Source organism: Streptomyces sp. NPDC002104 (assembly GCF_053593795.1).
The window spans coordinates 1-55,659 of the sequence record NZ_JBSFDF010000043.1 but is presented as its reverse complement, the minus strand read 5'-3'; the positions used below and the strand labels follow the sequence as shown (position 1 = coordinate 55,659).

The 55,659-nt window shown below is 70.3% G+C and carries 53 protein-coding genes, 4 tRNA genes and 1 pseudogene (1 of these 58 only partly in view); 22 read left to right on the top strand and 36 right to left on the bottom strand.

What is annotated here, in order from left to right; translation table 11 throughout:
- The 4 genes from rplK to ACWCP2_RS28910 all read right to left on the bottom strand — a co-directional run.
- A protein-coding gene (rplK, locus tag ACWCP2_RS28925; RefSeq protein ID WP_053682632.1) for a 50S ribosomal protein L11 crosses the window boundary here: on the bottom strand, positions 1-268 show its 5' portion. The gene continues 167 nt to the left of window position 1, outside the view; only the first 268 of its 435 coding nucleotides appear in the window; its start codon is at positions 266-268; the stop codon falls past the left edge of the window.
- Between the two features lie 171 nt (positions 269-439).
- Complete coding sequence (nusG, locus tag ACWCP2_RS28920) at positions 440-1,405, bottom strand: transcription termination/antitermination protein NusG (RefSeq protein WP_450911506.1); 966 nt, start codon at positions 1,403-1,405, stop codon at positions 440-442.
- 84 nt (positions 1,406-1,489) lie between these two features.
- Positions 1,490-1,771: a preprotein translocase subunit SecE gene (secE, locus tag ACWCP2_RS28915; RefSeq protein WP_030298162.1), complete on the bottom strand. Its 282-nt coding sequence runs from the start codon at positions 1,769-1,771 to the stop codon at positions 1,490-1,492.
- Between the two features lie 107 nt (positions 1,772-1,878).
- Positions 1,879-1,951: transfer RNA gene (locus ACWCP2_RS28910), tRNA-Trp, on the bottom strand.
- A 191-nt stretch (positions 1,952-2,142) separates the two neighbouring features.
- On the opposite strand from ACWCP2_RS28910, the gene ACWCP2_RS28905 reads away from it, so the two are divergent.
- Together ACWCP2_RS28905 and ACWCP2_RS28900 are read left to right on the top strand one after the other, a co-directional pair.
- Positions 2,143-3,369 carry a pyridoxal phosphate-dependent aminotransferase gene (locus ACWCP2_RS28905; protein ID WP_266955932.1) on the top strand — a complete coding sequence of 409 codons (1,227 nt, stop codon included), beginning with the start codon at positions 2,143-2,145 and terminating at the stop codon, positions 3,367-3,369.
- A 250-nt stretch (positions 3,370-3,619) separates the two neighbouring features.
- Complete coding sequence (locus ACWCP2_RS28900; RefSeq protein WP_450911505.1) at positions 3,620-4,639, top strand: adenosine deaminase; 1,020 nt, start codon at positions 3,620-3,622, stop codon at positions 4,637-4,639.
- Positions 4,640-4,662: 23 nt separating this feature from the next.
- On the opposite strand, the gene ACWCP2_RS28895 is transcribed toward ACWCP2_RS28900, so the two are convergent.
- From ACWCP2_RS28895 to ACWCP2_RS28850, 10 genes are all read right to left on the bottom strand, one after another.
- Positions 4,663-5,079 (bottom strand): hypothetical protein, encoded by a 417-nt coding sequence (locus tag ACWCP2_RS28895; protein WP_266880597.1) that lies wholly within the window; start codon positions 5,077-5,079, stop codon positions 4,663-4,665.
- Positions 5,080-5,096: 17 nt separating this feature from the next.
- Positions 5,097-6,152 (bottom strand): UDP-N-acetylmuramate dehydrogenase, encoded by a 1,056-nt coding sequence (locus ACWCP2_RS28890; protein ID WP_450911504.1) that lies wholly within the window; start codon positions 6,150-6,152, stop codon positions 5,097-5,099.
- Positions 6,153-6,231: 79 nt separating this feature from the next.
- Positions 6,232-6,690 carry a DUF3291 domain-containing protein gene (locus tag ACWCP2_RS28885; RefSeq protein WP_450911503.1) on the bottom strand — a complete coding sequence of 153 codons (459 nt, stop codon included), beginning with the start codon at positions 6,688-6,690 and terminating at the stop codon, positions 6,232-6,234.
- A 109-nt stretch (positions 6,691-6,799) separates the two neighbouring features.
- Positions 6,800-8,338: an MFS transporter gene (locus ACWCP2_RS28880; RefSeq protein WP_450911502.1), complete on the bottom strand. Its 1,539-nt coding sequence runs from the start codon at positions 8,336-8,338 to the stop codon at positions 6,800-6,802.
- Between the two features lie 196 nt (positions 8,339-8,534).
- A complete protein-coding gene (locus ACWCP2_RS28875) occupies positions 8,535-9,098 on the bottom strand; it encodes a TetR/AcrR family transcriptional regulator (RefSeq protein WP_450911501.1) in 564 nt (187 codons plus the stop codon).
- A 169-nt stretch (positions 9,099-9,267) separates the two neighbouring features.
- Positions 9,268-9,696 (bottom strand): MaoC family dehydratase, encoded by a 429-nt coding sequence (locus ACWCP2_RS28870; RefSeq protein WP_450911500.1) that lies wholly within the window; start codon positions 9,694-9,696, stop codon positions 9,268-9,270.
- A gap of 1 nt (position 9,697) precedes the next feature.
- On the bottom strand, positions 9,698-10,192 hold the full coding sequence (locus ACWCP2_RS28865; protein ID WP_450911499.1) for an FAS1-like dehydratase domain-containing protein: 495 nt from the start codon (positions 10,190-10,192) through the stop codon (positions 9,698-9,700).
- Between the two features lie 115 nt (positions 10,193-10,307).
- Positions 10,308-10,472 carry a 50S ribosomal protein L33 gene (gene rpmG / locus ACWCP2_RS28860; protein ID WP_003956487.1) on the bottom strand — a complete coding sequence of 55 codons (165 nt, stop codon included), beginning with the start codon at positions 10,470-10,472 and terminating at the stop codon, positions 10,308-10,310.
- An 88-nt stretch (positions 10,473-10,560) separates the two neighbouring features.
- Positions 10,561-10,633 (bottom strand) — tRNA-Met (locus tag ACWCP2_RS28855).
- 48 nt (positions 10,634-10,681) lie between these two features.
- A tRNA-Thr gene (locus ACWCP2_RS28850) sits at positions 10,682-10,754 on the bottom strand.
- A gap of 737 nt (positions 10,755-11,491) precedes the next feature.
- On the opposite strand from ACWCP2_RS28850, the gene ACWCP2_RS28845 reads away from it, so the two are divergent.
- Both ACWCP2_RS28845 and ACWCP2_RS28840 read left to right on the top strand, forming a co-directional pair.
- Positions 11,492-12,826, top strand: coding sequence for an amidohydrolase family protein (locus ACWCP2_RS28845; protein ID WP_450911498.1), 1,335 nt, complete (start codon positions 11,492-11,494; stop codon positions 12,824-12,826).
- A gap of 54 nt (positions 12,827-12,880) precedes the next feature.
- Positions 12,881-13,537 carry an SDR family oxidoreductase gene (locus ACWCP2_RS28840; protein ID WP_450911497.1) on the top strand — a complete coding sequence of 219 codons (657 nt, stop codon included), beginning with the start codon at positions 12,881-12,883 and terminating at the stop codon, positions 13,535-13,537.
- A 108-nt stretch (positions 13,538-13,645) separates the two neighbouring features.
- On the opposite strand, the gene ACWCP2_RS28835 is transcribed toward ACWCP2_RS28840, so the two are convergent.
- The 3 genes from ACWCP2_RS28835 to ACWCP2_RS28825 form a co-directional block, all read right to left on the bottom strand.
- Positions 13,646-14,041 carry a DUF3574 domain-containing protein gene (locus ACWCP2_RS28835; RefSeq protein WP_450911496.1) on the bottom strand — a complete coding sequence of 132 codons (396 nt, stop codon included), beginning with the start codon at positions 14,039-14,041 and terminating at the stop codon, positions 13,646-13,648.
- A gap of 95 nt (positions 14,042-14,136) precedes the next feature.
- Positions 14,137-14,466, bottom strand: coding sequence for a hypothetical protein (locus ACWCP2_RS28830; RefSeq protein ID WP_450911495.1), 330 nt, complete (start codon positions 14,464-14,466; stop codon positions 14,137-14,139).
- A gap of 688 nt (positions 14,467-15,154) precedes the next feature.
- Positions 15,155-15,886 carry a hypothetical protein gene (locus ACWCP2_RS28825; RefSeq protein ID WP_450911494.1) on the bottom strand — a complete coding sequence of 244 codons (732 nt, stop codon included), beginning with the start codon at positions 15,884-15,886 and terminating at the stop codon, positions 15,155-15,157.
- 316 nt (positions 15,887-16,202) lie between these two features.
- Here ACWCP2_RS28825 and ACWCP2_RS28820 point away from each other — a divergent pair, with 316 nt between their 5' ends.
- Together ACWCP2_RS28820 and ACWCP2_RS28815 are read left to right on the top strand one after the other, a co-directional pair.
- On the top strand, positions 16,203-16,640 hold the full coding sequence (locus ACWCP2_RS28820) for a GntR family transcriptional regulator (RefSeq protein ID WP_450911493.1): 438 nt from the start codon (positions 16,203-16,205) through the stop codon (positions 16,638-16,640).
- Positions 16,641-16,665: 25 nt separating this feature from the next.
- Positions 16,666-17,229: an HD domain-containing protein gene (locus ACWCP2_RS28815; protein WP_450911492.1), complete on the top strand. Its 564-nt coding sequence runs from the start codon at positions 16,666-16,668 to the stop codon at positions 17,227-17,229.
- Here the strand turns inward: ACWCP2_RS28815 and ACWCP2_RS28810 are convergent.
- Together ACWCP2_RS28810 and ACWCP2_RS28805 are read right to left on the bottom strand one after the other, a co-directional pair.
- Complete coding sequence (locus ACWCP2_RS28810) at positions 17,222-17,695, bottom strand: NUDIX domain-containing protein (protein WP_450911491.1); 474 nt, start codon at positions 17,693-17,695, stop codon at positions 17,222-17,224. The two genes, ACWCP2_RS28815 and ACWCP2_RS28810, sit on opposite strands and share 8 nt — an antisense overlap.
- A gap of 2 nt (positions 17,696-17,697) precedes the next feature.
- A complete protein-coding gene (locus tag ACWCP2_RS28805) occupies positions 17,698-18,390 on the bottom strand; it encodes an XRE family transcriptional regulator (RefSeq protein WP_450911490.1) in 693 nt (230 codons plus the stop codon).
- Positions 18,391-19,430: 1,040 nt separating this feature from the next.
- On the opposite strand from ACWCP2_RS28805, the gene ACWCP2_RS28800 reads away from it, so the two are divergent.
- The 12 genes and pseudogenes from ACWCP2_RS28800 to ACWCP2_RS28745 all read left to right on the top strand — a co-directional run bounded on the left by ACWCP2_RS28800 (position 19,431) and on the right by ACWCP2_RS28745 (position 31,193).
- Positions 19,431-19,700, top strand: coding sequence for a DUF6284 family protein (locus ACWCP2_RS28800; protein WP_450911489.1), 270 nt, complete (start codon positions 19,431-19,433; stop codon positions 19,698-19,700).
- On the top strand, positions 19,697-20,023 hold the full coding sequence (locus ACWCP2_RS28795; RefSeq protein WP_450911488.1) for a DUF6303 family protein: 327 nt from the start codon (positions 19,697-19,699) through the stop codon (positions 20,021-20,023). Before ACWCP2_RS28800 ends, ACWCP2_RS28795 begins: the two co-directional genes overlap by 4 nt.
- Positions 20,020-21,062 (top strand): annotated as a pseudogene (locus tag ACWCP2_RS28790) (DUF2637 domain-containing protein). Before ACWCP2_RS28795 ends, ACWCP2_RS28790 begins: the two are co-directional and overlap by 4 nt.
- Positions 21,059-21,424, top strand: coding sequence for an RRQRL motif-containing zinc-binding protein (locus ACWCP2_RS28785; RefSeq protein ID WP_450911487.1), 366 nt, complete (start codon positions 21,059-21,061; stop codon positions 21,422-21,424). Before ACWCP2_RS28790 ends, ACWCP2_RS28785 begins: the two are co-directional and overlap by 4 nt.
- Positions 21,425-21,503: 79 nt before the next feature.
- Entirely contained in the window at positions 21,504-23,117 is a 1,614-nt protein-coding gene (locus ACWCP2_RS28780; RefSeq protein WP_450911486.1) for a hypothetical protein, read from the top strand.
- Positions 23,117-25,219, top strand: coding sequence for a hypothetical protein (locus ACWCP2_RS28775; RefSeq protein ID WP_450911485.1), 2,103 nt, complete (start codon positions 23,117-23,119; stop codon positions 25,217-25,219). The genes ACWCP2_RS28780 and ACWCP2_RS28775 overlap by 1 nt, the downstream gene beginning before the upstream one ends.
- Before the next feature lie 216 nt (positions 25,220-25,435).
- Complete coding sequence (locus ACWCP2_RS28770; RefSeq protein WP_450911484.1) at positions 25,436-25,921, top strand: hypothetical protein; 486 nt, start codon at positions 25,436-25,438, stop codon at positions 25,919-25,921.
- Positions 25,922-26,329: 408 nt separating this feature from the next.
- Positions 26,330-27,016, top strand: a complete 687-nt coding sequence (locus tag ACWCP2_RS28765) for an SAM-dependent methyltransferase (protein ID WP_450911483.1) — start codon at positions 26,330-26,332, stop codon at positions 27,014-27,016.
- Positions 27,013-27,897 (top strand): bifunctional DNA primase/polymerase, encoded by an 885-nt coding sequence (locus tag ACWCP2_RS28760; protein ID WP_450911482.1) that lies wholly within the window; start codon positions 27,013-27,015, stop codon positions 27,895-27,897. Before ACWCP2_RS28765 ends, ACWCP2_RS28760 begins: the two co-directional genes overlap by 4 nt.
- A complete protein-coding gene (locus ACWCP2_RS28755; RefSeq protein ID WP_450911481.1) occupies positions 27,894-28,205 on the top strand; it encodes a hypothetical protein in 312 nt (103 codons plus the stop codon). The genes ACWCP2_RS28760 and ACWCP2_RS28755 overlap by 4 nt, the downstream gene beginning before the upstream one ends.
- Positions 28,205-29,452 carry a DUF3631 domain-containing protein gene (locus ACWCP2_RS28750; protein WP_450911480.1) on the top strand — a complete coding sequence of 416 codons (1,248 nt, stop codon included), beginning with the start codon at positions 28,205-28,207 and terminating at the stop codon, positions 29,450-29,452. Before ACWCP2_RS28755 ends, ACWCP2_RS28750 begins: the two co-directional genes overlap by 1 nt.
- Positions 29,453-29,831: 379 nt before the next feature.
- Positions 29,832-31,193, top strand: coding sequence for a tyrosine-type recombinase/integrase (locus ACWCP2_RS28745; protein WP_450911479.1), 1,362 nt, complete (start codon positions 29,832-29,834; stop codon positions 31,191-31,193).
- Positions 31,194-31,390: 197 nt separating this feature from the next.
- Here the strand turns inward: ACWCP2_RS28745 and ACWCP2_RS28740 are convergent, their stop codons facing one another.
- From ACWCP2_RS28740 to ACWCP2_RS28730, 3 genes are all read right to left on the bottom strand, one after another.
- The gene (locus ACWCP2_RS28740) at positions 31,391-34,369 is read right to left on the bottom strand and encodes a Z1 domain-containing protein (RefSeq protein ID WP_450911478.1); all 2,979 of its coding nucleotides are present in this window, start codon (positions 34,367-34,369) and stop codon (positions 31,391-31,393) included.
- 32 nt (positions 34,370-34,401) lie between these two features.
- Positions 34,402-35,946, bottom strand: a complete 1,545-nt coding sequence (locus ACWCP2_RS28735) for an ATP-binding protein (RefSeq protein ID WP_450911477.1) — start codon at positions 35,944-35,946, stop codon at positions 34,402-34,404.
- A 458-nt stretch (positions 35,947-36,404) separates the two neighbouring features.
- Positions 36,405-36,486, bottom strand: a tRNA-Tyr gene (locus tag ACWCP2_RS28730).
- Between the two features lie 198 nt (positions 36,487-36,684).
- On the opposite strand from ACWCP2_RS28730, the gene ACWCP2_RS28725 reads away from it, so the two are divergent.
- The 3 genes from ACWCP2_RS28725 to ACWCP2_RS28715 all read left to right on the top strand — a co-directional run bounded on the left by ACWCP2_RS28725 (position 36,685) and on the right by ACWCP2_RS28715 (position 40,123).
- Positions 36,685-37,173 (top strand): YajQ family cyclic di-GMP-binding protein, encoded by a 489-nt coding sequence (locus ACWCP2_RS28725; protein WP_243333311.1) that lies wholly within the window; start codon positions 36,685-36,687, stop codon positions 37,171-37,173.
- Between the two features lie 244 nt (positions 37,174-37,417).
- On the top strand, positions 37,418-38,845 hold the full coding sequence (locus tag ACWCP2_RS28720) for a SulP family inorganic anion transporter (protein ID WP_450911476.1): 1,428 nt from the start codon (positions 37,418-37,420) through the stop codon (positions 38,843-38,845).
- A gap of 54 nt (positions 38,846-38,899) precedes the next feature.
- On the top strand, positions 38,900-40,123 hold the full coding sequence (locus ACWCP2_RS28715; protein WP_450911511.1) for an APC family permease: 1,224 nt from the start codon (positions 38,900-38,902) through the stop codon (positions 40,121-40,123).
- On the opposite strand, the gene ACWCP2_RS28710 is transcribed toward ACWCP2_RS28715, so the two are convergent.
- The 14 genes from ACWCP2_RS28710 to ACWCP2_RS28645 form a co-directional block, all read right to left on the bottom strand.
- On the bottom strand, positions 40,107-40,652 hold the full coding sequence (locus tag ACWCP2_RS28710; RefSeq protein WP_450911475.1) for an SMI1/KNR4 family protein: 546 nt from the start codon (positions 40,650-40,652) through the stop codon (positions 40,107-40,109). The two genes, ACWCP2_RS28715 and ACWCP2_RS28710, sit on opposite strands and share 17 nt — an antisense overlap.
- 70 nt (positions 40,653-40,722) lie before the next feature.
- Positions 40,723-41,739: a glycosyltransferase family 2 protein gene (locus ACWCP2_RS28705; protein WP_450911474.1), complete on the bottom strand. Its 1,017-nt coding sequence runs from the start codon at positions 41,737-41,739 to the stop codon at positions 40,723-40,725.
- Positions 41,740-41,841: 102 nt separating this feature from the next.
- A complete protein-coding gene (locus tag ACWCP2_RS28700) occupies positions 41,842-42,234 on the bottom strand; it encodes a YccF domain-containing protein (RefSeq protein ID WP_450911473.1) in 393 nt (130 codons plus the stop codon).
- Positions 42,231-43,094: a zinc metalloprotease HtpX gene (htpX, locus tag ACWCP2_RS28695; protein ID WP_383948125.1), complete on the bottom strand. Its 864-nt coding sequence runs from the start codon at positions 43,092-43,094 to the stop codon at positions 42,231-42,233. Before htpX ends, ACWCP2_RS28700 begins: the two co-directional genes overlap by 4 nt.
- Before the next feature lie 266 nt (positions 43,095-43,360).
- Positions 43,361-45,031, bottom strand: coding sequence for an NADH-quinone oxidoreductase subunit N (locus tag ACWCP2_RS28690; RefSeq protein ID WP_450911472.1), 1,671 nt, complete (start codon positions 45,029-45,031; stop codon positions 43,361-43,363).
- The gene (locus ACWCP2_RS28685; protein WP_450911510.1) at positions 45,028-46,596 is read right to left on the bottom strand and encodes a complex I subunit 4 family protein; all 1,569 of its coding nucleotides are present in this window, start codon (positions 46,594-46,596) and stop codon (positions 45,028-45,030) included. The genes ACWCP2_RS28690 and ACWCP2_RS28685 overlap by 4 nt, the downstream gene beginning before the upstream one ends.
- 38 nt (positions 46,597-46,634) lie before the next feature.
- Positions 46,635-48,704, bottom strand: a complete 2,070-nt coding sequence (locus tag ACWCP2_RS28680) for an NADH-quinone oxidoreductase subunit 5 family protein (protein ID WP_450911471.1) — start codon at positions 48,702-48,704, stop codon at positions 46,635-46,637.
- Positions 48,701-49,081, bottom strand: a complete 381-nt coding sequence (gene nuoK / locus ACWCP2_RS28675; RefSeq protein ID WP_450911470.1) for an NADH-quinone oxidoreductase subunit NuoK — start codon at positions 49,079-49,081, stop codon at positions 48,701-48,703. Before nuoK ends, ACWCP2_RS28680 begins: the two co-directional genes overlap by 4 nt.
- Entirely contained in the window at positions 49,081-49,650 is a 570-nt protein-coding gene (locus ACWCP2_RS28670) for an NADH-quinone oxidoreductase subunit J family protein (RefSeq protein ID WP_250740898.1), read from the bottom strand. The genes nuoK and ACWCP2_RS28670 overlap by 1 nt, the downstream gene beginning before the upstream one ends.
- Positions 49,647-50,267: a NuoI/complex I 23 kDa subunit family protein gene (locus tag ACWCP2_RS28665; RefSeq protein WP_450911469.1), complete on the bottom strand. Its 621-nt coding sequence runs from the start codon at positions 50,265-50,267 to the stop codon at positions 49,647-49,649. The genes ACWCP2_RS28670 and ACWCP2_RS28665 overlap by 4 nt, the downstream gene beginning before the upstream one ends.
- Complete coding sequence (locus ACWCP2_RS28660; protein WP_450911468.1) at positions 50,267-51,235, bottom strand: complex I subunit 1/NuoH family protein; 969 nt, start codon at positions 51,233-51,235, stop codon at positions 50,267-50,269. The genes ACWCP2_RS28665 and ACWCP2_RS28660 overlap by 1 nt, the downstream gene beginning before the upstream one ends.
- The gene (locus tag ACWCP2_RS28655) at positions 51,232-52,827 is read right to left on the bottom strand and encodes an NADH-quinone oxidoreductase subunit C (protein ID WP_450911467.1); all 1,596 of its coding nucleotides are present in this window, start codon (positions 52,825-52,827) and stop codon (positions 51,232-51,234) included. Before ACWCP2_RS28655 ends, ACWCP2_RS28660 begins: the two co-directional genes overlap by 4 nt.
- Positions 52,824-53,441, bottom strand: a complete 618-nt coding sequence (locus tag ACWCP2_RS28650; RefSeq protein ID WP_450911466.1) for an NADH-quinone oxidoreductase subunit B — start codon at positions 53,439-53,441, stop codon at positions 52,824-52,826. The genes ACWCP2_RS28655 and ACWCP2_RS28650 overlap by 4 nt, the downstream gene beginning before the upstream one ends.
- Entirely contained in the window at positions 53,432-53,839 is a 408-nt protein-coding gene (locus tag ACWCP2_RS28645) for an NADH-quinone oxidoreductase subunit A (protein ID WP_250740903.1), read from the bottom strand. Before ACWCP2_RS28645 ends, ACWCP2_RS28650 begins: the two co-directional genes overlap by 10 nt.
- 156 nt (positions 53,840-53,995) lie before the next feature.
- Between ACWCP2_RS28645 and ACWCP2_RS28640 the strand changes: the two genes are divergently transcribed.
- Positions 53,996-55,189 carry a sensor histidine kinase gene (locus tag ACWCP2_RS28640; RefSeq protein ID WP_450911465.1) on the top strand — a complete coding sequence of 398 codons (1,194 nt, stop codon included), beginning with the start codon at positions 53,996-53,998 and terminating at the stop codon, positions 55,187-55,189.
- The last annotated feature ends 470 nt before the right edge of the window (positions 55,190-55,659 follow it).

Genomic DNA, 55,659 nt, shown 5'->3' with positions numbered 1-55,659 from the left:
TCTCCACGCCGGCGCTCTTCAGGATGAGGCGCGCGGCCGGCGGCGTCTTGGTGATGAAGGTGAAGGAGCGGTCGTCGTAGACCGTGATCTCCACCGGCACGACCATGCCACGCTGCGACTCGGTCGCGGCGTTGTAGGCCTTGCAGAACTCCATGATGTTGACGCCGTGCTGACCGAGCGCGGGGCCGACCGGCGGAGCCGGGTTGGCCGCACCGGCCTTGATCTGGAGCTTGATAAGCCCCGTGATCTTCTTCTTCTTGGGAGGCATTGCTCTCTCCGGGTCCTAGTGAGAGTTTTCGCCGCCAATCCGGTCATCCGGATGGAGGCATACCGCACCACGATAACGGGTATCGGTGCGAGGCTGAAAACCGAGCAGGTCAGACCGCCCGCAAGGGGGCAATCTGACCTGTCCGGAAGCTCGTGCCAGAAGGGCTGTGGATCAGTTCTTCTGGATCTGGTCGAAGCTGAGCTCGACCGGGGTCTCGCGGCCGAAGATCTCGACGAGACCCTTGACCTTCTTCGAGTCCGGGTTGATCTCGTTGATGGTCGCCTGCAGCGTCGCGAACGGGCCGTCGGTGACGGTGACCGAGTCGCCGACCTCGAAGTCGAGGACCTCGATGGCGCGCTTGACGGCGGGAGCCGGCAGACCGGCCTCTTCCGCTGCCAGCTTGGCGGCCTTCTCCTGCAGCTCCGGGGCGAGCATCTTGACGATCTCGTCCAGGGTCAGCGGGTACGGGTCGTACGCGTTGCCCACGAAGCCGGTGACACCCGGGGTGTTGCGGACGACGCCCCAGGACTCGTTCGTCAGATCCATGCGGACGAGAACGTAACCGGGCAGCTTGTTCTGCCGGACGTTCTTGCGCTCGCCGTTCTTGATCTGGACGATCTCTTCCTCGGGCACCTCGGCCTGGTAGATGAAGTCCTCGACGTTGAGCGAGACGGCGCGCTGCTCCAGGTTGGCCTTCACGCGCTTCTCGTAGCCGGCGTACGTGTGGATGACGTACCACTCGCCGGGCAGGAGGCGCAGCTCTTCGCGCAGGGCCTGGATGGGGTCGACGGGCTCGGCGGGCTCGGCGTCGGCGGCCTCGACGGCCTCCGCGTCGTCCTCGTCGTCGGAGGCGTCTTCGTCAGCGGCGTCTTCGTCGGAGACCTCGGCGGAGGCCTCTTCGTCGTCGTCCTCGTCGTCGGACTCGTCGTCGGCCTCTTCGGCCTCCGCGTCGTCCTCGGCCTCGGCGTCGACCTCACCCTCGACGTGCAGCGCGGCCTCTTCGGCGGCGACACCCGCCTCGGCGTCGGCGAGCTCGGCCTCGTCGGGGTCCACAGCGTCTGCAGCCTCGACGATGTCGAGCGCGTCCTCGACGGACTCGACGGAGTCGGGGCTCGCGTTCAGGTTCGGGTCAGACACGGTGGCTGCTTCTTCCTGGATACAAAAGGTGGTCGAACATGCGAAAACGGGCGGCACCCATCAAGGCGCCGCCCTCCGCGGGGATCAGCCGAAGACGAACTTGATGGCTTCCTGGAACCCATAGTCAATCACGGTCACCAGACCGATCATGATGACGACGAAGACAATCACCACAGTGGTGTACGTCGTCAGCTGGTTGCGAGTGGGCCAAACAACCTTGCGGAGTTCCGCGACGATCTGGCGGTAGAACAGCGCGAGCCGACCCAGAGGGCCCTTCTTGCCGCGCTTGCCGCCCTTGCGGGCCTTCTTCTCGCGAGTGTCATCCTCGGCGTCAGGCATGTCGATGGAGCCCAGGGCGTCCGTCACGTCTCTCACCTGAATCCGGGTCGTGGCCGTAGCCGCGCCCGGTTGCGCCGCACGGCACTGCATCTAAGTACGTACCTGCGCACACACGTCCGAGAAGGAGTGTGGAGCAGGGCCGGAGGGACTCGAACCCCCAACCGCTGGTTTTGGAGACCAGTGCTCTACCAATTGAGCTACGACCCTTTGCGTGTCCCAACCTACCGCATCCAGACGAGTGCACGGTGTGCTCACGCTCTGCAGCGTTCGGCGAGGGCCAACGACGGTTGAGTGTACGTGGTCCGGGCCCTGACGTCGAACAGCACCGTCCGGAGAGCTTCCGTCCGGTAACTGAAACGGAGTGCGGCGCTCGATTCGCGTCTGGGACGATTGGCCGCATGACCTCTGAAACGCCTTCCGCCGAGCGCCGCGTATCCGCCCGTATCGGTGCCATCTCCGAGTCCGCCACCCTCGCCGTCGACGCCAAGGCCAAGGCCCTCAAGGCCGCCGGGCGTCCGGTGATCGGTTTCGGCGCGGGTGAGCCCGACTTCCCGACCCCGGACTACATCGTCGACGCCGCGGTCGAGGCCTGCCGCAACCCCAAGTACCACCGCTACACGCCGGCCGGCGGTCTGCCCGAGCTGAAGGCCGCCATCGCCGCGAAGACGCTGCGCGACTCCGGCTACGAGGTCGACGCGTCCCAGGTGCTGGTGACCAACGGCGGCAAGCAGGCGATCTACGAGGCGTTCGCGGCCATCCTGGACCCGGGTGACGAGGTCATCGTCCCGGCCCCGTACTGGACCACGTACCCCGAGTCGATCCGTCTCGCCGGCGGTGTCCCGGTCGAGGTCGTCGCCGACGAGACCACCGGTTACCGGGTCTCCGTCGAGCAGCTCGAAGCGGCGCGCACCGAGCGCACGAAGGTCGTCCTCTTCGTCTCCCCGTCGAACCCGACCGGCGCCGTCTACTCCGAGGCCGACGCCGAGGCGATCGGCCGCTGGGCCGTCGAGAAGGGCCTGTGGGTCCTGACCGACGAGATCTACGAGCACCTGGTCTACGGCGACGCGAAGTTCGTCTCCCTCCCGGCGATCGTTCCCGAGCTGGCCGACAAGTGCATCATCGTCAACGGCGTCGCCAAGACGTACGCCATGACGGGCTGGCGCGTGGGCTGGGTCATCGGCCCGAAGGACGTGGTCAAGGCCGCGACCAACCTCCAGTCGCACGCCACCTCCAACGTCTCCAACGTGGCGCAGGTCGCGGCGCTCGCCGCCGTCTCCGGCAACCTGGACGCCGTCCACGAGATGCGCACCGCCTTCGACCGCCGCCGCCAGACGATGGTGCGGATGCTGAACGAGATCGACGGCGTCTTCTGCCCGACGCCCGAGGGTGCCTTCTACGTCTACCCGGCGGTCAAGGACGTGCTCGGCAAGGAGATCCGCGGCAAGCGCCCGCAGACCTCCGTCGAGCTCGCGGCCCTGATCCTGGACGAGGCCGAGGTCGCGGTCGTCCCCGGCGAGGCCTTCGGCACCCCCGGCTACCTGCGCCTCTCCTACGCCCTGGGCGACGAGGACCTGGTCGAGGGCGTCTCCCGCATCCAGAAGCTCCTGGCGGAGGCGAAGGCCTAGAGCGGCCCGCAACCAGGCCTGAGCGGCGGCTCCCCCGGCATGGGGAGCCGCCGCTCAGGCATATCCAGCCCCTCCGGCGTTTGAGGAGCGGGGGTCCGGGGCGGAGCCCCGGGGAACGGGCGAAGGGCGGGTAGGGGACAACCCCGCGCAGCAGCACCCTGGCCCCGTCCACCCCGGATTTGCGTTCGGGCAAGGTCCCGTTCAGGGAATCGGGCTGCCGATCGGGTGACAAGTACGGCAGGATCAACAAATGGAGCACGTACGAGACCTCACGCTTCTGCCCAAGGCCCACCTCCACCTGCACTTCACCGGCTCGATGCGCCCGTCGACCCTGCTGGAGCTCGCCGACAAGTACGGCGTCCGTCTCCCGGACGCCCTCACCTCCGGCGAGCCACCAAAGCTCCGCGCCACGGACGAACGCGGCTGGTTCCGCTTCCAGCGGCTCTACGACGCCGCCCGCTCCTGCCTCCGCGAGCCCGACGACATCCGCCGCCTGGTCCGCGAGGCCGCGGAGGAGGACGTGCGCGACGGCAGCGGCTGGCTGGAGATCCAGGTGGATCCCACCTCCTACGCCCCCCTCCTCGGCGGGATGATCCCGGCCGTCGAGATCATCCTCGACGCCGTGGACGCCGCCTCCCGCGAGACCGGTCTCGGCATGCGCGTCGTCATCGCCGCCAACCGCATGAAGCACCCCCTGGACGCCCGCACCCTGGCCCGGCTCGCCGTCCGCTACGCCGACCGCGGCATCGTCGGCTTCGGCCTCTCCAACGACGAGCGCCGCGGCATGGCCCGCGATTTCGACCGGGCCTTCGCCATCGCCCGCGAGGGCGGACTGCTCGCGGCCCCGCACGGCGGGGAGCTCACCGGTCCGTCCTCCGTCCGCGACTGCCTCGACGATCTGCACGCCGCCCGGATCGGGCACGGCGTCCGCGCCGCCGAGGATCCCCGCCTGCTCAAACGGCTCGCCGACCGGCAGATCACCTGCGAGGTCTGCCCCGCGTCCAACGTGGCCCTCGGGGTGTACCAGCGCCCCGAGGACGTCCCGCTGCGCACCCTCTTCGAGGCCGGGGTCCCGATGGCCCTGGGCGCGGACGACCCGCTGCTCTTCGGGTCCCGGCTCGCGGCCCAGTACGAGATCGCCCGCGAGCACCACGCCTTCACGGACGCGGAGCTCGCGGAGCTGGCCCGCCAGTCGGTGCGCGGCAGCGCGGCGCCCTCCGACGTGCAGGAGAAACTGCTGGCCGGGATCGACCACTGGATCACCACGTAGCGCCCCGGCGGGGCCGCGGTGCCTCAGCGCGTGAGCCGCAGGTCGCCCTCGTGGCAGTCGGCGCGCACGCGCGCGCCGTCCGGGAAGCCGATCTCCAGGTGCGTGCGCCCCTGCGCGGGCAGCGCGAACTCGGCGACCGATTCCACGGTGTCGCCGAGGTGGCGCAGGAAGGGGTGGTCCCCGAGGTCCTCACCGACCTCGATGCGGCCCCACTCCCCCATGTCGTAGGGCTCGTGCGGCGTCTCGGATTCCACGATCAGGCAGGCGTCGGACCCGGTGGTGATCCGGGTGGACTCCCCGTCGCTGTCGAAGAGCCAGACGTCGAGGGGCGCCTCGGAGCGTTCGCCGTCGCTGATGTGCCAGGACGCGACGACCCTTCGGATCGTGCGTCCCACCAGCCGGGTGGGGTCCGTACCGGCCCCGTGCAGGGGACAGAGCATGGGCGGGCCGGGGCTCCTCAGATGCTGACGCCGACCGTCACCGGCTCGTTGACCAGGGTGACGCCGAAGGCCGCGTGGACTCCCGCTACCACCTCGCGGGCCAGGGCCAGGAGGTCTTCGGTGGTGGCCTCGCCCCGGTTGGTGAGGGCGAGGGTGTGCTTGGTGGAGATGCGGGCGGGGCCGTCGCCGTAGCCCTTGGTGAAGCCGGCCTTGTCGATCAGCCAGGCCGCGCTGGTCTTCGTACGGCCCTCGCCGGCCGGGTACGCGGGCGGGGCGGCCTCGGGGCCGAGCCGTTCCTGGGCGCGCTCGAGGAAGGCGGCGTACGCCTCGTCGCCGAGGATCGGGTTGTGGAAGAAGGAGCCGGCGGACCAGGTGTCGTGGTCGGCGGGGTCGAGGACCATGCCCTTGCCGGCGCGCAGCCGCAGGACGGTCTCCCGTGCCTGCGCCGCGGGTACCCGGTCGCCCGCCTCGACGCCGAGGGCGCGGGCCGTCTCGGGGTACTTGACCGGCGCGGACAGCCCGCCCGCGTCTTCCAGGGCGAAGCGGACGCGCAGGACGACGTACCGCTCCGGCTGGTGCTTGAAGAGGCTGTCGCGGTACGAGAACGCGCACTCGGCGGCCGACAGCGTGACCGTCTCCCCGCGCGTGCGGTCGTAGGCGACGACCTCGGTGATCGTGTCGCAGACCTCCTGGCCGTACGCCCCGACGTTCTGGATCGGGGTGGCGCCGGCCGAGCCGGGGATCCCGGCGAGGCATTCGATCCCCGCGAGCCCGGCCTCGACCACGCGGGCGACGGCCTCGCTCCAGTTCTCGCCGGCCGCGAGCTCCAGCCGGGTCCCGTCGAGGGCGAACCCGGTGGTGGCGATCCGCAGGGCGGTGCCGTCGAAGCCCTGGTCGCCGATGACCAGGTTGCTGCCGCCTCCGATGACCAGGAGCGGGGTGCCGCTCTCGTCCGCGGCGCGCACGGCGGCGACGACCTCGGCGTCGGTGGTCGCGGTGACCAGCCGGGCGGCGGGGCCGCCGAGCCGGAAGGTGGTCAGCGGGGCGAGGGGGGCGTCGTGGAGTTCCTGCACGTGGACAAGAGTACGGTCCGCGTCCCCCCGAGCAGGCGGGGCCACGGACCGTGTGCGTGCGGCAGGGCCGTACGGGGCGTCAAGGGCCCGCCTCAGCCGCCCCCTCCTTCTTCTCTTCCTTCTCCTTCTCCTTCTCCTTCTCCTTCTCCTTCTCCGCCTCGGCGAGCCGGCGCTCCGCCTCGGCCCAGCTGATCGGGAGGGCGCTCGCCGGGAGGGTCCAGAAGACGAACCCGGCCTCCTTGATGTAGGCGGCGGCCGCCCGGGAGCTGGAGCGGTGCGGTTCGCTGCCCGCGAACCGGTAGAGCGCGCCCCGGTCCTCCCAGGCGGACAGGGTCAGGAAGGTGCGGCTCAGGAGCCGGGCCCGCAGGGCGACCCCGTGGGCGCCGGGGGCCTTGCGCGTCTGGAGGACGATGCCGGGCGACTTGAGGAAGAACCGCAGTGCTCCGGTCAGGCTCGTGGTCTCGAAGCGGGAGGCCATGACGTAGACCTCGGCGTCCGGGGCGGGCCGGGTGGGCGTGGACCAGGGGATATCGGGCATGACGGGCCCTTACTCGCTCGAGACGTGTCGTACGGAACTTCGTGCCGCACGGCGGCTGCGGTCCCCCCGCCGGCCGCCGCGCGGGCACCGGCCGGCGAGCGGGACCCGCTCAGACGGCCACCTTCTCGGGGCCGTGCCCGCCGGCCGGGACCGGGCCGCGGCCGTCCGCCGGCAGGCCGTCCGAGGGCCGGGCGTCCGAGGCCGGGGCGTCCGAGGCCTGGCCGTCGGCCCCCGGCTCCGCCGTCGGCAGGGACTGCGCGGCCCGGGCCTTCTCCGCGACCCGGCCGGGGAGCAGCAGGGCCAGGAGGGCCGCCACGGCGACGGCCGCGGCGCCGATCCAGAGGGCGGGGACGGTGCCGTCGGTGAAGGTCTGGCCGGACTCGTAGCCGCCCCGGGCGGAGAAGACGGAGGCGAGGACGGCGACGCCGAGGGCTCCGCCGACTTCGCGCAGGGCGCTGTTTGCGCCGGCGGCCTTGCCCTGGTCGGCGGGGGCGACGGTGGACATGAGGGCGTTGGAGGCGGGGGCGAAGAACAGGCCCATGCCGATGCCGCTGATGATCAGCGCCGGGAGCTGGGCGGCGTAGGAGACGTCGGTGCTCAGGATCAGGGCGAACCAGCCGAGGCCGACGGCCTGGAGCGCCAGCCCGGCGACCACGACGGGGCGGCTGCCGATCCGGTCGGAGAGGATCCCCGAAATCGGGGCGGCGATCATGGGCATGGCAGTCCAGGGAAGCATGCGCAGGCCGGCTTCGGTGGGCGAATATCCGAGAACGCCCTGGAGGAACTGGCTCAGCAGGAAGATCGAGCCGAACATCCCGACGAACATCAGCAGGCTCGCCATGTTGATGCCGAAGAAGCCCCGGTCGCGGAAGAGCCGCATGGGCAGCACCGGGTTGGCGTTGCGGAAGCCGTGGTGGACGAACCCGCCGACGAGCGCGGCCCCCACGAGCAGGGCGGCGAGCACGGGGAGGCTGGTCCAGCCGTGTGCGTTGGCGTTGACCAGCCCGTAGACGATGCCGAAGAGCCCGCCGCTGATGAGGAGGGTGCCGGGGACGTCGAGCTTCGCCTGCGGGGCGGTGGACTCGCCGAGCCGCATCCGGGAGAGCGGGATGAGCGCCAGCCCGATCGGGACGTTCAGCCAGAAGATCCACTGCCAGGAGATGTGCTCGGTGAGGCTGCCGCCGATGAGCGGCCCGCTCGCCACGGCGAGCCCGGTGAGGGCTCCGTAGATGCCGAGTGCCATTCCGCGCCGGGCGGCGGGGACGGCGACGGTCAGGAGCGTGAGCGAGAGCGGCATCATGATCGCCGCGCCGATGCCCTGGACGGCCCGGGCGGCGATGAGCTCGTCGATGCCGGGCGACAGGGCCGCGGCGGCGGAGGCGGCGGTGAACACGCCCGTACCGGCGATGAAGAGCCGGCGGCGGCCGAACCGGTCACCGAGGGCGGCGCCGAACATGAGCAGGACGGCGAAGGTGAGCGTGTACGCGTTCACCGTCCACTCCAGGTCCTCCAGCTTCCCGCCGAGGTCCTCGCGGATGGAGGGGAGGGCGGTGGTGACGACGAGGTTGTCGAGCGCGGCCATGAAGCTGGCGGCTCCGGTGATGACGAGGGCCCAGACAGCGGGCCCACGAAGCTTGGCGTCTTGCATGCTTCCCCCAAAACTAGTTATTGATCACTAACTTTGACGGGCAGAGCTGAGCCCCGCTCCGCGGCCGGTTCACGGACGCGACGGACCGGCCGGACCAGCCGCTCCTTGCTGCTCATTGCCTGCCGCTTGCTGCTTGCTGCTTGCCGCTTGCCGCTTGCCGCTTGCCGCTTGCCGCTGACTGCCTAGTGCTTAGTGCTTACTGCTCGCCACTCGGCCGGACACCCGGGTAACAGCCGTCCCAGACCCGATGCCCGGGCGGGAACCCCATGGCGGACAGGGTGTTGATCAGCATCCCGTAGGCGAGGAAGGAGGTCGTCTCGTTCACGTCCGCCCCGAGCGGCACGTGCAGGGTGTCCCACAGCTCCATCCAGGCGGCCCGCACCATCTCACCGAACTCGGGCTCCCCGGCCGCTTCGGCGGCGGCGACGGTCACGTACGTCTGGAGCTGCATCTGCAGCTTGTCGGGCTGATCGGCGATCAGGTTCATGTACGCCACGCTCATCGCCTCGACCGCCTCCTCACCCTGGAGGCCCTTGGCGGCTTCCTCGAAGACGCGCCGGATGTCCTCCATGCAGCGGGCGGCGGCGGCCAGGAAGATGGCCTGCTTGTTCGGGAAGAGCCGGAAGAGGTAGGGCTGGGACACCCCGACACGCTTGGCGATCACCTCGGTGGAGGTCCCGTAGTACCCGCCCCGCGCGAACTCGCCCATCGCCGCCAGGATGACGCTCTCGCGCCGCTCTTCCGCACTCATCCTTGCCATGCTTCAAAGTTAGTGCTCAATCACTAACCCCGCAAGCCCTCCCCTGAGAAACCCACCAAAAATGCCCTGACCTGCGAGTTTCCTCGCAGGTCAGGGCCCTGTGGGTAACGAAACGCAGGGGGCTCAAGAGGCCACCCTGTGAGCACCCGAGCCGGGGCTCTCGGGGCGCCTACGCGAGAGCGACCACCGCGCGCGACATCCCCAGCACCTTCTGCCCGGCGCTCATGGCCGTCAGGTCGACCCGCACCCGGTTGTCGTCCAGCTTGGCCGCGACCTTGGCCGTGACCTCGATCAGCGCGCCCTGCCCGTCGTTCGGAACGACGACCGGCTTGGTGAACCGCACCCCGTACTCGACGACCGCGCCCGGGTCGCCCGCCCAGTCGGTCACCACGCGGATCGCCTCGGCCATGGTGAACATGCCATGGGCGATCACGTCGGGCAGTCCGACCTCGGTGGCGAACTTCTCGTTCCAGTGGATCGGGTTGAAGTCGCCCGACGCGCCCGCGTACCGCACCAGCGTCGCCCGCGTGACGGGGAAGGACGCCGCCGGCAGCTCGGTGCCGACCTCGACGTCGTCGTACTGGATCTTGGCAGCCATCTCAGGCCTCCTCGGGAGCGGAACCGGCGGCGGGAGCGGCGGCGGCAGCGGGCTCGGGCGCCCGGGAGACGAGCTTCGTCCAGGCGGTCACCACGTGCTCGCCGGACTCGTCGTGGACCTCACCGCGGATGTCGATGACGTCGTTGCCCGCGAGCGACTTGATGGCCTCGATGGTCGAGGTCACCGTCAGCCGGTCACCGGCCCGCACGGGACGGGTGTACGCGAACTTCTGGTCTCCGTGCACGACGCGGCTGTAGTCCAGCCCCAGCTGCGGGTCGTCGACGACCTGGCTGGCCGCCGCGAACGTGATGGCGAACACAAAAGTCGGCGGGGCGATCACGTCCTGGTGACCGAACGCCTTGGCTGCTTCGGGGTCCGTGTACACCGGATTGGCATCACCCACGGCGACCGCGAATTCGCGGATCTTCTCCCGGCCGACCTCGTACGGATCGGTGGGCGGGTAGCTCCGCCCCACGAAGGACTGGTCGAGCGCCATGACTCCCTACCTCCCTGTTGAAACGATCTCTCGAAACGACACAAGGCCGCCCCCAATGAAGGGGACGACCTCATGACGGTATGACTGTGCCTGTTGTACGAGACTTCGCCAGTTGTTAGCGGGTCTCGCGGTGCGCGGTGTGCGAGTTGCAACGCGGGCAGTGCTTCTTCATCTCAAGACGGTCCGGGTTGTTACGCCGGTTCTTCTTGGTGATGTAGTTCCGCTCCTTGCACTCCACGCAGGCCAGCGTGATCTTCGGGCGGACGTCGGTGGCAGCCACGTGAGTGCTCCTTGACGGACAATTGGACGGATGAACGCATAAAAGAGTAGCCGATCGGGAGACCGACCCCGCAATCGGCTACTGTGTGTAGCGGCGACCGGACTTGAACCGGTGACACAGCGATTATGAGCCGCTTGCTCTACCGACTGAGCTACGCCGCTTTGATGAGATCCGCTCCCCACCCGAGGGTGGGGAACCTCTCTCACCAGAGCCCCAATGCGGAATCGAACCGCAGACCTTCTCCTTACCATGGAGACGCTCTACCGACTGAGCTATTGGGGCGAGCGAGGAAGACATTACACGGTTGCCCGCCGATCGCCCAAATCCTTTGCGGCGCCTGGCCTCGGAGCACCACGCCCGCCTTTCTTGATCCGCGGGAAACGCCCCCCGGAGCTCTCTTCCGACGCCTTTCACCCCGAAAGGTGTCAGGCATCACATCCCCGATCACCCGACCCCCACCCTGAGTCACCCCGCAGCGGCTCCGTGGCGGGGACACCACCCCCGACGGCCTTCGGACCGGCGTGGGCCGTGCCCCGGCTCCGGGACGGGCGGGGCTCCGGCTCCGGGACGGGCGGGGCTCCGGCTCCGGCTCCGACTCCGGCTTCGGCCGGCTCCGAGCTCGCTCGGGTCGGGTACTGGCTCCGGCTTCGGCTTCGACTCCGGCTTAGGCCCGGCGGCGACTCTGGCTTCGGCCCGGCGGCGGTCGGGCCCCCGGGCCGGGCCCCGGCCCCGGCTCGCCCCTCAGGGCCCGGCCCCGACTTGACCCCCGGGCCCGGCCCCGACTTGACCCCCGGGCCCCGCCTCGACTTGCCCCCCGGGGCCGGCGCCCCAGTCCGTTCCGGCCCGACACCCAGGTCGGGCCCCGCGGGGGCCGGTCCACCCAGACGCACCGGTACGACTATTGCCCTCCTCCGCGAAGCGGGCACCCCCGCCCCCTAGGCTCTGAGCACGCTGCGTGATCTTGGGCCGCGGGCCGCGGCCACGGCCCCAGGAACCGCCCGAGCCACCGCAGGAGCGCGATGTCCGACAGCCCGCCGCAGCAGCCGTCCCACTCCCCGCGCAACCGCCCCGGCAGCGGCCAGGGCCAGGGGCAAGGGCAGGGGCAGGGCCCCGGCCCCGAGGGCCCCCAGGGAAGCCCGGGCCCGGCGGCCCCCGAGTCCACCACCCTGCTCCTCACCGGCGCCCGCCTCACCGACGGCCGGAGCGTCGACGTCCGCCTCGGCGGCGGCCGGATCCAGGCCGTCGGCACGGCCGGCAGCCTGCCCGCCGCCGCGGGAGCCCGCGTCGACCTCACCGGCTACCTGCTGCTCCCCGCGCCCGCCGAGCCCCACTCCCACGGGGACACCGCCCTGACCGCGGACAGCGAGGGGCCCGTCTCCTACTCCCCCGACGAGGTGCAGCGCCGCGCCACCGAGGCGGCCCTGCTCCAGCTCGGGCACGGCGCCACCGCCGTGCGGTCTCACGTGCGCATCGGCGACGTGCACGGCCTCGGCCCCCTGGAGGCCGTGCTGCAGGCCCGCCGCTCCCTGCGCGGGCTCACCGATCTCACCACCGTCGCCGTTCCCCGCCTGCTGACCGGGGTGGCCGGGGCCGACGGGCTCGCCATGCTGCGCGACGCCGTGAAGATGGGCGCCTCCGTCATCGGGGGCTGCCCCGACCTCGACCCCGACCCCACCGGTTTCCTCGAAGCCGTACTGGAACTGGCCTCCGAGCACGGCTGCCCCGTCGACCTGCACACCGACGGCGACGACCCCGCCCGCCTGTCCCGGCTCGCGGCCATGGCCGGCGGACTGCGGCCCGGGTTCTCCATCGGGCCCTGCGGCGGTCTGTCCCGGCTCCCGCTGGACGTGGCGACCCGGGCCGCCGACCAGCTGGCGGCCGCCGGCGTCGGGGTGACCTGCCTCCCCCAGGGCGATTGCGCGGCCCTGGAACGGCGGGGCCTGCGCACCGCCCCCGTACGCCTGCTGCGCGCCGCCGGCGTGCGCGTCGCGGCGGGCAGCGGGGCCCTGCGCGACGCGGGCAACCCGGTCGGGCGCGGGGACCCGCTCGAAGCCGCGTACCTCCTGGCCTCCCAGGGCGGGCTGCGCGCCACCGAGGCCTACCACTCGATCGCCGGCGCGGCCCGCGAGGCGATGGCGCTCCCCGAGGTGCGGGTGGAGGCCGGCTTCCCGGCGGAACTGCTCGCCGTGCGCGGGGAGCGGATCGCGAGCGTGCTGTCCCTCGCGTACAGCCGGATCGTGATCCACCGCGGGCGGGTGGTAGCCCGGACGAGTGCCGTACGGGAGTACTGCGACTCCGCCGTCGCGGTGGCCCTGGACCTGCCACGGCAGGGCCGTATGGAGCCCGGCCCCTGAGGGTTCACCCCTCGTTCCCGGGCGCGGGCGCCCGGCTCGTCGTACGGTCGTGGCATGCGCATCGTCATCGCGGGTGGACACGGTCAGATCGCGCTGCGGCTGGAGCGCCTGCTCGCCGCGCGCGGATACGAGGTCGCGGGCATCATCCGCGATCCGGCACAGGGCGACGACCTCAGGGAGGCGGGCGCCGAACCGGTGCTGTGCGACCTGGAGTCGGCGTCGGTCGAGCACGTGGCGGGCATCCTGCAGGGCGCGGACGCCGTGGTGTTCGCGGCGGGCGCGGGTCCCGGCAGCGGGGCCGGGCGCAAGGACACGGTGGACCGGGGCGCGGCGGTGCTGTTCGCGGACGCCGCCGAACGGGCCCGGGTACGCCGCTTCCTGATGGTCTCCTCGATGGGCGCGGACACCCGCCACGGGGGCGACGAGGTCTTCGACGCGTACCTCCGCGCCAAGGGCGAGGCCGACGAGCACGTCCGCACCCGGCTGGGCCTGGAGTGGACGATCCTGCGCCCGGGCTCGCTGACCGACGACGCGGGGACGGGACGGGTCCGCCTGGAGGCGCGGACGGGCCGCGGGCCGGTCCCCCGCGACGACGTGGCGGCGGTCCTCGCCGAGCTGATCGAAACGCCGGCGACCTCGGGCCTCACCCTGGAACTGATCGCGGGCTCGACGCCGGTCCCGGTGGCGGTCAAGGACGTGGCGGGCAACTAGGCCGCCGTTCCCCGGCCGGAATCCGGCCGGGGAACGGGGCGGGCGAACAGCCGGCCGACCGGCCGGGAAGTCCGCGGGTCGGAAGTCGGCGGCTCAGAGGTCGGCGGGTCAGAAGTCGGCTTTCAGGCGGTCGTCGGACCGGCCGACCGAATCCTGCTGGAACCGCTTCTCGTAGGCCTCGCGGATCCGCTCGATGCGCGCGCCTCGCTCATCGGCCTCCTTCTCCGGGTAGAGCAGCACCACCTCGTAGGAGGTCTCCCGGATGACCTTCCCGTCCCGCTGCCACTGGCCGCGCCCGTCCTGGAGGGTCAGCCCCTCGGGGAAGGCGGGGGTGATCTCGCGGTCGAGGAACCCCATGAACTCCCGCTCCCCGACCGGTGGACGGCCGTCCGGCCGCTCGGTGCCGAAGTAGAGCCGGGTCTCCTGGTAGGGATCCCCCACATCGCCGTTCAGTGCCGCTCCGACCAGGGCCGGGATGCCCGCTCCGAGCAGGGCGATGAGCACCCCGCCGCCGACCTTTCCACGCGAGTCAGAAGTCCATTTCACGCCGGATGAACGACCGGAGCCCCCCATCGGCACGCCCGCTGCGCCCTATGGGCTCATGCCGTTTCCAGCCTGCGCCGCCACCACGGATCCCCCGGCGGGGCGTACGGATCGTTGAGCGTGCGGTCGAGGAACCGCGCGTCGAGCGGTGCGAGCACGGCCCGGAGCTCCCGGGCGGCGCGACGGGTCAGGGTGAGACAGAAGACCTCCAGGGTCTCCCGGTGGTCGCCTCCCCAGGACGGCTGGCAGCAGGGGCAGTCGTCGTACCAGTTCGGGTAGAGGATCCAAGACGGTCCTCGCCCGTACACGGTCGCGCGCCAGGCGGTCAGTGCCCGATGGGCAGCGCCGGGCTCGTACCGGTGGCGTTCGACGCGGGCGATTTCCACGAGGGTGCGGGAGGAGACTCCGGGAACGACGGCCCGGTCGCCCTTTCGGGACCTCCGGCGTGGCAGGTCCGACCGGACCCGCGAGGGCGCCTTACGCGCCATGGCCCTTTCGGCCGCTGATGCTCATCATGGGAACACCATGCCCTACGGGACCTGGTGGCTCCCACGGGATTTTCCGGTGTACGAGAAAACCCCCGCCCATCGCATTTCTGCAATGAGCGAGGGTCTCACTCGCGTGGCGGCGCCAGGGTTCGAACCTGGGTAGGCTGAGCCGGCAGATTTACAGTCTCCCGTGTTGGCTACGCCCATACCCGTTCTGACCTGCGGCGAAAGCAACGGTTCGCCTCGGCTACCTGCCGGCCGTCCGCACCTCGTCCTGATCTTGCATTCCGTGCGGCCGCTAGCGCCGCCGGAGCTTCTTGAGCTTCTCCTCAGCAGTCTTCTTACGACGCTGCTCCGCGTCGTGGGCAGACCACTTGCCCTGATGCTGCCAACAACGGGATGTGCGACCCATTACGTCCCGTGTGCACGGTCGGTTCTTTTTCGTGCGCCACCCGCATTTGGGGCCGGCCATCGTGCCACCGCCGATCGTGTGCGCTGGTCATACGGACCTCGGCATCGTCCCGCTCGGCCCCGCGATGTGGGAGGCGCAGACGAGGCGGACAGAGGCACGCCCCGGGCGCCTGCACTAGTGATCAGGCAGGGCCGACACGATCGCCGCCAGGGCGGCAACAACTCCTGCGACCGCGGTAGCGACAGAGACCTTCAGGGGAGCAGTTAGCCGCGTCCACCAAAAGCCTCGTTGAACCTCATCCACCACATCCAAGGCAGCCCGATCTACCCAATTCTGCACCAACGAATTAGAAGCAACCGAAATCACTAGCACGCTAGCAATTACAGCGATAGGCATGTCCAGTAGTGCTATTTCACTGCGGGGGGTTCGAGCAATCTGAATCCAGTAAGCGACAAGGACGACGGCCATCACCGACCCCTTCGCGATGGCACCCTTCATTCCGCCAGGTCGCGAATCCTCAGAACCGCCTAGGGCGCCTAGTATCTCCCTCAATCTTGCGGCTTGCCCATACACCCACGTCGCATCACCACCGGACAGTTCGACGCTCACCCGATCTTCTTCGATGAGAACCACCACCCGGCGCTGCAAGGAGTCGACCGAAGCCTCCAGCCGGAGGTTGCCCCAAGCTGTCGAAATTGGCGCGGGGTTCGCTATTTGAATCGCATCAATCAAACCGGCCAACGTCGGTTGACGGTACCGCGTACTGGCCATCTGAGTCGAGAATTCAACCGATTCGACAGGGATACTTTCGGATGCTACGCCGAATATCCTATCCAGATCACTCCGACCAATCCTGCATCGATAGAAGAGGAGTCGCATCTCGGTTTGCTGGGATGGCAGAGTCATGCTCACCATTATGTCGATCACCCCCTCTGAAGGAGGGGTTGTTGGGCAAGAAGACGGAGCCGGTGCAGGCGCCGGACAAGACCCTGACAATGTCACCGCCGGGGAGTGGGCAAGCTTCTGACCGCCCAGCCCCGGCCGGGCTCCTCCCCGATCTATCGCCACGGCCAGCGATGGCGCTGCAGGTCGGCCAGGTCCCCCTGGGCAGCCCTACATTGCCCATCACTCCAGCCACTCCCCCACAGGCCGCGACGTGCGAAGCTGGACCGCGCAGGTGATGTAAGCCAGACGCCCACGCACGGCGGTAGAAGGAGGAAGCGTGCCGAACCCCAGCCCGCGCGGGACGTACTTGACGATCTCGGAGGCTCTGCGGGCGAGGATCGCTGAGGGGGCCTATCCCGATGGCCTTCCGTCCGAAGCGGAGATCGGGCGAGAGTTCGGCATCGCCCGCACGACAGTCCGCCGTGCGCTTCGGGCACTAGAGGAAACCGGCGACGTGACCACCGTCGCCGGCGTCGGACGCCAGGTCGGCAGCGGGGCCCAAGTGGCGCCGTACCGCCGGATCATGGCGGACCTTCTGGAGCGAATTCGGACAGGGGAGCTGGCCGCTGGCGCTCGGCTTCCGAGCGAGGCCGAGCTCTCTGAGTCCTACGGAGTCGCGCGCGGCACCATCCGCCGCGCCGTGCACGAACTCGAAGGCGCCGGGCACGTTCACGCTCAGCACGGAGTAGGGCGGTTCGTGGGCCCGGCAACCTGACACTCGACGGCTTGGGGGAACTCGTATGCAACTGGCCAAGTGGGCTCATGATCTCGCGGAGTCCCTACTCGCCGAAGACCTGCCGACTAGGTGGGCCCATTCCCAGCGCGTCTTCTCGCAGGCCCTGACACTGGCCCCGGCGCTTGGCGAGGACGCGGAACTACTAGCCGCAGCGGCCATTGCGCACGACGTCGGATACGCCCGCGCCGCCGTGGATACGGGGCAACACATGATCGACGGAGCTCGCTATCTACGCGACGTGGTGGGTGCCGACCCCCGACTGTGCAGCATCGTGGCCTTCCATACCTCTTCCCCATGGGAGGCCTCTGAGCTGGGCCTGAGCGAGATGCTGGCAGAGTTCGGCCCCGCAGATCCCGTACTGGTGGACGCAATCACCTACTGCGACCTGACTAGCAGCCCCGTGGGCGCGCTCGTGGATCCGGCGGAGCGGCTGACCGAAGTTCTCGACCGGTACGGCCCGGAGCATGTGGTGTTCCGGGCCGTATCCGCGGCCCGGCCCGAACTGCTGGACCGAGTCACCCGCGTGCGTCAGCGCACCTTCGAGGCGGAGCAGTCCAAGCTCAGCTAATCCGGGGAAGGGGTGAGTCGCGGAAGCCTTCCTCCAGCCGCCGGCGAGTGGTAGGCGACACGTCAAGGGAATCCATGTCCACGCGCGGAACCCACCGCACTTCCAGAGATTCCGAACTTACCCTGATCTCACCGCCGACCGGTCGGGCCCGGAAGCAGAGCGAGAACTCCTGACGGACCTCACCGTCCGCGAACGCGATGACATGGCCGGGGTCAGTGAAGATGCCGACCAGGCCGACCACCTCAACCTGGATCCCGGTTTCCTCCAGAACCTCACGGACGACCGTTCCCGCGATGTTCTCCCCGACCTCCTGTACTCCCCCCGGCATTCCCCACCGACCATTGTCCGATCGGCGCTCCATCAGCACATCACCCGCATCGTTGATGACGAATGCCGTCACCGCGGGCACGATGCTGTTGGCCTTCGGCGCATTGGGATCGTTGATGTAGTCCGTACGGCGACTCATGCTCACCTTTCAATGGGGACAGCTTCGGACCAGACCTTCTCGAAGCTCTGCTGATATGTGGAGACCAGCTCAGCACCGGCGACCTTACGCAGATGGAGGACCGGCGTAAGGGGCGCACTCACCCCGTACACCTGCGTGTTCACCAACCACTCGTCGTCAGAGCGGTAGAGCGAGTTGTGCAGAGTCGACCGGTGGAGACGGAATTCGATCCCCGAAACGGAGTACAGGGGGCGATAGAGCTTCATCACCTCGCGAACCTTGTAGGCCACGCCTTCGCCGATTTCCTCCTCATCCCCTCGGCGCCGGATCTCTGGGCTTTCCGGGTCTCCGAGCAGAATGCGTGCCCGGACACCGCCTGACGCCTTCAACCTGAGCAGCTGCGGCCAGCGCGGGTTCTCGGCGAGGAAGACACCCGCGTGCACCAGCACGCCGATCTCTCGTTCCGCCCGGCCGAACAGCTGGAGCCACAGGTCCGCCGGCACGTAGGAACGGTGCGGGTAGACCTTCAACACCTCGGCATCCGCAGCGTCCTTACGCTGCCCGTCCGGCAGGCCATCGGGCCATAGGTAGCCCTCGTCCTCCCGGAGGAATGCCGAGATGGCAAGGCGGTGGCGCCGGTATGGCGCCCGCCCTTTGGTGATCCAGCGTTCCACCGTCTTGGGGTCGACCCCAAGGTGTTCCGCCAGGGCATCCACGGCGACGCCTTGAGTCAGCATCGCGGACCTTAACCGCTCGTTCGCCATCCCACCCCCAGGGACGTCCAGGGACGTAGTCGCCCCTCAGAACGCTATCGAGGACGTCCCAAGTCGTCCAGGGACGTGGTGACTTCGTCCCGCCCTTCGGCGGCACTCTGATGTCACACCACAGGACGGACCGGCTGAGGCGAAGAGCTTGACAGCCTCAATCGAAACAGCCAACCTGGGAGACATGTTCAAGCATGTATCTCATGCGGTGGGCGCAGCTACTCGGCGCTGACCTGCATGGATACCTGTCAGAGCTACGAACGCAGTACCTCGGCGTCCGGCGTGTCCCGTGCTTACGGGAGCCCTTCGGGGTTACCGCACCCGTCGGAGAGTCACCGGCTTCATCTTGAGAACTGAAGAGTGATCGTGCGGGGCTGACGCGAGTCGGCGGTCGCGGTAGGTGCCTAGGGCGAGGGTCCGGGGGCAAACCGCCGCGATGGACACCGGCTCCCCCTATGCGCTTGGCAGGCGCCACCCGGACTTGGGTGTGGGGAGGCACAGCGTGGCCCCAACGCACGTGGCGGCAAGAGTGAGACCGCCCCCGTGACGACCGGGAGATGTCGTCGGCGGCACGCCACCCTGCACCAATTCGTGCAGGCCGCCTGCTGGCGTCAGAGCAGTGACGATGACGCACCGATCAAGGCTCGGGACCCCCGCTGCAGCAACGGCGGTGGCGAAGCCTTCCCTCACCCGCATCCTCCACGGAGGCAGCAGTGATCCGCTTAAGACCCTGGGCCCCGCCCGCACTGGACCGGTGCGAGCAGGAGCGCCCCTCGCGTCGTTCGGCCCTTCCGCCGCACTGATAGTGCGGCGGCCGGTTGCCTCCTCTGCCCGTCCGGCACCCTTCCGGGGTGTCGTACCGGCGGGGTTGAGGGGAGCCGGAGCCGGTAAGCCGGCCGCTCCACCCCTATCCGAACGTAGTGCAGCCCCCGGCGCTGGAACGCCGGAGGCTGCTGTTCGGGCCCCGTTCCTCCGCCGAAGGAGCTAGACCCATGAAGTCCATCGTCGCACTTCAGGACGTTGTTACCCCGTGGTCGGACGGCTTGGAGCCGTCGGACGCGGAGCTGGACGCGATCGAGGTCGAGATGCCGCTGATCCTGGCGGAGGTCGACCTGCTCGACGCGCTGATCTCCCAGCTTGACCGGCCGGCGTCCGAGTTCGACGCGCGCCGGATCCGCCGGGCCCGCAACCGGGTCCTGGCGGCCCGGCGGGACGCGAGCGACCGCACCGCCGACACGAGCATGCCGGGGGACGCGGCATGAGCAAGCAGATCTTCGGCGCGCAGTTGTCCCTGCGCTGCTGCGGTACCACCGCCCTGGACGGGACGACCGGCCCGTGCTGGCAGCTGTATGTGGCCCAGACCGGTCTGGTCAGTGAGTGGCCCACCTTCACCTGGCCCACCTCCACCGCGATCCCGAACGTCATGGCGCGCCAGGCGGCGCTGGCATACCTCGGGTTCACGCTCGCCGAGAACGCCGAGTGGGAGTGGCAGGAGAGCACCAGCCCCGACTACCACCGCCACCCGGAATGGGTCCTCCTCCTGGGTTCGGTCAAGGTCCGGGCGCTGGAAGGCGAGGCGCCATGAACGACGTTCACCTCCGTTCAGCGGAACGCGCGCTGGCCGTGGGCACGTGGCTGATCGTCGGCGGGGCGATGCTCTACTCCGTCCTAACTGTCACCCCCCTGATGGCCGCACACACCGCCCCCGAGTGGCGGTGGACCGCGCCAATCCTGCCGCTCGTCGTGGATGCGGCGGTGGTCATCGTGGTCCGTCTCGACTCCGTCCTGGCCCGCCTCGGCGGACACGGCGGGGCCTGGCCGGTCGCCCTGCGGTGGATGACCGGCGCCATGACCCTGGCCCTGAACATCGGGGCATCCGCGCTGGTCGGGGACCTGGTCGGTGTCGCGATCCACTCCGTCGCACCGCTCCTCCTCATCGTCACCGCTGAGGCTGGTCTCGCCTACCGGCGGGCCATCACCACCGCAGTCCGGGCTTGAAGGCCGACCAGCGGGCCGAAGCGCAGGCCCGCACGAAGGCGGCCGAGGACAGGGAGGAAGCGCGTCAGCAGCGGGTGCGTGAACGCCGTGAGCATGAGGCGGCGCTCGCTCGTGAACAGCGTGAACACGAAGCCCGACTCGTCCGCGAGGAAGGTGAGCGGCAGGACCGGATCCGGCGCGAAGAGCAAGCCCGCGCGGATGCCGTCGCGGCCGCTGAACGTGAGGCGCGTGAACGCGGTGAACGCGAGCGTGAACAAGCTCAGGCCGAGCGTGAACAGGCCGAGCAGCGGGCCGTACAGCAGCGCGAGCTGGAGGCCCGGCAGCAGGCCGAGCGTGAACGCCGAGCACGTGCCGACCAGGCCGAGCGTGAACGCCGTGAACGCGAGCATGAACAGGAACGGATCGAGCGTGAACGCGCCGCCCTCCTCGCCGCCGGACCCCCGCCCGAGAAGCTGAAGGAAGGCCAGGCCCTCGTCACGGTCCGGGCCGCGTTCGACGCGGGACTGCCCGTGCGGGTGGCCGCTGAGCTGACTGGATGGTCCGTCGGCTGGGCCTCCGGCCGCTACCAGGAACTCCGCGAAGCGAACAGCTCCACCGCCCAGGCTCTTGAAGGGGCCACCTCGTGACGCCCGCCCCGCTCAGTGCCGCGGATACCTTGCCCGTCTACACCTGGCGCCTGGCCCCCGACGGCCTGGCCACCCGCAGGCAGTTGCGGGCCGCGGGCCTTCGCCCCGGCGGACAGGACGTCGTCGCGCAGGTGGAGCGGCCCCGCTACCGGCGCGGGCCGCTGGTCGCCTTCCTCTACCGGATAGAGCTGGCACGCCCGGTCCGGCCGATGACGCCGGCCAAGGCCGCGGCTCTGGCGAAGGCGAACACGGCCCGCCGAACCTGCCCGACCTGCCGGACGGATGCCGGGTACGTGATCCCGGCCTCGCTCGGCATGTGCGTCCCGTGCGCATACCCCGATGACGAACAGTGCGTCGCCTGAACCACCTCAGCAGGGCCCGACCAGCCGCCTCCTACAGCACCGGCCGGGCCCTCTTCTCCCTTGAAGGAGCACGTTCAGCATGACCGAAACGACCGTCGAACCGCAGGCACCCCAAGAAACCACCCCCACCTCGGCCCCGACCGAGCCCACCGCCACGGCCAAGGCCAAGGAGGTGGAGCACACCCCGGGCGGTTTCCCCGTGGGCCCCTTGTCCCTGACCGGGACGAACACCGCGGCTGGACTCCTGGCCACCGCCGCACTGGCCGGCGGCCCCATCGCCGCTGCGATCGCCATGACCGGCGCTGCCGTCCTGGGCACCGCCGCCGCCCACCAGCACAGCAAGGACCGCAAGAAGAAGCCCGCGGCCAAGCCCACCCCGGCCGCCAACCGCACCGCAGGCGGGAGTCAGGGCCGCAGCAGCCTGGGCAGGATCCCTTCCCAGCCCCGCACTAGCCCCCGTACGGGTGGGGGATCCGGATCCCGCCGGAGTGCTGGCGGGCAGGCCCGCCACCGCGCGGCTGCCGCGTCCGGTGTCCGGTCTGCGGGCCGGTCCGGGGCCTCGTTCAACAAGGTGGGAACGCCGTCGGCCCGTCAGCGGGCCGGACAGGCCGCTGGTCGACTGGCCGGTGGCCGGGCCGGATCGGTCCGCGAATTGCGTTCGCAGGCCAAGACGCAGGCCCCGACCCGATCCGCCGCCCGCACGGCCGCAGTTCAGGCACGCCGGCAGGTGGCAGACACCCGGCGGGCCGCGAAGGCTGCCGAGCGCGCCGCCTCTGCCAGTACGAAGGCGCGTGGTCCGGCTGCCCGCACCCTGGCCAAGTCCATGGGCAAGGCCGCCGCTGTCCGCGACAAGGCCGTTCGCGCTGTCCGCTCGATGCGGGACCGCAGCGCGGGCCGGGCGGTCACCAACGGCCGGGCCGGCGTTCAGGACAAGGCGTTCCGCAACCGGGTCAAGCAGCTCGCCGCACCCGCCCGCAAGGCGACGCGGAAGGCTCTGCGCAAGTCCGCGGCCCGCTTCCACGCCCGCCGGGCGATGGCCGGCGTACTCGGCGCGCTGCTGGGCGCCATCGGCCTGCTGACCACACCGCTTGGCCGAAAGCTCGGCTGGGCCTGGCTCCAGAATCCCGGGCGCCGCCTCTACCGGCGTCTCCTGGCCCGTGCCGAGGACGAGCGCCACGAGCGTGACCTCGGTATTGCCGCACAGCACGACGCGGACATGGAAGAGGTCCTGGCCGAAGCCAGGATCGAGCAGGAGGCCGAAGGCGACCTCCTCGGTGACCGTGCCGCCCGTCCCACCAAGAACGTTCCCGCACCTCCCGCCAGCCAAGGAGTCGACGCTGTGAGCAACGTTTCCGGGTTCAAGTTCGAGGAGCACGCCGCCGACATGCAGGCCGCGGCCCACCTGTACGAGCCGGAAGGCTGCATGGAGATCCTCGCGATGGTCGAGGGCCTGCCCGAGGCTCTGGAGTCGATCGCGCACGTCATGCAGATCCTCGCCGAGCGCTCGGACACCGAGTTCCCGCTGGAGAAGGAAGTCGCCGACGGCTTTTCCGACATCTACGGCGCCATCAAGGCCGCGGCCGCCGTTGCCGAGGACCTCGGGCCGGTTTTCCGCCGCGTCCACGAGCAGGACATCGCCCGCCACGAGGACCCCCGCAACGGCCCCGAGGCCGAGAAGGGCTGGAACGTCTGATGACCGCCACCTCCACCATCGAGCACCACGGGCTCGCGCTGGACTGGGCCGCCGGCCACGGCCCCGTCACCGGCGCCCTGTCCGCCACCACCGGCATGTACGCCGTCTCCACCGTCGGAACCCTCGCCCATATGCCCCCCACCTGGGCCCTCGCGGTCGGAACGGTCGGGGCGATCGGGCACACCGCGTCGGGGCTGCGGCAGAAACTCGCCGCCCGCACCATCGGCGCCCGCGCCGCCTCCTGGCTCGTAGGCTCCGGCTGGACCACGTGGGCGCTGGCCACCGGCCCCCTGAACTGGACCGCCCTCGGCTCCCTCGCCGTGATCGGCGTCAGCATGGGCGCCGCCGCACGCTCCGTCGGCTTCTACGAGGAAGCCCGCGAACTCGAAGCCATCGCCGCCACCGAGCGGCAGGTCGCCCGCGAACTGTCCGCCGACCGGCGGGCCATCGCCGCCGAGTGGGTCGATCGCGTTCAGCGGGTCTGCGGGATCACCCTGCGGATCGTCGCGGTGGAGATGTGGCCGACGAACACGGGCTTCACCATCGACGCCGAACTCCCCGCCGGCGGCACCACCTACGACCGCATCGCCAAGGAGAACGCCCGCCTCTCCGCGGACGCGAGGCTGCCGCACGGCTGCACCGCCGCCGCCTCCCCGGGCATCGACCAGGGACGCGTCCTCATCGACGTCACCACCGTCAACGTCCTCGCGGCTGAGGTGCCCTACCCCTCCGACTACAGCCCACTGTCGATCCACACCGGGATCCCATGGGGCTACCGCACCAACGCTGACGCGATCCTCACCTACCTGCGCGAGCAGTGCGCCCTCGTGGTCGGGCCGACGGGGTCGGGCAAGACGAACATGGTCCACGTGATCCTGGCGGGGTTCGCCCGCGCCGACGACATCCTGACCTGGGTCATCGACCTCAACGCCGGATCCGCCGGCCTGCCCTGGATCCGCCCCGCAATGGACGGCTCCGGCCAGGGAACCGCGGTGCGGCCCGGGATCGACTGGCTCGCCGCCAGCCACGAGGAAGCCCACCTGATGCTGGACGCGGCCCTGCGGGTGGGCAACTACCGCAAGCGCGCCTACCAGGACCTCATGGCCAAGGCCAACACCGACCTCCTGCCCATCAGCCACGAGATCCCGCAGATCATGCTCCTGATCGACGAGGGCGCGGAGATCCTGATCAGCCGGGACCCGGAAACCCGCAAGCTCGCCAAGAAGATCCTCGAAGTAATCCGGATGCTCCGCGCCATGGGCATTCGCACCGTCCTCACCGCACTCGGCGCCACCGGAGCGGTCCTGGGGGACATGATGATCCGCCGCGAAGCCAAGACCCGCGTCGCCCTGACCGGCGGTGCCACCGAGGGCATGGACCTGTCCAAGCTGTTCCCCGGCGGGACCGGCCTGCGGATCGAGCAGGCACCCCACAAAGGCACCGGCTTCATGGGCACCCCCGAATCCCCCGCCGCGCTCTTCGGGACCTGGCGGATCCTCCCCAACCAGATCGGCGACATCGTCCGCGCCACTTCGGAACGGCACCCGTACCTGGACGCCGTCTCCGCCAAGGCCGCGGGCCCGGACTATGCCCGCCGCTGGGACACCGCCCGCACCTCATGGATCACCGAACACCAGCACACCACCCCGCACCCCGACCGCAGCACGCAGGTCGCTGCTCCGACAGGCCGGACGGGTACGGGTCTGAACCTGTCCGCGCACCGCGAGCAGGCCCCGGCCGTCGCAGAGACGAGCGGCGTGGACGCGGAGTTCGAGCGGCTCATGTCCGTCGAGTTCGCGCCCGAACCCAACCCCGAACCTCGGCAGGAGTCGGAGCAGGAGGCGCCGCGGCGGCCGGGGCTGAACCTGTCCGCGCATCGTGGCGAGGGCGGGCGGGAGTCCGGGCCGGGCTGGCTTCCGGAAGCGGTCACCGCGATCTACGCGGCCGGGACCGAGGGCATGAAGCCGGCGGCCGTCGCGGACCTCGTCGGCAAGGACCGCAAGACCGTCCGCGCCGCCCTCAGGGCCGCCGCCGAGCGAGGCGAGCTGGTCTACCGAGACAACGGACCGCACTCCGTCTACGTCCACCCCGACCACGCCTGACCGTTCACAGACAGCTACTGGGTAGTGGGTAGTGGGGCACACCCCACTACCCAGTAGAACACCCCACTAGCGCCCCCACAGGCCCTCAACAGGCCCTTTCTACTGGGGACCCCACTACCCAGTAGCCACACCCCACTAGAACCACGCAGAGCGACCACCCACAGCGGGCGGCCCCACCACCACGGGGGCCGCCCGCACCGCGTCCAGGAGCCTGCAATGCCCTATGAGCACACGATCCAGAGCGCCACCCCTGCCACCCGCTACGGCGACCCCATCGTCTACCCGACCGCGATCCACCAGCCCGGCATGCTGCCCACCGAACTCCCGCCCGGAGTCGAGATGGTCACCCTCCCCGGCGGCTACCGCACCCTCGCCTACACCCAGCCCACCGCCCCCGCCCCGGCCGCCGCGCAGCCGGTACCGGCGTGGGCCAAGACCACCGCCCTGCTCGCCCCGACCGTCGGCGGCGGGGTCGCCGCTGCCGGGTTCGGGATCTCCTACGCCGCCCCGGGACTGATCGCCATGACCGAAGCCCTCTGGGCCGCCATCGCCCTCATCGCCGCCGGCACCCTCGCACCCCTCCTCCTCCGCGCCGGACGCGGGTCGAGCGGTCGAGGTGCGGCGCCCGTACAGCACGTCACCCAGAACATCACCGCGTCCGGCATGTTCGGCCGTGCCACCGGCACCCTCAACAACCGCTGAGGCGTCAGAGTTCGCCGAGTTCCTCGTCGAGTCGGGTGGGCCAGTTCTCGTGGCCCAGGTCTGCTGCCATCAGCAGGTCTCGCCAGTCCGTCAACGCCAGCTGCACCGCGTTCCGGACCCGGTGAACGTCCCCGCGTGCGAAAAGCACCACAGCGGCCGTCAACCGCTCCGGAGTCGTCCCGCGGATGCCCTCCGAACCCAGGTCCACGACGAGTCCGCGTAAAGCTCCGACAACGCCCTGTGCGGCTTGGGCGCTCGGGAAGTCCGTCCGGATACGCCGATGTAGGCGCTCCGTGACCACATCAGCCAGCACTTCAAACACCCCCGAAGTAGGTCAGCGCGGCCGTCTCTCGCCAAAGCTACGGCCGCGCTGTCTCCCAGCACTCACGAGAACTGGAGACATCCAGCATGACCCAACCCACCGACATCCCGCGAGAGCGGCAGCCGCGCCTCCTGGACGCGTTCTGCTGCCAGGGCGGCGCCGGCATGGGCTACTACCGCGCCGGTTTCGACGTGACCGGCGTCGACAAGGACGCCCAGATCCGCTACCCGCTCGGCTTCCACCAGGGCGACGCGATCGGCTTCATCCTGAAGTTCGGTGCGGGCTTCGACTTCATCCACGCCTCCCCGCCCTGCCAGCACGACACCGACTGCCAGCGTATCCAGGGCAACACCCACCCCGACCTCATCGCCCCCACCCGCGAAGCGCTCAACGCCACCGGCCGCCCCTGGGTCATGGAGAACGTCCGGGGCGCCGCCCACAAGCTCCACCGGCCGGTGATGCTCTGCGGGGCCATGTTCGGCCTGGAGACCTACCGGCACCGGTACTTCGAGACCGGCGGAGGCTTCACCCTCACCGCACCCGAGCACCCGGCCCACACGGTGCCGCAGGCCAAGATGGGCCGCCCGATCCCCAAGGGCTGGTTCGGGCAGTTCGTCGGGAACTTCTCCGGCGTCCCCCACGCCCGCCGCGTCATGGACGTCCCGTGGATGAACCGCGACGGGATTCGTGAGTGCATCCCTCCGGCCTACGCGGAGCACATCGGCCGCCAGGGCCTCGCCCAGCTCGCCCCGGCCAGGGCGGTGGCCGCATGAGGACCACAACCGAGCACCTGCGGACCGCGCTCTGGCTCACGGAACTCGGCCTGCCCGTGCTGCCCCTGCGGGAGGGCAAGCTCCCCTTCGGGAACTGCCTGGACTGCACCGGCTCGGCGTGCGGGGACCGGCCCCACATGAAAGCCGCCGGACCCTGCCACTGCCCGGCCCCCTGCCACGGCTGGGCCGCCGCCACCACCGACCCTGACATTCTCACCGGACCCGCCTGGTCTCTGGCCTGGCGCCAGGCCGGAGCGGTCGCCTACTACCCCGGCGGCGCTCACCTCACCGTCGTCGACCTCGACAACCCCGACGCGATCGCCTGGGCCCGCCAGAACCTGCCCGCGACCAAAACGGTGCCGACAACCCGGGGTGAGCACTGGGTTTTCCGGGGCGCCATGCCGTCTGCGAACAACGTGCGGCCCGGAGTCGACATCAAGTCCCTCATGGCCTACGCCGTGTGGCGCGGCCCCGGCACCGGCCCCATCAACACCCTGTCGGACATCGTCCGGGCGCTGGTCGTGAGGGAAGAGTCCACCCGGCCCCTTCGCGGGGAGGTGGCCTCTTCGTCTCCCACCCGCGCCACCTGGGACCGCTCGGTCGCCACCGGCTGCCGCCACACCGACAACTTCGTACAGACCGGTCTCACCCGGGGACTCGCCCGGATCACGTCATGCCACGAGCAGGGCGCCGGCAGCACCGCCTACGGGGTCGCCCGCTTCCTCGCCAACCAGCACACCGGATGCCCCGGTCCGTGCGGGCTGGAGATCCTCGGGCGCCAGGTCATCGAAGCGGCCGCCGCCGTTGGCGTGCCCGAGAGGTACGCCGAGCGTGCGGTCACGCGCGGCGGACTTGGCGTTGTGGCGGTGAGGGCGGCGTGACCACCGGCCCCCGGTCCGCCGAACCGGCCGGTGCTACGGACGGCATTGGCGCGCCGAAGGTCGTCGCCGAAGGCGTCCCTTCATCTGTTCGCTCGAACCCGTCCTTCGACGACGGGCGCCGGCCTGTCGCCTGGCTCCACATCAGCGCCCCCGGCCGCGGCGCCACCCCGTCGGCCCGCTCGTGGTGCTCATGCGGACGCGACCTCTTCGCCGCCGGCCAGAGCCGCGCGCTCGCACTGATCGACGACCACGTGCGCCACCGCACCGTCTGCCCCCAGCTCGTATCTCAGGAAGGGAAGGCCGCCTGATGAGCGACCCGACCATGCCCACCGAACCGACCAACGGCGCCGCGCTGCTTGATGAGGTGGAGGCCTTCCACCGCCGCTTCAACGTCTTCCCGAGTGAGGCCGCCTACGTGGCTGTGACCCTGTGGGACGCGCATGCCCACTTGATCGAGTGCTTCGAGATCACCCCCCGGATCGCATTCCTTTCTCCCGAGCCCGGCTCGGGGAAGTCCCGCGCTTTGGAGATCATCGAAACGCTCACTCCTCGGTCCGTCACCACGGTGTCCGCATCCGCGAACGCGCTGTACCGACTCGTTGGGATGCCCGAGGGACTGCCTACTGTCCTCTTCGACGAGGTCGACACCATCTTCGGGCCCAAAGCGGGGACCGATGAGGCTCTCCGCGGCTTCCTCAACGCCGGCTACCGGCGCACCAGCGGTGCCGTGCGGTGCGTCGGCGAGGGGTCCAACCAGAACGCGCAGGTCTTCCCCTCCTACTGCGCTGTTGCCATGGCCGGGCTCGGTTCCCTGCCCGACACCGTCCTCAGCCGCTCGGTCATCATCCGCATGCGGAAGCGTGCTCCCAACGAGACGGTCGAGCCCTACCGGCAGCGCAGGGACCAGAAGGTGGGCAACATCCTGCGCGACCGCCTGGCCAAGTGGGCCGACATCGTCCGCGATCGTGTCGCTGACGCCTGGCCGGAGATGCCCGAGGGCGTCACCGACCGCCCCGCCGACGTCTGGGAGGCCCTTCTCGCCGTCGCTGACGCCGCCGGCGGGCGCTGGCCCGAGCGGGCTCGCGCGGCCTGCCTGGAGCTGGTCCACTCGGGCCAGGACAATGACGAAGCCTCCTTCGGCGTCCGGCTCTTGACCGACCTGCGCGACAAGGTGTTCTGCGGAGCAGACCGCATGCCCACCGCCGTGATCCTCGAATGCCTCCTCGCCCTGGACGACTCCCCGTGGGCCGACCTGGACGACAAGCCCATCAACTCCCGCACCCTCGCCCGGCTGCTCGGCCAGTACGTCACTCCGGGCAACAAGCCGATCAAGCCGCGTGGCATCCGCACCCCTTCCGGCTTCCCCAAGGGCTACTACGCCGAGGACCTCACGGACGCCTGGATGCGGTACTGCCCTCTCGCCCCTCAGGAATCCGCCACGTCCGCCACGTCCGCCACACCGCAGGTCAGCGGGGGTGAACGTGTGGCGGATGCCCTTTCGGTGGCCGCCACACGTCCCGGCTCACACGCCACACCTCTCACGGTCGTCCGCTAGCTCCGCGTCCCCCGGCGCCGCCGCACCCTGCCCGGTATGGCGGCGTCGATCCGCCACACATCTGCCATCCGCCACAAACTCAGGCTCCTGACCTGCGATGTGGCGGCGTGGCGGACGTGGCGGATCCGTCAGAGCGAAGAGACCAGACACGGCTCGAACCAGGAGGAGACAGACCCTTGGCTACATCCCGACGCCAACGCAAGCCTGTGGACGAGTGGCTGCCCCTGACGCAGGTACTCGAAGAGCTCGACATCACCCGCGCCACTTGGTACCGGTGACGAAACCGTGGGTACGGCCCCGCGGCGCACCGGCTCCCCAACGGTCACATCAGGGTTCGACGCAGCGCCCTGGACGCCTTCAACAACGAGCTGGAGGCTGCGTGACCGACTGGAGCTACACAGTCAAGATGTGGGCCATCCGCAAGCGGCCCTACCGGAAGCCCTACCAGCTGCGGTGGCAGGTAGGGATCCGACCCCACTCCGAGTCGTTCCTGACCCTCGGGCTCGCCGAGAGTCGGCGCGCGCAGCTCATCACCGCAGCGCGGGCCGGGGAGCCCTTCGACGTCGACAGTGGGCTCCCCCGGTCGCTGATCCAGCGGGAGAAGGACATCCCCTGGTACCAGCACGCCCGGAACTACATCGAGATGAAGTGGGACCACTCCCCGGCCAGCACGCGAAAGACCCTGGCCGAGGCCATGGCCACGGTCACGATGGCCCTGGTGAAGGACACGAAGGGTATGGCCGAGCCGAGCGTCGCCCGTCGCGTGCTCTACAGCTGGGCCTTCAACGTGCACCAGTGGGACAAGGAGCAGCCGGACGAAGTGAAGGCGGTGCTGGCATGGTTCGAGCGGAAGTCCGTTCCCGTGTCAGCCCTCTCTGAGCGGATGCTCGCGCGGAAGGCCCTAAACGCCTGCACCAAACGGCTGGACGGGAAGACATCCGCAGGGTCCGTCATCACCCGGAAGCGAGCCATCTTCCATCAGGCTCTCGGCTACGCGGTGGACGCGGAGCTGCTCGCGGAGAACCCACTCCATTCTCTCCAGTGGTCGGCTCCCGAGAAGGTCGACGAGCAACTCGACCGTGCGTGCGTGCCCGGTCCAGAGCTCGCCGAGCAGCTGCTCGCAGGAGTTCGATCGCAGGGAGCACGGGGACGCCACCTGGAGGCCTTCTTCGCCTGCATCCTCTACGCCGCTGCCCGCCCCGGGGAGACGGTGGGGCTGCGCGCCACGGACTTCCACCTGCCCCGGCGAGGGTGGGGGACGGTGTGGCTGCGGGAGAGTCGACCGCGCGCCGGTCGGTCCTGGACGGACTCCGGTGAGGCCCACGACCGGAAGGGACTCAAGCACCGGCCGCGGAGCGCCATACGGCAGGTCCCGATCCCGCCTCAGCTCGTGTCGCGGCTGCGCTGGCACATCACGGTGCACGGCGTCGCGGCGGACGGCCGGCTCTTCCAGACGAGCCGCGGCGGCATGGTTCAGGAGAGCGGGTACGGGGAGGTGTGGGCGGAAGCCAGAGCCGAGGTTCTCAGCCCTCGGGATCAAATCTCCAAGCTGGCGAAACGGCCTTATGACCTTCGCCACACGGCGGTGTCGACCTGGCTCAGCGCCGGGGTGGAGCCGCAAATCGTCGCCGAGCGGGCCGGCCACAGTCTGGCGGTGCTCTTCCGGGTGTACGCGAAGTTCCTGAAGGACGGGGAGGAGGCAGCGAACGCCAAGATCTCTGCACGTTTGGACCGTAAATAGGACGGGCCTCAGGATGGGTCCGGCGCCCAGCCCCCGCTTCAACGCTGTGCTGCCGCCAGGTCCACGCTGGCGGCAGCCACAGCTGACGAGGCCGCAAGGCGCACGGAGGCACACTCACGCATGCCGCCGTGAACGAGCCGCGCGACAGGCGAAGTCATCCCCCTATATACATGCAGTCTGGTCGGACTAGGGGTGACCTACTCCATGCCAGTCGTCGCAACGATCGCGTCATCCTCGTTACGGGAGTCCTTGGCTTGAAAGCGGACCAGACGACGCGAAGAATCGATCGCTGACTTCGGCGGGATCAAGGTGAATGCCATCACGACCTTGGACGGATCCGCGATGCCACGTGAAACAGCTGCCCTTACATCTGCCTCTTCCGAGCCTTCAACGACCGGATAGATCAGTGCAACGCCCGTCCTTGGCCCGACTGCCGGGCTCACATCCGACTCAAGTTCAGCAACCTCGATCATCTCCAGGGCCGCCTTCTTGTGCTCTACACCCGCGATACGGCTGAACGAGGACTTGCCGTCCTGTCGGCTGCGGCGGGCCAGTGAAAGTGGGACGGAGCCCAGGACAGAGGCCTCAACCCGGTCGTCCTGGACAGCCTGCGGGGCGATCAGCAGCCAGTCATCAACGGTGGCCAGACGGCCGTCGAGCTGAGCCAGGTAGCGGAGGTGCGGTCGGAAAATGCCCTCACGCGCCCACTCCAGCCCACTGAGCACTGAGAGCAGCTCAGCGTGGCGGACACGCGCGGTAAGCGCGGGGAAAGTTCGGCTCGTACCTGTTGGGCCCGCCGGGTAAGCGAATGGGGTTCGCTGTGAGGAGAAGACCTCAAGCAGCGGACGCCAGCGCTCCGTGTTACGCCGCAGCGAGGCCGAGTCTGTCGGGTACGCAGCCGGCTCGATTGGCTTTCCTGGCGAACGCACCTCCACGAGCTCGGCATTAAACATTTTATTACGGGTCGATGGCTTGATCCACGGAAGATGCTGCCCGACCAGAGGGGGTACCTGAGAAGGGGTTACTTGGGGTTTTCCGTCAACGAGTTCGGCGTACTGAGCGAGCTGCTGACGGAAGAGTTCCTCATCCTGACAGATGGCCTCGAAGGCTTCGTAAAGGTCGACGGTTGTCTTTTTTGTCAGCGGCTCCTCGCGGCCGATGTAGAGGCGAACGAGATCCTGATACCCCGGACGGAACCCAAACCATCGGCCCATTTGCATGAGCGTGTCAGCCTGACGAGCAGTGCGGCGATAGTACGTGACCGTGAGACCTTCGACCGTGAAGCCACGCGACAGCTTTGTTCCGCCTACGAGGATTTTCCAAACATGAGGCGTGCGGTCGAAGTCGAGATCAAGCTGCTCGAAATATTTGTCTGTATCGCCGTTGACTATCACGACAGCATTGCCCCCAGCACCGATAAGCTGGCGCGCTCGACTAACGTAGGGGCGGAGTTCGTCGTATGAGGCGGGGTTGGGCAGATCAGCCGCGCGAGCGGACGAAACTGGAGCAAAGTCGGCTGCCCACAGGGCGGCTAGGCGCGCATGACCTTCTGTAGACGTGTAACCGGCCTGATGCCACATCGAGTTGATACGCAAGGCCAATTCGGCGTGGTCGTTCGTACGCACGGACTGGTGAACCAGCATAGTGTGATGACGGAATGGGCCATCGGGGATGCCGCGGTCGGCACGGAAAAGCTTGAGAGCTCCGGTGACCACAAAACTGTCTATTGCTTCTTGGAGTCGGTCACCAGTTCCGCTGCGAATTCCTCGTACATGCACCTCCTGTTGAGAGTTGGCGACTGTGCGTTCGGCGCCCTTCAGGGTGGAGTCGAGGTCATGGAAGTCCTGGACTCCCATATACCCCTCAGGGCGCGGCAGGGAAATCAGGAAGTCGCTAGGGAAGATGTCTTGGGCATCTCCAGGATCGACAAAGACGTTTGCGAACGGAGTCGCCGTATAGCCGATGTACTGCGCGCGCGGGAGCAGCTCCAGCAGCTGCGATATGAGCTTATTGATGGCCGTGCGATCGGTGGCGCCCTTCTGCCACTTGGCGGGGTTGGAAGTGTTGACAGAAGCCTGGTCGGATTCGTCATCGATGATCAGCGCCGGCAGCTCGCCGAGAACACCGTGGACCTGCTTGAGATCCTTTACCAATTTTTCCAGAACCAGCTTATTCTTCTTGACTACCATTACGCGCGCGGCGGCATAGTGAAGGTTGGCGGGGTCGTGCAGCGGCAACGTTGGCTCACGCTTTTCGAACTCCAAGGTTCTGATCCCCTGGTCAAGACTCTTGTAGTCTTTTTCCCGAGTGGTCAGGCGCTCGATGTCAAATGCCCGCTTCGCCGAGGGGCGTCCACCATGCTGCACGAACTGGGGCCAGTCTGTGTCATCACCCACATAGTCGATATCGACAAGGGAGTCGAGGTCTGCAGGGTCCGCTCCGCGGAGGATGTTTTCCTGTCCGATTAGTTCCATGTCCAAGCGGCGCTGCGTCTGGGCACGCAGCAGATTGAGAGTGCCGCCAAGGACGATCACCAAGCGATAGCCCGCATCTAGTCCCTTTGCGATGACGCCGGTGAAGTTGGCTGTCTTGCCGGACTGCACGTATCCCACGACGAGGCCTTTGGCCTGCCGAACCGCCGTCTGCTCAGGGTCGCCGAGACGCTCGACGACCGCCCTACTGGCCTCGTCCAGGCTTGCGATCGAAGCCTCAGACCAACCCTTTCCTCTGAGTTTGGTCTCGTACGCCTGCCAGTAGAAGGAGCGTGCCGCAGCGCGCTCGGCCGTGTACCACGGGGTGTGCTCTTTAGCGATGACGATGGCGCCCGCCGTGTGAGCCACTGGTATCGCCGTGTCCATCACCTTGCGCAGGTCAGCGCCGAAGCGGAGCCGGTCATACGCAGCGGTACGGCGCTCATCAGTGCGCGGTGCTGTCGCCGGAGCCCAGGGAGACTCCTCCGCAAAGTCCCACGCTGTCAGAGATCGGGACCAGAGGATGAAAAGAGGTCCACCAGTCAGAGTCTCTTCAACCAGGCGCGCCCGAAAGGCCTCCTCCCCCAGATCAGTTCCCGGAGAATCCTCTTCGGCAATAAGAGTGGCAAACTTCTCAAAATGGCGTGGACTCGCCTTCATCCCATTCAGGACTTCGGTGTGGACTGCCAGAAGCGTATCGGTCATGTCAGCTTCCCCCATTCAGAAACGACGGTAGGTCAATAATCGATCCGGTTCCGGCGCTCGCGCTGAGCTTGGACCGCCGCGAATAGTATGCTGTTCCAGTATTCCATTCGGTCAGCACGCCTCTTCTCCCAGCGGCCGAGACCAAAGCAATCTTGGAGTAGCAGATAAAGCAATGCCTTGGTGACCGGCGCATCATTTGCCCCGCCCCGCCGCCCATCGTTGAAGTCCTCACGGAATTCTCTATTGATAAGAATAATATGGTTCTCGCGGTCTAGCTGGAAGAACTGCCCATCAGGCAAGGCAACCCAGTCCATTCGGATAGGCTCCTCACCGTTTTTCAGCGGCAGCTCTTCGCGAACAGCGCGCTTAACCTTCGGGTCGAGCCCTTTTCCGGGCTCGATGACGGAAGGTCTTTCAATGTTCGACCGGGAATTTCCTTCACGGTAGGTGACTTGCGCATCGAGGATATAGGAGCTCCATTCGGCACCTGCTGCATCGACCGCCTCGTGCACTCCTAGAGTGAAGGCGGGCGTAACCTCGACTCCATCCTTCTTTACCGAAAGGCTGAAAACGTCATTGACTTCGTCTGGTAGATCGACGGCTACACGCGCTAGCGCCAGATGGCCCTCGGGGCTGCGGAGATTACTCCATCCACCAGCCTGCACCAGGCGATCATTTCGATAGAAGTAGAAACCCTGACGATCATGCACTGCGCCAATCTGCCGGAACCCCGCAAGATTGGATCTGGAAGGCCAGATGTGCGCCTCAAGTCCTACACGCCCCACTCCCTCTACCGAGGCAGTGAACTTCTTCGGATATCCAGCTCTTCCAGTCAACTTGTAGCCGAATGGGTCGAGCGCATCCACGCTTATATGATCGGTTTCCTCACCCGTTGCCACGTCCCAAACGGCTATGTCAAGCTTCAATCCTCGACTCAGAAACCGATGCAAGTAGAGACCGAGGTGCGTCTCAAGACGCGAAATAGCTTTTGAGAGAAACTGTTCGCTTTGGCCCGGCGCCACGGTTTCAAAGGCCCGTACCCGGTCCCAGCGCACGATCGTTCCCTGCCACTCGATCAGGCCGTCATAGACATCGATCTGCTGCTGGGCAAACGCCGACTCAACTGTGTCGCATCGGAAGCCGTCTTCGATGCCTTCTGCGGTCAACTTGCGGCCGGCCGCACGGCTGCGCCTGGTGCGGCTGATGACGGTGAGTGATCGAGCATGCGAGAGGGAGGCGGCTTTGAGGCCCGTGCCATACATGCCGAGTGCATCGGCTCCGTAGTCGCGGCGACGGCCGACAGTCATGGCTCGGTCGAGGCCCGCATCGTCCATGCCTCGCCCGTTGTCCAGGACCAGCAAGGACACGATGCGGGCATCGGCGCGGAGAAAGTGCACCACGATGGCGTCCGCTTTGGCATCGACTGCGTTGTCGACGAGGTCTGCTACGGCCGCCTCGAAGCTATACCCCTGGTTGGTTAGCGCCTTGGCGTACCCGGCATCCGGGGGCAGCCGGGTGCTTCCGCTGATCGGGACGTCGTACTGCCAGCTGGAGGGCAGTGAGGTGGAGGAGGGCATGCGTTTCTGTTCCTTTGCGCAGGTGGGCCCCGTGTGGGGGGAACAGCGGCCCGTCACCGATGCAGCATTCTACGTAGACGCGGGGTCAACGGGAGGTGTTCGTCACATGATCGACGCGCACGCCTCCCATACCCATATCGGCACGACTTCCGCCGCAGGATGCTTACGCACGGCTCAGCACCGGGCGCTCAGATCTCCGCGCACACGCCGCAGGTGTCCAACGGTGCCTGAGCTGCCCTTGTGCGCTATGCCCCAAGGTGCGGCCCGTCCTGACGCGAAGCGGCCGAGGAAGGCCGAGCGTCCGGTCAGGGATGAAGTTCCCGTCCACGCTCCGTCCACAGACGCTGGTAGAGAGCGTGCGTCAACGAGACAGAGCGAGACAGTCGACTGTCCGTGTTCGAAAACGAAAGAACCCCCGTTCACTGCGTTTCCGCAGATGAACGGGGGTCCCACTCGCGTGGCGGCGCCAGGGTTCGAACCTGGGTAGGCTGAGCCGGCAGATTTACAGTCTGCTCCCTTTGGCCACTCGGGCACACCGCCATGATCGCTGCCATCTTTCCGCCTTGCGGCGGCGCTCCGTGGCAACGACGTAAACGATACCCGATGACCGGGGGTGCTTCGCCACCGGATTGATCAGCACCGCACGGGGGCACGGTGGCTAGGCTTTGCGGAGCGGTCCGGGGATGTCCGGCCGCGCCCTTCGGGGCCGCCACCACCGACTTCAAGGAGCCACAGCACATGGCCGACTCCAGTTTCGACATCGTCTCGAAGGTCGAGCGGCAGGAGGTCGACAACGCCCTCAACCAGTCCGCCAAGGAGCTCTCGCAGCGCTACGACTTCAAGGGCACCGGCGCCACGATCGCCTGGTCCGGCGAGAAGATCCTGATGGAGGCGAACTCCGAGGAGCGCGTCAAGGCCGTCCTGGACGTCTTCGAGACCAAGCTGGTCAAGCGCGGGATCTCCCTCAAGGCGCTCGACGCCGGTGAGCCGCAGCTGTCCGGCAAGGAGTACAAGATCTTCGCCACGATCGAGGAAGGCATCTCCCAGGAGAACGCCAAGAAGGTCGCGAAGATCATCCGTGACGAGGGCCCCAAGGGCGTCAAGGCCCAGGTCCAGGGCGAGGAGCTGCGCGTCAGCTCCAAGAGCCGCGACGACCTCCAGGAAGTCCAGGCCCTCCTCAAGGGCAAGGACCTGGACTTCGCGATCCAGTTCGTGAACTACCGCTGATCACCGGCTTCGGCCTCGGCTCAGCCCGCACTCCGGCCCGGCGGTCCTTCGAGGACCGCCGGGCCGCGGTCGTTGGGCTGCGGCGGTGCTCCGCGCGCGGTGTCGCGGGACCGGCGCGCGGTGGGTGTGTGCCCGGCGTGAGCGGCGTACGCGCTCGCGGCGCCCTCCGTGTGCACTTGGGCGGCGGGCAGTGCGCCCACCAGGGTGAGGGGTGTCCGTCCGCACCTCGACAGGGGGTTCCCGTATGCCTGGGGCCGGCACGCTACGTGAAGACTTCGGGGCGTCCGTGGTGGTCGCCCTGGTCGCGCTACCGCTCTGCGTCGGAGTGGCCGTCGCCTCCGGGGTACCGGCCGAACTCGGGATCGTCACCGGGGTGGTGGGCGGGCTCGTCACCGGCTGGTTCCGGGGCAGCGCGCTCCAGGTGAGCGGCCCGGCCGCCGGGCTCACCGTGCTCGTCTACGAGGCCGTGCGGACGTACGGGCTGCCCGCGCTCGGCGTGCTCGTCCTGGCCGCCGGCCTGGTGCAGCTGGCCATGGGCGCGCTGCGGTTCGGCCGCTGGTTCCGGGCGATCTCCGTGGCCGTCGTGCACGGGATGCTGGCCGGTATCGGGCTCGTGCTGATCGCCGGTCAGCTGTACGCCCTGGCCGGTGCGCAGGCCCCGGCGCGGACCCTGGAGAAGCTGGGCGGGGTGCTGGAGCTCGGCGGGCGCGCCGACTGGACCGCCGTGGCGCTCGGGGCCGGTACCGTCGCGGTCCTGGTGGCCTGGCGGCGGATGCCCGACCGGCTGCGGCTCGTTCCGGGTGCGCTCGTCGGGGTCGCCGCCGCGACCGCCGCGGCCGTGCTGCTGCACCTCCCGGTGGAGCGGGTCCGGGTCACGGGCGTCCTGTCGGCCGTGGCCCCGCCGGGCTGGGGGGACTTCGGGGTGCTGGCCTCCGTGGGGGCCGTCGGGACCGTGGTCGCGCTGGCGCTGATCGCCTCCGCCGAGACGCTGTTCAGTGCGGCGGCCGTGGACCGCATGCACGACGGGGCGCGGACCGACTACGACCGCGAACTGGTCGCCCAGGGCGTCGGGAACACCCTCTGCGGACTGCTCGGAGCCCTGCCGATGACCGCCGTCATCGTCCGCAGCGCGGCCAACGTCGAGGCCGGCGCCCGCACTCGGGCCTCCCGGATCCTGCACGGCGGCTGGCTGCTGCTGTTCGCCGTGGCCGTCCCCGGACTGCTGGAGGCCGTCCCGCTCGCCGCGCTGGCCGGGGTGCTGCTGCACGCCGGCTGGAAGCTGCTGCCGGTGCGGGCGGTGGCCGCCCTGTGGCGGTCGCACCGGGGCGAGGCGGTCGTCCTGGTGGCGACGGCCTCGGCGATCGTGGCCACCAACCTCTTCGAGGGGGTGCTCGCCGGCCTGGGGCTCGCCGTCGCCAAGGCGGCCTGGGAGACCTCCCACGTCCACATCGAGCCGGTGTGGGAGGGGGACGAACTGCGCGTGCGGATCCTGGGGAACGCCAGCTTCCTGCGGCTGCCCAAACTCCTCGACGAGCTGGACGCGCTGCCCCGCGGCGGAGCCGTCCACCTCGACCTGAGCGGGCTGCGCCACCTCGACCACGCCTGCCTGACCGCGCTGGACGGCTGGGAACGCAGCCGCACGCCCGTCCCCGGCAGGGAGGGCGTCATCTAGGCCGGATACCCTCCGGCCGTGAACGCCACGGAATCCCATGCCCCGCACGGCGGGATGAAGCGCACGCTGGGCGTCTTCGACGCCGTCGTCGTCGGGCTCGGCGCCATGATCGGCGCCGGGATCTTCGCCGCGCTGGCCCCGGCGGCGCGCGCGGCCGGCAGGGCGCTCCTCGGGGCGCTCGCGCTGGCGGCCCTGGTGGCGTACTGCAACGCGCACTCCTCGGCCCGGCTCGCCGCCCGCTACCCCTCCTCGGGCGGCACCTATGTGTACGGACGCGAACGGCTCGGGCCCTTCTGGGGTTACCTGGCCGGCTGGGGCTTCGTCGTCGGCAAGACGGCCTCGTGCGCGGCGATGGCCCTCACGGTCGGGGCCTACGTGTGGCCCGGGCACCAGCACGCGGTGGCCGTGGCGGCCGTGGTGGCACTGACCGCGGCGAGCTACGGCGGGGTGCAGAAGTCCGCCCGGATCGCACGGGTGATCGTGGCGGCGGTACTGGCCGTTCTGGCCGGGGTCGTGGTGGCGTGCCTGTCCTCCGGCGCGGCCGACGCCGGCCGGCTCGGCGGCTCGGACTGGGCGGCGGCCGGGCTGCTCCAGGGCGCCGGGCTGCTGTTCTTCGCCTTCGCGGGGTACGCCCGGATCACCACCCTGGGCGAGGAGGTGCGTGACCCGGAGCGCACGATCCCGCGGGCGGTTCCCCTCACCCTGGGGATCGCCCTGCTGGTCTACGCCGCGGTCTCGGTGGCGGCGCTGTCGGTGCTGGGCGCCGACGGTCTGGGGCGGTCGGTGGCCCCGCTGGCCGACGCCGTGCGCGCGGCCGGGTGGCCCGGGCTGACTCCCGTCGTCCGGGCGGGCGCGGCCCTGGCGGCGCTGGGCTCGCTGCTGGCCCTCGTACTCGGGGTGTCGCGGACCGCCCTGGCGATGGCGCGGGACGGCCATCTCCCGCGTGCGCTGGCCGCCGTACATCCCCGGCATCAGGTGCCGCACCACGCCGAGCTCGCGGTGGGCGCGGTGGTGGCGGTGCTCGCGGCCGCCACCGATCTGCGGGGCGCGATCGGATTCTCCTCCTTCGGCGTGCTCGCCTACTACGCGATCGCGAACGCCTCCGCGTGGACTCTCGATTCAGGTGTCAAGGACCGGGCCGTGGCAGCGGTGGGACTGTCCGGCTGCGTGGTGCTGGGCTGCTCGCTGCCCGCCGCGTCGACGCTCGCGGGGGCTTCGGTACTGGCGCTGGGCGCGCTGGTCCACGGCGTGCGCCGGCGGCTCACACGCGGGCTCTGAAGCCCGCCCAGGGGGTCAGCTCCAGGTCCCACTCCTCCCCCGCGCCCGATTCCTCGCTGAACCAGGCGCTGCCGTCGAGCCAGCCGCGCAGCCAGTCGGCGAGCGCCGGCGATTCGAGGAACCAGGCGAGCTCCGGATCGCCCGAGTTGGGTTCGAACAGGAGGACCTGGGCGGTTTCCGAACGGCAGTCCACGCAGGCGCGCAGGGCGCATCCGAGGTCGGCTATGGGCAGGACGCCCTCGGGCCAGCGCCAGGCCGACGCGCGCATCGCGGTGTATTCGGCGACGGCTCGCTCCAGGGGCAGCAGGCCGTACTCGGGCCCGAAGCCGCCGTCCGCCACGCGGGTGTGCAGGGCCGCGAGGCGGGGCGGCAGGGCGAAGCCCAGGGCGGCTTCGGCCCGGTGCAGCTCCGCGCGGGACAGGGGCGCAGCAAGGGGCGCGTCCGGGGCGCCTGTGGCCGCGTACCGCCCCTGCCGGGAGCTGTGCGCACGGTCGGCGGCTTGCTTCAGCAACTGCTCGGTCTCGTTCATGCACAGAGAGTGACATCCCCCACTGACAATCGCCCTGACCTGGGACTTCGTCCGCGCCGCCGGAGGGGGATCAGTCCGCTTCGCGCTCCGTTTTCGGCGCCGGGGCGTGCGAGTCGTACCCGACGAAGAAGGTGGGCCGGCGCTGCACCGCCGTGTAGATGCGGCCGATGTACTCGCCGAGCAGGCCGACGCAGATCAGCTGCACCCCGCCGAGGAACAGCATCACGATGAACAGGGAGGTCCAGCCGGGGACGGTCTTGCCCTTCAGGTAGACCGCCAGGGTGGCGCCCACCATCAGGAGGCAGCCGAAGAAGCTGGCCACGCCCAGCCAGGTCGCCAGACGCAGCGGGGCGGCGGAGAAGTTGATGACGCTGTCGACGCCCAGCCGGAGCATCTTGCTCAGCGGGTACTTGGTCTCGCCCGCCACCCGCTCCTCGCGCTGGTAGGCGACCTGGCCGCTGGGGAAGCCGAGCCACGGCACGAGCAGCCTGTACACCTGGTGCTGGTCGGGCATCGCCTTGACCGCGTCGACCGCCGCGCGGCTGAGCAGCCGGAAGTCGCCCGCCTGGGCGGGCACCTGCTTGCCGACCAGGCGGCGCACCAGCCAGTAGTACGCGCCGGCCGTGTGGCGCTTGAATCCGGTGTCGGTGCTGCGGTCGGCCCGGACCCCGTAGACGATGTCGAGGCCGTCCGCGCGGGCCAGGTCGAGCATCTCCGGGATCTTCTCCGGCGGGTCCTGGAGGTCCGCGTCGATGCTGGCCACGTACGCGCCCGAGGCGCTGTGCAGGCCCGCGGTGAGGGCGGCCTGGTGGCCGGAGTTCCCGCGCAGCCGCACGACGCGCAGCTCGGGCCATTTCACCTGGAACTCGGTGAGGAGCTCCGCGGTGCGGTCCTTGCTGCCGTCGTCGACGGCGACGACCTCGTAGCGGACTGCCATGGCGTCCAGTGCCGGGCGCAGCCTGCCGACCAGGGCCGGCAGCGCGTCCTCCTCGTTGTACATCGGCACGACCACCGAGAGGGTCACGGCGGGCTCGGAGGGCTCGGAGAACTCGTAGGGCTCAGAGGGCTCAGAGGGCTCAGTCGACATCGGTTCTTCCCTGCCCGTTGTGCGTGCCGCTCGTCCGCGTCACTCCTCCGCAACCCGGAACCTTAATACGAGCGGATGAACCGGCTCCGGGCCCGGCGCGGTTCAGCGTGAGGCGAAGGGGGCGTCCGTGGGGACGATCTCGCGGCCCAGCGGGAGCAGGGAGAGCGGGACCATCTTGAAGTTGGCGATGCCGAACGGGATGCCGATGATCGTGAGGCACAGTGCGATGCCGGTGACGATGTGGCCGAGGGCCAGCCACCAGCCGGCCAGGACCAGCCACAGCACGTTCCCGACGCAGGACGCGGCGCCGGCGTCGCGCCGCTCGACGGCGGTGTATCCGAAGGGCCACAGGGCGTACACCGCGATGCGGAACGAGGCTATGCCGAAGGGGATTCCGATGATGGTGATGCAGAGGATGACGCCCGCCAGGCAGTAGCCGAGGAAGAGCCAGACTCCGCTGAGCACGAGCCAAATGATGTTCAGGATGGTCTTCACTGGCTGCGTCCTGCCATCTGTTCGAGCCGGGCGATGCGCTCGGCCATCGGGGGGTGCGTGGAAAACATCTTGGACAATCCCTCGCCGGGGCGGAAGGGATTGGCGATCATCATGTGGCTCGCGGTCTCGATCCGCGGCTCGGCCGGCAGCGGGAGCTGCTTGGTGCCGGCGTCCAGCTTGCGCAGGGCGCTGGCGAGGGCGAGCGGGTCCCCGGTGAGCTGGGCCCCGGAGGCGTCCGCCTCGTACTCGCGCGAGCGGCTGATGGCGAGCTGGATCACGGAGGCCGCAAGCGGGCCCAGGATCATGATCAGCAGCATGCCGAAGAGGCCCGGCCCCTCGTCGTCGTTGGAACGGCCGATGGGGATCAGCCAGGCGAAGTTGACCAGGAACATGATCACGGAGGCGAGCGCGCCCGCGACGGACGAGATGAGGATGTCGCGGTTGTACACGTGGCTGAGCTCGTGGCCGATGACCCCGCGCAGCTCGCGCTCGTCGAGTATCCGCAGGATGCCCTCGGTGCAGCAGACCGCGGCATTGCGCGGGTTGCGGCCGGTGGCGAAGGCGTTGGGAGCCTCGGTCGGGGAGATGTAGAGCCGGGGCATGGGCTGGCGCGCGGACGTGGAGAGCTCGCGCACCATGCGGTAGAGCTCGGGGGCCTCGAACTCGCTGACGGGCCGGGCCCGCATCGCGCGCAGGGCGAGCTTGTCGCTGTTCCAGTACGCGTAGGCGTTGGTGCCGAGGGCCACGAGGACGGCGACGATCAGTCCGCCCCGGCCGAAGAAGCTTCCGATGAGGATGATGAGGGCCGACAGACCACCGAGGAGTACGGCGGTCTTCAGCCCGTTGTGCCGGCGGTGCACGGTGCGCCCTCCAAGTGGTGCGGCAGGGGGACCCGTCCAGGATCTGGGGATCGGAGGGCCTACGGTCCAGTGGACCCTTCCTTCCTGGTCAACGCGAGGTGAGGGCGCCAGGTTCCCCGGGCACGCCCGTCCCCGCCGCCCCGGTGGGCCGGGGGGCGGGGCTGTGGCGGGCGCCGCGCGGGTTAGGCCGTACGGGTTACGGGCGCGGGGCCGGTCACGGCGCAGGCCGGGCGCGGCACGGCTCCGGCAGCCCTCCGGCGGCGGCTCTACAGCGGGAAGAGGCTGCCCGTGGCGAAGCGCAGGACGAGCTGCGGGGCACCCGACAGGACCAGGGCGGTGCCGGCGGTGAGCACGATGGCCGCCGTGACGGGCCAGGGGGTGCCCGTACGGGGCTGCGCGGCCTCCTGGACGCCCTCCTGGGCGCCTTCCCGTGCCGTGTCCGCGTCGGGGGCCCGGAAGAGCAGGGCGGTCCAGCGCAGGTAGTAGTACAGCGCGACGACGACGTTGACGGCCATGACGACGGCGAGCCAGCCCAGGCCCGCGTCGACCGCCGAGCGGAAGACGGTGACCTTCGCGAAGAGCCCGATGATGCCCGGCGGCAGACCGGCCAGGCAGAGCAGGAAGAAGGCCATCGCGAGGGCGGCGAGCGGGCTCTGCGCGTACAGTCCCCGGTAGTCGGCGAGCCGGTGCAGCGGCTTCGTACGGGCCACCAGGGCGGCCACGGCGAAGGCGCCGAGGTTCACGGCTGCGTACATGAGGGCGTAGGCGACGGTGGAGCCGATCTGGTCGCGGCCGGCGTAGGCGGCGGCCGCGATCGGGACCAGCAGGTAGCCGGCCTGGCCGACCGAGGACCAGGCGAGCAGCCGTACGGCGCCGTTCGGGCGGTCGGCGGACTGGCGCAGGGCCGCCGCGTTGCCGAGGGTCATGGTGAGCGCGGCGAGGACGGCGAGGGCCGGGCCCCAGACGTCGGAGTACGCGGGGAAGGCGATCACCGTGACGAGGATGAGGCCGGTGAAGCCGACGGCCTTGCCGATGACCGACAGGTATCCGGCGACGGGCAGCGGGGCACCGACGTAGGTGTCCGGGACCCAGAAGTGGAAGGGGACCGCGGCCGTCTTGAAGGCGAAGCCCACCAGGGTGAGCGCGACGCCGGCCATGGCGAGGGTGTCGAGCTGTCCGGGGACGTGTCCGAGCCGGTCGGCGACCTGGGTGAGGTGCAGGGAGCCCGTGGCGGCGTAGACGAAGCTGACGCCCATCAGGGACACGGCGGTGGCCGTGACGGAGGACAGGAAGAACTTGAGGGCGGCCTCGGAGGAGAGCCGGTCGCCGCGGCGCATGCCGACGAGGGCGAAGGCGGGCAGCGAAGCGACTTCGAGGGCGACGATCAGGGTGGCGAGGTCGCGGGATGCGGGCAGCAGGGCCGCGCCGGCGGCGGAGGAGAGCAGCAGGAACCAGTACTCGCCGGCCGGCATGCGCGCCTCGCGGACGGCGGTGACCGACAGCAGGGCGGTGACCAGGGCGCCGCCCAGGACGAGGAACTGCACGACCAGCGCGAAGTGGTCGGCGGCGTAGCTGCACGCGGCGGAATCCGCCGTACCCGGGCCGGTGAGGCAGAAGGTGCTGCGGTCACCGGCGCGCAGCGGCAGCAGGGTGGCGGTCGCGGCGGCCAGTCCGGCCACGGAGATCCAGCCGAGGAGCGGCTTGCGGCGCTCCGGTACGAAGAGGTCGGCGACCAGGACGAGCAGGCCGACGGCGGCGGTGATGACGACCGGCGCGATGGCGAGCCAGTCGACGGACTGGACCAGGCTGGGCGCTCCGGCGCCGGCGTCGGCCGCGGCGATCGCGAACGGCCGGCCGAGCGGCTGGGCGAACGGCTGCACGAGCGGCAGGGCGATCGGCTGGGCGATCGGCTGGACCAGGGACTGAAGGACCGTCATGAGTTCCCTCCCGCGAGGAGCTTCTGGACGGCCGGGTCGGTGAGGCCGAGGAGGACCGCGGGCCACAGGCCGGCGAGGAGGGTGAGGGCGACGAGCGGGCTCCAGGCGGCGTACTCGTAGCGCTGGATGTCCGCGAGGACCACCGGGGCGGCGGCGCTCTCGCGCGCGGCCTTCGGGTCGCCCATGCACACCCGCCGTACGACGATCAGAAGATAGGCGGCCGTGAGCAGGGTGCCGAACGCGCCGACGGCCATGTACGTGAGGAACGCGGGCCGCGACAGGCCCTCGGCGGGGTCGAACGCGCCGAAGAGCGCCAGCATCTCGCCCCAGAAACCGGCCAGGCCGGGGAGGCCGAGCGAGGCGATCGCGGCGAAGGCGAGGAGGGCTCCGAAGCGCGGGGCGCGGCCGTAGAGGGCCGCTCCGGTGGCTCCGGCGAGGGTGTCGAGATCGGCCGTGTTGTAACGGTCTTTGAGCGAACCGACAAGAAAGAAGAGAAGGCCGGTGATCAGACCGTGCGCGACGTTGGCGAACAGCGCGCCGTTCACGCCGGTGGGAGTCATGGACGCGATACCGAGGAGGACGAAGCCCATGTGGCCGACGGAGGAGTACGCGATGAGGCGCTTGAGGTCGCCCTTGTTGCCCTTGCGGGCGAGGGCGAGGCAGGCCAGGGACCCGTAGACGATGCCGACGGCGGCGAAGGCGCCCAGGTACGGGGCGAAGGTGGCCATGCCGTCGGGGGTGGCGGGCAGCAGGATCCGGACGAACCCGTAGGTGCCCATCTTCAGCAGGACGCCCGCGAGGAGGACGGAGCCGACGGTGGGGGCGGCGGTGTGGGCGTCCGGCAGCCAGCTGTGCAGCGGCCACATCGGGGTCTTCACGGCGAGGCCGGTCCCGATGGCGAGGACGGCCAGGATCTGGGTGGTGTGGGACAGTCCGCGGCCGTTGTCGGAGGCGAGCGCCACCATGTCGAACGTGCCGCTGTTCAGCCCGATCAGCAGCAGGCCGAGCAGCATCACCACGGAGCCGAGGAGGGTGTAGAGGATGAACTTCCAGGCGGCCGCCTGCCGCTGAGCACCGCCCCAGCGGGCGATCAGGAAGTACATCGGGATGAGGACCATCTCGAAGGCGAGGAAGAACAGCAGCAGGTCGAGGACGGCGAAGGTGGCGAGGGTGCCGGACTCCAGGACCAGGAGCAGGGCGACGAAGGCCTTCGCGGAGGGGCCCGCGGGGAGCTTGAAGTAGCTGTAGAGCGCGCAGAGGAAGAACAGCAGCGCGGTCATCAGGAGGAGGGGGAGCGAGATGCCGTCGATGCCGAGGTGGATCCGGACGTTCAGGGCCTGGATCCAGCTGATGTCCGTCGTCGCCTGGAAGCGGGACGGGGCGTCGTGGTCGAAGCCCGCGGCGAGGACGATCGCCGCGGCGAGGATGGCACCGGTCACGGTCACACCGTGGCGGAGGACGGCCTGTTCGGGGCTCTTGCCCTTCAGTCCGGGCGGGGCGGGCAGGAGGGCGGCGACGGCGCCGACGAGCGGGCCGGCCACGACGAACGCCAGAAGGAACTGCATCACGGACGGGCTGATATCAATCACGGCTGACTCACGGCTCACGATCCGGCGTTGACGTTGGCGAGGACGGCGGTGGCGATCGCCAGGACCACGGCGCCGGCGAGCAGGGCGCTCAGGTAGCTCTGCACGTTGCCGGTCTGGGTGCGGCGTACGAGGCCGCCGAGCAGCCGGGGTCCGAGGCCCGCGCCACGGACGTACGTGTCCACGACCTCGCGGTCGAGGAAGCGTACGAGGGCTGCGGCGGCTCGGACGGGGCGGACGAACAGGCGGTCGTAGACGGCGTCGAGGTGGAAGCCGACGGCGGCGTGCCGGTGCAGCGGGCCGAGCAGCGCGCGGCCGGGGTCGGCGGCGGGGGCCGTGGAGACGACCGGGTGGTCGTGGGTGACCTCGGCGACTTCGGGGCTCTCGGCGGCGGACCGGGCGGCGGCAACGGACGCGGGTACCGCGGCGGTGGCGGGCACCGCGGCAGTGCCGGGCACCGCGGCGGGGGCACCGGCGGGGGCGTGCGGTCCGGCGGGGGCTGCCGGGGCCGGGGCGGCCTGGGCCTGGGCACGCTGCCACAGGGCGTAGGTGAGCACCGCGCCGACGGCGGCGGCGCCCGTGCCGAGGACCGAGGTCGTCAGCGACGGGGTGAGTTCGCGGCCGTCGAAGAAGTCGGACAGGGGCCCGGCCAGCAGGCCGAAGCCCACGGACGGGACGGCCAGCAGCCACAGCACGCCGGTCATGGCGACGGGTTCCTTGCCGTGGTCGGGGGCGGCGGCTCCCCGGCCGCGGAAGGCCATCAGCCACAGCCGGGTGGCGTAGGCGGCGGTGAGCAGCGCGGTCAGTACACCGGCGACCAGGACCACCCAGCCGGCCGCGCTCGGGGCGAGCTCCGAGTGGCCGCCGGCGGTGTGCTCGGCGGCGACGAGGACGGCTTCCTTGGAGAAGAAGCCGGCGAAGGGCGGGAAGGCGGCGAGCGCGAGCAGCGCGATCGTCATCGTCCAGAAGGCGTCGGGGATGCGCTTGGACAGGCCGTCCATGCGGGACATGGCGGCCAGGGAGTTCGTCCCCGCGGCGTGGATGATCACGCCGGCGCCGAGGAACAGCAGCGCCTTGAAGGCGCCGTGCGACAGGAGGTGGAAGACGGCGGCCGCGCGGTCGCCGACGGCCAGGGCCCCGGTCATGTAGCCGAGCTGGCCGATCGTGGAGTAGGCGAGCACCCGCTTGATGTCGTCCTGGGCCAGGGCGGCGAGGGCGGAGCCGACCATCGTGACGGCCGCCATGACGGCCAGGACCACGAGCGCGGCCCGGGAGGCCGCGAAGACGGGGAGGAGGCGCGCGACGAAGTAGACACCGGCGGCGACCATCGTCGCGGCGTGGATCAGTGCGGAGACCGGGGTGGGGCCCGCCATGGCGTCCGGAAGCCAGGTGTGCAGCGGGAACTGCGCGGACTTGCCCGCGACTCCGGCCAGCAGGAGCAGCGCGATGAGCGTCGGGTGGTCGAGTCCGCCGGCGGCGACGGTGCCCAGGATCTTGGTGATCCGGAAGGAGCCGGCGTCGGTGGCGAGCGCGAACAGGCCGATGAGGAAGGGGACGTCGCCGAGCTTGGTGACGAGGAAGGCCTTCAGGGAGGCGGACCGGGCCGCCTCGGTCTCCCAGTAGTGGCCGACCAGGAAGTACGAGCAGATGCCCATGATCTCCCAGCCGACCAGCAGCACCATCAGGTCGCCGGAGTAGACGACGAGCAGCATGGCGGAGGTGAACAGTGAGACCAGAGCGGCGTAGGACGGGTAGCGCGGGTCCTCGCGCAGGTACGCCGTCGAGTAGATCTGCACGCAGGTGGCGACGAGGCCGACGAGGACGGCCACCATGACGGCGAAGCCGTCGAGGTGGAGCGAGAGCTCGATGGGTACCGAGCCGGTCGGGGTCAGCTCGGTGGCCGTGTCGATCGCCTTGCCGCCGCCCTGACGGAAGGCGACCAGGACGGCGAGGACTCCGGCGGCCAGCGTCGGCAGGACGGCGAGCGGCTTGACGAAGCCGGGGGCGGTGCGGCCGAGCAGCAGTCCCGCCAGGGCGCCCAGGAAGGGCAGGAGGGGGACCAGTACGGCGAGGGTCGGGGTGCTCACGCGGCGGCTCCGGTCGCAGGGTTCGCGCTGTCCGGGTTCGGGCCGGCCGGGGTCGCGCCGTCCGGCTCGTGGCCCTCGGCGGTGTCGCGCAGGCGGTCGACGTCCGCGGTGCCCCGGTTGCGGTAGACCATCAGCACGATCGCGAGGCCGATGCCGATCTCGGCGGCGGCGATGGCGATGGTGAAGAGGGTCAGGGCCTGGCCGGCGTGCAGGCTGTCGCGCAGCCAGACGTCGAAGGCCACCAGGTTGAGGTTGACGGCGTTGAGCATCAGCTCGACGGACATCAGGACCAGGATGGCGTTGCGGCGGGCGAGCACTCCGTACAGGCCCGTGCAGAAGAGGAGCGCCGCCAGCACGGCGGGGTAGGCGAGGTGCATCAGCGCTGCCCGCCCTTCGGGTCGGTGGCGGGCGCGTCCTTGCGCGACAGCACGATGGCGCCGATCAGGGCCGCGAGGAGGAGGACGGAGAGCGCCTCGAAGGGCAGCACCCAGTGCCGGAAGAGGATCTCTCCCGAGACCTTGGTGGAGCCCTGGGCGGGGCCGTCGAGGTCGATCCAGGTCGTGCGGAAGGCGTCGACGACCACCCAGACGAGCGCGGCGGCCGCGACGAGGGCGACGCCGAGCGCGACCGGGCGGTTGCCGGAGTCGGCGTCCGGCGAGCGGCCGATGGGGGCCTTGGTGAGCATCAGACCGAAGAGGAGGAGGACGACCACGGAACCGAGGTAGATCAGTACCTGGACCCAGGCGATGAACTCGGCGGTGAGCAGCAGGTACTCGACGGCGATCCCGCCGAGCGCGACGACCAGCCACAGGGCGGCGTGCACGAGCTGCTTGGTGGTGACCGTGACGGCGGCCGCGCCGAGGGTGGCGAGGCCGACGAGGACGAAGGCGATCTCGACGCCGGTCGGGGAGAGGAAGCCGTTGCCTTGGGCGGCTGCGGTGATCACGCGTCTCCTTCCGGGGCCGGGGGCGTGGCCGGGGGCGTGGTGTCGGGGTTCGCCTCGGCGGCCGCTGCTGCGGCGGCTGCCGCGGCGGCCGCGGCCGCGGTCTCCGCCTTCTCCACGGCCTTGCGGGCGGCCGCGATCTCCTTGGGCTCCTCGGCTGCCGGGTCCAGGGCGGGCGGCGCCGGTACGGTCCACATCCACTCGCGCAGCTTGTCGCGCTCGTGGGTCAGTTCGTGGATGTCGGTCTCGGCGTACTCGAACTCCGGCGACCAGAACAGTGCGTCGAAGGGGCACACCTCGATGCAGATGCCGCAGTACATGCAGAGGGAGAAGTCGATGGCGAAGCGGTCGAGGACGTTGCGGCTGCGCTCACGGCCACCGGGGGCGGCGGCCGGGAGCGTCTCCTTGTGGGAGTCGATGTAGATGCACCAGTCGGGGCACTCGCGCGCGCACAGCATGCAGACCGTGCAGTTCTCCTCGAACAGGCCGATGACCCCGCGCGAGCGCGGCGGGAGTTCGGGCTGCACCTCGGGGTACTGGGCGGTGTGCGAGCGCTTCGTCATCGTGCGCAGCGTGACGGCCAGGCCCTTGGCGAGGCCGGAGCCGGGGATGGGGGGCATTACTGGATCGCCACCTTCACGATGCCGGTGAGCGCGATCTGGGCGAGCGCGAGGGGGATGAGTACGGTCCAGGCGAGCTTCTGCAGCTGGTCCTCGCGCAGCCGGGGGTAGCTCACGCGGAGCCAGATCACCACGAAGGAGAGCGCGGCGATCTTGAGCAGGGTCCAGATCCAGCCGAAGCCGTCGCCGCCGAAGGGGCCGTGCCAGCCGCCCAGGAAGAGGACGGTGGTCAGGGCGCACAGGACGACGATGCCGGCGTACTCGGCGAGGAGGAACAGCGCGAAGCGCAGGCCGGTGTACTCGGTGTAGGCGCCGAAGATGATCTCGGAGTCGGCGACGGGCATGTCGAAGGGGGGCCGCTGGAGTTCGGCGAGGCCGGCGGTGAAGAAGACGAGCCCGCCGACGATCTGCCAGGGCAGCCACCACCACTCGAAGGCACCGACGATGCCGGGGAGCGACACGGTTCCGGCGGCCATGGCGACCGAGGCCGCCGCGAGCAGCATGGGGAGCTCGTAGGCGAGCAGCTGGGCGGCGGTGCGGAGGCCTCCGAGGAGGGAGAACTTGTTCGCCGAGGCCCAGCCGGCCATGAGCGAGCCGAGCACGCCGATGCCCATGACGGCGAGCGCGAAGAAGAGCCCGGCGTCGATGACCTGGCCGACGGCGCCTTCGCCGGGGCCGATGGGGATGGCGAGGAGGACGAGGAGGTACGGGAGGAGCGCGACGGCGGGGGCGAGCTGGAAGACGCGGCGGTCGGCGTTGGCCGGGACGATGTCTTCCTTCTGCGCGAACTTGACTCCGTCGGCGACGAGCTGGGCCCAGCCGTGGAAGCCGCCGGCGTACATGGGGCCGAGGCGGCCCTGCATGTGGGCCATCACCTTGTGCTCGGTCTGCCCGACGACGAGCGGGAGCACGAGGAAGACGGCGAAGACGACGATCAGCCGCAGGGCGACGTCGAGGACGTCGTTCACGCGGCGCCTCCGGTGGGGTCGTTGGGGGTGGGGTCCGTCTCGGACCGGGGGTCGGTGGGGTCCGGCTTGGCGGAGTCCGGCCTGGCCGACTCCGGCTTGGCCGACTCCGGCTTGGCCGACTCCGGCTTGGCCGACTCCGGCTTGGCCGACTCCGGCTTGGCCGACTCCGGCTTGGCCGACTCCGGCTTGGGGGCGGGCTTGGACCCGGCCTCCTGCTCGGACTCGGGCTCGGACGCGGCGGAACTCGCCGGGCCGTCGGCCGGAGCGGGCGGTTCGGCCGGGGGCGCCGGAGCGGCCGGGGGCACCGGAGCAGCCGGAGCCGATGCGGCGGCCGATTCGGCCGGGGCCGCCGGGGTCGCCGGGTCAGCCGGTTCGGCCGGGGCAGCCGGGTCGGCCGGGTCGGCCGTTGGAGTGTCGAAGGCGGGCTTCGGGTTGTGCCAGGGGGCGTCCGCGCTGCCGCGGAGCGGGCGTGCGGGGGCCTGGGGTTCCGTCGCGGGCGTGCCCTCGGCTTCGGCCGGGGTCGCGGCGGCCCGGCTCGCGGAGCCGTCCGCGACCGAGCGCGTACGGCGCGGCGTGCGCGCGGGGGCCGGCTGCGGGGTGCCCGCCGGGCCGGACGGGGACTCCGCCTGGCTCGCGGAGCCCTCCGCGGCCGAGCGGGTACGGAGCGCCGGGCTGCCCGGGGTCGTGTCAGGTGCCGTCGGCGTGGCTTCGGCCGGAACGGGTGCCGCGTCGGCCGGGGCGCCCGCCGGGGGTGGGGTTGCCCCGGAGGCCGGGGCGGCGGCCTGGCTCGCGGAGCCGTCCGCGACCGAGCGGGAGCGGCGTACCGGGCGGGCCGGGGGTGCTTCCGCCGGGGTCTCCCCGGTGGCGCCGGTCGGCGGGGTGGCTTCGCGGGGGGCGCGGGCCGGGCGGTCGCCAGGAGCGCCGGCCGCGGCGCGCGGGGTGCGGGCCGGACGGTCGCCGGGGGCTCCGGCCGCCGCGCGGGGGGTGCGGGCGGGGCGGGCGGGGGCCGGCGGGAGCTGGCCCTTCATCGGGCCCCAGTCGTTGGGGTCGGGTACGCCCGGCGGGAGCATCTGGCGGCGCTTCGGGGCGTCCGGGTCGTGCGCCTCGCCCGGCTCCTTCGCGCCCGGCCAGGCCTTGGCGACCCGCGCCGCGAGGACGAAGTCCTTGCGCAGCGGGTGGCCCTCGAAGTTCTCGGGGAGGAGGAGCGGGACGAGGTTCGGGTGGTCCGTGAAGACGACGCCGAACATCTCGAAGGTCTCGCGCTCGTGCCATTCGGCGCCGGCGTAGACGGCGACGGCCGAGGGCAGGGAGGGCGCCGAGTGCGGGACGGTGGTCCGCAGCAGGAGGCGGCGTACGCGGTGGTTCTCCAGGGAGACCACGTGCGCGCAGATGCGGAAGCCCGTGCCCGGCTCGTCGACCGCGCTCAGCCAGTCGAAGTAGGTGCAGCCCAGCTTGTCGCGGGCGATTTCCAGGGCGGGGATCCAGCTCGCGGTGGGGACGTCGACCGTGAGGACGGAGTACGCGAAGGAGCCGACCGCTTCCTCGCCGAAGACCGTTCCCGCCGCGTCGGGGAGGGAGTCGTAGAGGTTCACGCGTGCGTCCCGGGAGCAGGGGGAGGAGACACCAGTCCGCTCGTGAGCTGCGCCGGGGACGGCGCCGGCGTGTCCGCGTAGCGGTCCGCCAGCGATTCGCGGGCGATCTTCTCCTGGAGCTTGAGGATGCCCTGGAGGAGCGCCTCGGGGCGGGGCGGGCAGCCGGGGACGTAGACGTCGACCGGGATGATCTGGTCGACGCCCTTGGTCACCGAGTACGAGTCCCAGTACGGGCCGCCGCAGTTGGAGCAGGCACCGAAGGAGATGACGTACTTGGGCTCGGGCATCTGCTCGTACAGCCGCTTGACCGCCGGGGCCATCTTGTCCGTCACCGTGCCGGAGACGATCATGAGGTCCGCCTGGCGCGGGCCGGGTGCGAAGGGGATGACGCCGAGCCGGATGAAGTCGTGGCGGGCCATCGAGGCCGCGATGAACTCGATCGCGCAGCAGGCGAGGCCGAAGTTGAAGACCCACAGGCTGTAGCGGCGGCCCCAGTTGAGGACCACCTTCATGGGCTCGGGCGCGAGGCGGGACAGGACGCCCAGCCGCTTCGGCTCCGGGAGCAGCTGCGGCTCCGACTCCGTGGCCGGGGTACCGGCCGGGGTCACAGCCATTCGAGGACGCCCTTCTTGTACGCGTAGAGCAGGCCGACGGCCAGGAAGCCGAGGAAGATGAACATCTCCACCAGCGTCGTGGCGCCGTAACCGGCGGCGGCGAACACCGTCGCCCAGGGGAAGAGGAAGATCGAGTCGACGGCGAAGATGACGTAGAGGAAGGCGTAGACGTAGTAGCGGACCTGGGTGTGCGCCCAGCCCTCGCCCACCGGGTCCACGCCGCACTCGTAGGTCAGCAGCTTCTCGCGGGTCGGGACGGACGGGCTCAGCAGGCGGTTGGCGCCGAAGGCCACCGCCACGAAGAGCACACCGAGCGCGGCCAGGAGGCCGACGACCGAATACGTCCGGAAGTAGTCCGCGGCGAGCACGGATACGGTCGATACCGTTGGTTCGGGCACGTCCGTTCCTCGTTCCTCGGCCACTGTCGACGATCAGGTTGATCTGGTACGGACGGGAGTCTAGGGCCTGGGCTCCACGGGGTGGGGTTATCCCCCGTTTACCTCGGCCCGGCTACCCCATGGCACGAGGGGGCGCGGGCTTGGCAGGGTAGGCGCATGACCGCGAGCAAGCACACCCCCGACGACGGCGCCCCTCCCCCCGTCCGCGCACCCTTCGATGCCGTGACGTGGAAGGAAATCGCCTACCTGCTGAGCAATTTGCCCGCCGCCCTCATCGGGTTCGTCTACACGGTGGTGATGGTGTCGACCGCGGGCGGTCTGTCGGTGACCGCGATCGGTCTGCCGCTGTTCGCAGGCGGTCTGTTCGTGTCTCGCCAGTTGGGACGGCTGGAACGGGCGCGGGCCCGCGACCTCCTGGGCGTACGGGTCGACGAGCCGACGCCGATGCCCGGGCCGCGCCGGTCCGGCGGGTTCTTCCCCTGGCTGTGGGCGAGCCTCAAGGACCCGGTGGCGTGGCGGACCGTGCTGTTCGAGCTGATCCGGCTGCCGTGGGCGGTGCTCACCTTCGCGGTGGCGCTGACCGGGCTGTTCGTGCTGTGGCCAGTGCTGCCGTGGGTGGTGCGCGGGCTCGCGAACGTGGACCGGGCGATGGTACGGGGCCTGCTGTCGCCCTCCGACGAGCTGGAGCGGCGCATCGCCGAGCTGGAGACCGACCGGGGTGTCGTGGTCGACACGGCGGCGGCGGACCTGCGGCGCATCGAACGGGACCTGCACGACGGGGCGCAGGCCCGGCTGGTGGCGCTGGCGATGGGGCTGGGCCTGGCGAAGGAGAAGCTGCTGGAGGACCCCGAGGGGGCGGCGGCGATGGTGGACGAGGCGCACGGGGAAGTGAAGATCGCCCTGCAGGAGCTGCGGGACCTGGCGCGCGGGATCCACCCGGCGGTGCTCACCGACCGGGGGCTGGACGCGGCACTGTCCTCGGTGGCCTCCCGGTGCCTGGTCCCGGTGAAGGTGGCCGTGGATCTGCCGGCGCGGCCGGCGGAGGCGATCGAGGGGATCGCGTACTTCGTGGTCTCGGAGCTGCTGCAGAACGTGAGCAAGCACGCGGGGCCGGGCGCGCGGGGCGCGGAGGTCGAGGTGTGGCGCACGGGTGGCTCCGCCGACGGGCGGCTGCTGATCAGGGTGTCGGACGACGGGCGGGGCGGCGCGGACGCGTCGGCCGGGTCGGGGCTGGCGGGGCTGGGCGAGCGGCTCGACGCGGTCGACGGCGTGCTGGTGGTGGAGTCCCCCGACGGGGCGGGGACCGTGGTCACGGCGGAGCTGCCGTGGCGGGAGCGGGTGGCCCGGTAGGGCCGGGGGCTCGGCCGGAGCCCCGTACCGCCCCGGGCGCCGGCGGGGCCCGGGTCTCGGCCGGAGCCCCGTACTGCCCCGGGCGCCGGCGGGGCCCCCGGGGCTCGGCCGACGCCCCGTTCCGCCCCAGGCGCCGGCAGGGCCCGGGGCTCGGCCAGCGCCCCGTACCGCCCCGGGCGCCGGCAGGGCCCGGGTCTCGGGCGGAACCCCGTACCGCCCCGGGCGCCGGCAGGGCCCGGGTCTCGGGCGGAACCCCGCACCGCCCCAGGCGCCGGCAGGGCCCGGGGCTCGGGCGGAGCCCCGTACCCCCCCCCGGGCGCCGGCAGGGCCCGGGGCTCGGGCGGAGCCGTCGCCCGGGTGTACCGCTGCGCGGGGCGGAGTTCCCCTACCCGCCCTTCCACCGTTCCCCGGGCCAGCCCGGACCCGCGCCTCACACGCCGGCGGGGCTGGGGAGGGGTGCCGGGCTACGC

What these genes read in the sequence shown, in the direction of transcription:
- ACWCP2_RS28810 (WP_450911491.1), bottom strand. Translation starts at nt 17,695, where the DNA reads ATGAGTCGCCGTACGGACTACATCAACGATCCCAATGCGCCGAAGGCC.
- ACWCP2_RS28880 (WP_450911502.1), bottom strand. Translation starts at nt 8,338, where the DNA reads ATGCAAGACGCCAAGCTTCGTGGGCCCGCTGTCTGGGCCCTCGTCATC.
- ACWCP2_RS28800 (WP_450911489.1), top strand. Translation starts at nt 19,431, where the DNA reads ATGAAGTCCATCGTCGCACTTCAGGACGTTGTTACCCCGTGGTCGGAC.
- ACWCP2_RS28640 (WP_450911465.1), top strand. Translation starts at nt 53,996, where the DNA reads ATGACCGCGAGCAAGCACACCCCCGACGACGGCGCCCCTCCCCCCGTC.
- ACWCP2_RS28865 (WP_450911499.1), bottom strand. Translation starts at nt 10,192, where the DNA reads ATGGCGCTCGACCAGTCCTTCGTGGGGCGGAGCTACCCGCCCACCGAT.
- ACWCP2_RS28905 (WP_266955932.1), top strand. Translation starts at nt 2,143, where the DNA reads ATGACCTCTGAAACGCCTTCCGCCGAGCGCCGCGTATCCGCCCGTATC.
- ACWCP2_RS28665 (WP_450911469.1), bottom strand. Translation starts at nt 50,267, where the DNA reads ATGCCCCCCATCCCCGGCTCCGGCCTCGCCAAGGGCCTGGCCGTCACG.
- ACWCP2_RS28715 (WP_450911511.1), top strand. Translation starts at nt 38,900, where the DNA reads ATGAAGCGCACGCTGGGCGTCTTCGACGCCGTCGTCGTCGGGCTCGGC.
- ACWCP2_RS28815 (WP_450911492.1), top strand. Translation starts at nt 16,666, where the DNA reads ATGCAACTGGCCAAGTGGGCTCATGATCTCGCGGAGTCCCTACTCGCC.
- ACWCP2_RS28895 (WP_266880597.1), bottom strand. Translation starts at nt 5,079, where the DNA reads ATGCTCTGTCCCCTGCACGGGGCCGGTACGGACCCCACCCGGCTGGTG.
- ACWCP2_RS28690 (WP_450911472.1), bottom strand. Translation starts at nt 45,031, where the DNA reads ATGACGGTCCTTCAGTCCCTGGTCCAGCCGATCGCCCAGCCGATCGCC.
- ACWCP2_RS28765 (WP_450911483.1), top strand. Translation starts at nt 26,330, where the DNA reads ATGACCCAACCCACCGACATCCCGCGAGAGCGGCAGCCGCGCCTCCTG.
- ACWCP2_RS28770 (WP_450911484.1), top strand. Translation starts at nt 25,436, where the DNA reads ATGCCCTATGAGCACACGATCCAGAGCGCCACCCCTGCCACCCGCTAC.
- ACWCP2_RS28825 (WP_450911494.1), bottom strand. Translation starts at nt 15,886, where the DNA reads ATGACTCTGCCATCCCAGCAAACCGAGATGCGACTCCTCTTCTATCGA.
- ACWCP2_RS28725 (WP_243333311.1), top strand. Translation starts at nt 36,685, where the DNA reads ATGGCCGACTCCAGTTTCGACATCGTCTCGAAGGTCGAGCGGCAGGAG.
- ACWCP2_RS28875 (WP_450911501.1), bottom strand. Translation starts at nt 9,098, where the DNA reads ATGGCAAGGATGAGTGCGGAAGAGCGGCGCGAGAGCGTCATCCTGGCG.
- ACWCP2_RS28870 (WP_450911500.1), bottom strand. Translation starts at nt 9,696, where the DNA reads ATGGCTGCCAAGATCCAGTACGACGACGTCGAGGTCGGCACCGAGCTG.
- ACWCP2_RS28750 (WP_450911480.1), top strand. Translation starts at nt 28,205, where the DNA reads ATGAGCGACCCGACCATGCCCACCGAACCGACCAACGGCGCCGCGCTG.
- ACWCP2_RS28760 (WP_450911482.1), top strand. Translation starts at nt 27,013, where the DNA reads ATGAGGACCACAACCGAGCACCTGCGGACCGCGCTCTGGCTCACGGAA.
- ACWCP2_RS28840 (WP_450911497.1), top strand. Translation starts at nt 12,881, where the DNA reads ATGCGCATCGTCATCGCGGGTGGACACGGTCAGATCGCGCTGCGGCTG.
- ACWCP2_RS28710 (WP_450911475.1), bottom strand. Translation starts at nt 40,652, where the DNA reads ATGAACGAGACCGAGCAGTTGCTGAAGCAAGCCGCCGACCGTGCGCAC.
- ACWCP2_RS28775 (WP_450911485.1), top strand. Translation starts at nt 23,117, where the DNA reads ATGACCGCCACCTCCACCATCGAGCACCACGGGCTCGCGCTGGACTGG.
- ACWCP2_RS28780 (WP_450911486.1), top strand. Translation starts at nt 21,504, where the DNA reads ATGACCGAAACGACCGTCGAACCGCAGGCACCCCAAGAAACCACCCCC.
- ACWCP2_RS28735 (WP_450911477.1), bottom strand. Translation starts at nt 35,946, where the DNA reads ATGCCCTCCTCCACCTCACTGCCCTCCAGCTGGCAGTACGACGTCCCG.
- ACWCP2_RS28740 (WP_450911478.1), bottom strand. Translation starts at nt 34,369, where the DNA reads ATGACCGATACGCTTCTGGCAGTCCACACCGAAGTCCTGAATGGGATG.
- ACWCP2_RS28845 (WP_450911498.1), top strand. Translation starts at nt 11,492, where the DNA reads ATGTCCGACAGCCCGCCGCAGCAGCCGTCCCACTCCCCGCGCAACCGC.
- nuoK (WP_450911470.1), bottom strand. Translation starts at nt 49,081, where the DNA reads ATGCACCTCGCCTACCCCGCCGTGCTGGCGGCGCTCCTCTTCTGCACG.
- ACWCP2_RS28900 (WP_450911505.1), top strand. Translation starts at nt 3,620, where the DNA reads ATGGAGCACGTACGAGACCTCACGCTTCTGCCCAAGGCCCACCTCCAC.
- ACWCP2_RS28705 (WP_450911474.1), bottom strand. Translation starts at nt 41,739, where the DNA reads ATGTCGACTGAGCCCTCTGAGCCCTCTGAGCCCTACGAGTTCTCCGAG.
- ACWCP2_RS28650 (WP_450911466.1), bottom strand. Translation starts at nt 53,441, where the DNA reads ATGGCTGTGACCCCGGCCGGTACCCCGGCCACGGAGTCGGAGCCGCAG.
- ACWCP2_RS28720 (WP_450911476.1), top strand. Translation starts at nt 37,418, where the DNA reads ATGCCTGGGGCCGGCACGCTACGTGAAGACTTCGGGGCGTCCGTGGTG.
- ACWCP2_RS28685 (WP_450911510.1), bottom strand. Translation starts at nt 46,596, where the DNA reads ATGCAGTTCCTTCTGGCGTTCGTCGTGGCCGGCCCGCTCGTCGGCGCC.
- ACWCP2_RS28885 (WP_450911503.1), bottom strand. Translation starts at nt 6,690, where the DNA reads ATGCCCGATATCCCCTGGTCCACGCCCACCCGGCCCGCCCCGGACGCC.
- ACWCP2_RS28795 (WP_450911488.1), top strand. Translation starts at nt 19,697, where the DNA reads ATGAGCAAGCAGATCTTCGGCGCGCAGTTGTCCCTGCGCTGCTGCGGT.